The organism is Leptobacterium flavescens, from assembly GCF_010671605.1.
GTDB classification, from domain to species: Bacteria; Bacteroidota; Bacteroidia; order Flavobacteriales; family Flavobacteriaceae; genus Leptobacterium; species Leptobacterium flavescens.
Genome location: NZ_JAABOO010000002.1, coordinates 230,686 through 288,356, shown reverse-complemented (window position 1 = coordinate 288,356; position 57,671 = coordinate 230,686). Strand labels below are relative to the sequence as shown.

Sequence of the window (57,671 nt, the reverse complement as noted above, 5' to 3'; positions counted from 1 at the left end):
GATTTTGCGAGTTCGTTTAAAGTTTCCTTGTATTGTTCATCTTGAAATTGCTTCAAAGTTGACTTTGTACCAGTAGAATTACCCATTTTATCATGGATGAAGTACTGTACTACCATGTTATTCCTTACCTGATAGACAGGGTAAGCGGAGGTATTCATATATAAATGAAGGGAATTAGATTAAAGTGATAAGTTGCTTTTCGATTTTACCGATATATGTGACAAGCGAATAGAAAAGCTACGCTTTTCCGTTGTAGATCTTCAGTAAGTGCTTTGCTGAGCAGAAATACTCCTCATCAGCTAAATACTGTAAGCAATCCCATATCGACCCCATAAAGACACCATCTACAGTTGTATTGTAAATTTCATCTACCCGGGACATCACATGAATTCGTCTTTTCTCTCTTAGCTCATTGCTTTTCCTGCTCATTCTTGTATTCTTTTAAAAATTGAACAATCTCTTTTAGTGAACACTTAGAAAGGTTGAGAAGACGAACATTCTCTTTCGCTTTAATCTGCTTATAGGATTGTGGAACAGCCCACACCTCTTTATACTTTTCATCCTGCAGGAACAAATCCAGCGAAACTGTACCTTCATCGAAAGCCTTTATGACTTCATCTAGTAGCTGTAATTTTAATTGTCTGTTGTTTTGCATGGGGATAGAATTTGAGGTGAGATAACAAAGAGGTTAAAAGTGTACAGCTGCTGTTTCATATCCGAAAGGATAGATTCAGAGTAAAGGTTTTTTTGTTGATCAGAATCAACAACCGATTGAAGGAATGAAATATCATCCCTTAAGTTTTGAATAAGGGACATAATTAAATTGCTTTTAGGTTAGAAATAGGCTCCGAAGGAAGTATGCGCACCGGAACCGATGACATTGTGAAGTTGTAAATAGTATCAACAGAAGTCTTAATAAAGGAATTAAAGTTATCGGACAAGTGTTGAAACTTGGTGTAAAGGAATAAATACCGCCTATTCACACGTAAAAAAGAAAGAATTTTTGAATAGACGTTGCGTAGAACGTTAAACAGGAAATTGAAATGGTTTGCAACGGTAGCATTAACCCGGAAAGATCGTAATATAAATGCAACCTTCTTTTGGCACATAACAACATCCGAACTTAATTTCTCAAAAACTACAAGATCAATGGAAAAGATTAAAGAGTTTAAAGCTGAGAAAGCTTCCGAGAGATACGAAACATAGTTCTTAAGAATTTGATTAAGTGCTTTTTCGTAATAGTGTAGAAATTTTAAAGCAGATTTTTTGTTTTGGAACAAATACTTCTTTTCTGCAATTTCAACGAGAATTGAATACCTAACCTTCTCGTTGTTTAAGTTCTCCGTATAATCATTGAGGAGAATTTCAAATTTGTTTTTTGTAGGCATATTCTTTAATAATTAAGTTAATAAAAATTAAAGAATTGTGTAAGAAAATATTGTATTTTGATAGTTAAACTTAACTTAAAAGGAAGAAATCTGTTGTAGGCACACCCCTACCCTTTTCCTTGTTATCCTCAGTAAAATAAGGATTTTTAACTTCTCAATTTATAAATTATAGTACAAACATGTTTATAGCGTAAAACGGCACTCCCTGGCAATTTGCGTATAGCTCTGCTATTTGATATAAAATCAGTTCTAGTGCTTTAGCGCTATAACGGTAATGATTTTATGTCAAAGCAAATTGCACTTCCTTATAACTCGCATATTTGAAAATTTCAAGCACATATATCGGTACAGCCGTTTTACTGTAATGTCCGTTCATATTCGTAAGCTATAATTCTATTATGTAAAATATCCCATCAGCTTTTTCCTTTTAAAGGAATTATAAACGGGGTCATTAAGCCAATTAAGCGGTGTGCTGCGCACGACGAAATAATTTATTTGTATCTATAATTTGTCATTATGTAAAATAGCCGCTACCAAACTTATTTTATATAATATTTAAAACATCGATAGCTATCGATTGAAAATAATATGACACTATTAACTCATTGAATCTTTTATTGCTTTATCAAGTATACTTATTCCTAGATCGATCTCTTTTTTCGTAATAGTTAACGGAGGTGCAATTCTAAAAACACTTCCGTAGCCTTTCATTCTAACTATGTTCATATTCAACCCTAATTCTAAACATCTATTGCATATACGTTGACCCAAATGATCATCTGGTATTTTAAATTCTCTATCTTTAACAATTTCCACACCTAATAAAAGTCCTTTTCCTCTTACATCTCCTATACACTCATGTTGTTCCTGTAATTCTATTAATTGCTGTTTTAAATAAGCACCATTTTTAATAGCTCTATCAGCCAATTCTTCTTCAAATAGTATCTCAAAAGCAGCCAAACCAAATGAAGCACAAAATGGATCTGATACATGAGATGTTACATAGACAAATCCTCTTTTATAACATTCTTCTTCTATTTCTTTACTTGTAACCATTGCTGATAAAGGCAAGCCTCCTCCTAGTGTTTTTGAAAGAGTCAAAAAATCGGGAGTAACGTTATAATTCTCAAAGGCAAAAGTTTTACCGAGACGCCCTAATGCTGTTTGTGCTTCATCAAATATTAATAATAATCCTCTTTCATCACAAAGCTCTTTTAGTCTTTTAACATAATTTGGTTTTAATTCAATCATACCAGCAGCACTCAATAAAGGTTCAGCAATTAATGCAGCATATTCACCTACGGACTGTTGGTCTATCATTTGCATTCCAACTTCTAAGCATGTATTATCACAACTATTTTTACAATGTGCAATTGGACAGCGATACTCATATGGTGCTGGAATCATTAAACTACCAGACATTGCTGGTCCATACCCTTTTCTTGTTTTAGAATATGTATAGGATTGCGCTCCAGCAGTCATACCATGCCATGAACCAGAAAATCCAACGATTTCAAATCCTCCTGTAACTAATTTTGCCATTCTAATAGCTACTTCATTAGATTCTGATCCTGTATTAAGAAATATACATTTAGACAGACTATCTGGTAATTCGCTAGACAGCTTTTTTGAAAGATTTATAACAGGAGAAGATAAAATGGAACTTAATAAATGAATGGCTTTATCTCCAGATTTTTCTAAAATCTCGATAAATTTGGGATGATTATGTCCAAATACAGAACACATTTGTCCTGAAGTAAAGTCTAATACGGTATTTCCTTTTTTGTCGTATATATAACTACCAAAAGCTTTTTCTGCAATAAACGGAACAAACTCTCCACAATAACGGATCAACGATTCTTGGGCTTCCTTTAATTCATTAACATTTAATTCTTGCATAACTTTAACTTTGCATGCAAGTTCAGTTAATATTAGATCCTAAAATTGTAAAATTCTATCATTTTTGACTAAATCCGCATATCGCTTGGGAATCATACCAACATTAATCTTGAAATATTTATTGAAATGGCTTTGATCAAAAAAACCGGTATCATATGCTATATCAGTAAAACTATTCCTGTCCCTAATATAAATATATTCTTTGGCTTTCTCGATTCGTAGGTTTTGTAGATAGCGACTGGGTGAAATCCCAATAGTCTTTTTAAAGAGACGCTGAAAATGACTCTCACTTAGGTGTACTAAATCTGATAATTCTTCAACTGGTAATGTCCTATTATAGTTTTTTTCTAAATGCATTATTGATTTTTTTATAAGAACTTCCGATTTAGTTAAGCTAGAACCCTGACCTGTCAAAAAATGCTTAAACACATCAGGTATTTCTGTTCCTTCTGCCATATTAGCTCTAATTAAATCGAACCAATAATTAAAATGATTTTTATATAAAGTACTATTTTCTATTATAGTCAAACCTAATTGATTATTATTTAAATTATTAAAAGAAAATGGTACGGGAACTCTAATCACATTATAATGAAAAAAATGTTTTATAAGTGTTTGATGTGCTACATAAGGAGGAATTATAACTAAAGTATCTGGTTTTAAAACAAACTCAGAATTATTGCATACTAAATTTGCACTTCCACTTATAATATATGAAAATGTATATCTATCTGGATGCAAGTGCATTGGAAAATAATGCATCCTATCATAATATATAGTTGCACATTCCATAGAAAAATATTGAGATAAAGTTAAAAAATACTATTTAAAACCATTCCACACACATTACACTTCCCTACTCCGTAGGCTCAGAAAAAGAGTGTTCCATTACATTCTAAGAGAAGCTATTTTGGAAGAAAAATTGAAGAGATATCTTAGAAGTTGATTGCTTTACCGAAGCTAAGTATACACCTGCCTGCCGGCAGGCAGGTAACGCAGGCCATTATAGTACAAAAAAATATTAAAAAAAGGAATTTTATTATTCCTCTTGTTTTTCTTTTAATTGCCTTTTAATTCCTTTAATCTCAAGTGAAGCTCGTTTAACTTTCTCATTTTGTTCCCATTCTTTAAGTTTTTCATCCAAAATAATTTCAATACCTAATTTTAAAGGCTTAAAGTAACTAAGACAAGTTGACTCATCCAGTTCATGTATTCCCGAGCTTAAAATAGAATACATCTCTCTATTAGAAAACAGAAAATTTGGAAGGTAGTTTTTCAACAGTTTTATACGATCGTCCATTCGAGCACGATTATAGATTTCTTCATCTATGGTGTCGTCGTTCACTTTGACAGCACTATCGTAAGCCAAATTGATTAAATCCTCAAAAATTCTTCTTAAATACACAAATGAGCCGATGCCAACTCCATTAGCAGCTAAACCAATAGCTCTATTAAACTCTCTCAGTTTTTCCTTACTTATTACTTTTCTATATTTACTTAATTCACCTATATGCAAATCCGCAATAGATGGATATTGCCCGCATTTCATAAGATAAGAATTCTCGACATTCCACTCTATTAAATAGTAAAAAACAGTGCCATATCTTTTACAAGCTACAGTAAAAAGCGAAAAACCTCCTTTGCCTCGGAAATTATTATCCTTATTCTTCAAACTATGTCCAATTCGGAATGTAGTATCAGCCTTTTCCTCTGGATTATAACCTTCTATATCTATCTGTCCCCAAATACTAAACATTTCTTGAAAATCCTTTCCTGATCGATCACTAGAATCTATTTCTACACGCTTATACAAGGGCGTATTAAACAAAAAATCCGCGAGATTAAATTTCATACATAGTATAAATTTAACGCAAGGTAACTAAATCATAAAAGCTTTACAAAAGAAAACTAAACACACCACATCATTTAAAATACACTTACAATTGTTGTAGATTTTCTCGTTACAAAATTTCAATGAACAATTAATTTAATTTTTCGAACTTGTGGTTTTATCTGGGCAATCGGTTCTTTATGGTTGCAATTTGCCCCATATGATTGGCCGAATGTTGCATCACGTGATACCAGATGTAATGGTAGTTGAGTCCCTCTTCCATACTCGAAGCGAACCAATCATCATCTTTGGTTTTGAGTTCTTTCAGGGTTTTTGTACGGACTTCATCCCATAAATCCAAATAATACTTAATTGGCTTACCTTTGAGTATGTTTTTTACTTCTTCGTTAAGTTCGCCTGCAATACCAAATCTCTTTTGCTCCTCTTCTGTCCATTCCCGACCCTTCAATGTCGCAGTCTGATAATACGATTCCGTGGACACCAAATGCATAATCAGTGCTCCTATGCTATTGGCATCAGCATCATACAAGAAATCAGTTTGTGATTGGTCCAGGTCTTTAACTTGTTGGGTAATTTTATCTTTTAAATCTTCCAACATGTAGACCATTATGCCAATATTGGGCGAATAGCCCTCAACTGATTTCAGCTCCCCCTGGGCGTTCAACAGTATTATTGGTAGTAATAACAGAAAAAATGTGATTTTTGTTTTCAGGGATTTCATAATGTCGTTTTAAAATCAATATCTAAATTAAATATACTGTTTATATCATTATTTGTTCTTAAAAAATAATTAATAGTATGAGAATATAGGTAACTATAAAAAGCATCTCTACTATTTTAGAGTTTTATACCATTCCATATACATTTTGCCTCCACTCCTCTGCCCTTTCAGCAAAAAGAGTGCCTGCCAGCCGCAGGCAGGTTTCATTAAAATGATATCACTAACTGGTTGTATGGAAATAAAAAAAGCGAGCCAAAGCCCGCTAGTATCAAGAGTATTTATGTCTTTCTTATACGCAGATATGACACCCATCAGGCATCACCTGACATACATCAGATCCCGCACATGCGAAAGGAGATCCGGGAAGAGCACCAGGCAGGCATTCAAAGCATTCACTGCCGTCGCCTCCATTAATTTGTTTCTGTTCGTTTTTGCTTAAGATTTTTCCAATTTTTTTTAAAATTTCCATTATAAAAAGTTTTAAAATTATTTAAAACCGTGAACATTTAATGGCATTCACGATATCTGCCAATTCCTCGCATTGTTAAATGGAAATTTACATATAATTTCGCAAAAAATAGTGCGTAAAAACTATATAAATATTATGGTTTTATCTTACTTTTTATTGATTTTATCTACACCGCAGTAGTATCATATAGATTAAGATAAATGCAATTAACAAATATGCCAATTACATTTATCTTTTATACCTTGTTATAACTCGCATATTTGAAAATTTACGGGCCATATAGCAGTACAGACGTTTTACGGCCTAACTTTTTATAGGAGTTCGTGAATGCAGAGAACTATTTTTCAATAGTTATTATTTTGAAGATTTTAATATTCTAATTGCTGAATCAGCCAACTCTTCATTTAAACCCACTGTTGCGCTCGGTTGAACTAATTTTGATTTAATTTCATTAGGTAAACTATTCAAGCTTTTATCATCATCAATTATAACAAACCTTTTTTCATCATTATCGCGCCACCATAACATAACCTCCTCTTTTCTGTTCAAATCATCAACATTCGTTTTTAATCTTTTTATTTGAGCATTTTTAAATCCTCTTACTGAAAAAATGGTGTTCCATTTTTGAATTGAATATTTAGATTTGTGAGAAGTAGTCAATAGAATTTCTGCACCTGTTTCAGAAATAATTTTCTGAAGGCTATCAGTAGCTCTTCTACTAAACTTTGGAAACCCATCACTTTCAAATTCCGGGCGTTTCCAATTGCTGGCAGGAACCATTACACCATCTATATCTAACAATATCAGCATTTTACAAAGATATTAAATGTTTACTAAATCGTTCAAAACGCTTACATCCACATTATTCAATTCAGCATCTCTGTTGTTATGTTCAAGAATCATTTCCTGGCTTTCATAATCTTCTTCGTTGATAATTACCTCATTCCAGCTGTAATTAACAACTGTAGATGATATCGGCCAGTCATTAATCCCGATCTCAATATTAGACAGAATAGAGCAAATATATCTATGATGCCCATCTACAATTCTGGAATTATTTACTCTTATATTCTCAAACTTTATTCCAAATTTCATTTTCCTGTATATTCTTTGTAAAATGGGCAGACAAACTTCTCTTTGAATTGCAATCAATTCCAGCGAACCGGAATCCAGTAAACTTCTAATATCTTCTAAAGTTATTTCTTGCATAAAGTAAAGTTACTCTTTTTTTTAATCAAAGAACTGTGGTTAAATACCCATAAAAACAGTTCAAAGCACTAGTGATTTCGATCTATGGCGGGTCATTTTTTTAATCAAAAAAAGCTATCTAACTTTAAGAAAGAGTAGCCGTTTTTTAAGCTCCCCTCCATCTCCCCGATCCCATATATTTTACCCTTAAAAAATTTCATCCTTCCCGGATAATTTTATCTGTTCCTTTGCGTTTATGGGCAGATGGAAAAATGAATATGAGGAAAACTGCGGTTTATATTAAAAGGAAGGCCAGACAAGTCTTTAAGCCTTACCTGAATAACAAGGACATTATTGCATTAGAGGGAAAAGAATTTATTATCGTATCCGATAATTGCTGGGGAGGAAAAGTATATCAATGGTTTAAACGACCTTATAATTCGCCATTTGTCGGGTTATTTATTCACGGTCCGTGCTATATTAAACTACTCTCCAATTTTGAATTCTATATAAGGCAGGAATTAAAATTTTCTGATACCACCGGTTACAAAGGTGTTGAAGTGAATTATCCTATAGGAATACTGCACGATATAGAAATTCACTTTAAACATTATTCTTCCGAAGAGGAAGCTCTGATGAAATGGAACAGAAGAGTAAAAAGAATGCTGGAAAATGATAATCCGGACGATTATTTTTTTAAGATCTGTGATGAAAGACGTGCAACTCCGGAAATTTTTCAGGAGTTTCACTCCCTTCCGTTTAAGAACAAAGTATCTTTTAGCGTACAATGTCACGACTCTTTAAGACACAAAAATCATATAGTCATTAAAGAATCTTCTAAAAACCTGGGGCAACATGTACCCAATGGGGTTAAACTCTTTAAACTGACCTTTTTGTATTTTGATGTTCCAAAATGGTTAAAATCGTAATCGTACACTTATAACATTTACACCCGATATTTCGGGATGTCTGTCTCAGACCTGAAAAAGCGTGTTTACCTATGGTAGGCCGATCGCACTATTTAAAAACTTCGTCAAAAAGTTTTTGCATACTGGCCCACGACTGCTTATCTGCCTCTGCATCATACGCCAGTGGCAAGCCGAATTTTTCGCCGTTGGCATCAGCTGCTTTACTGGTAAATGAGTGCTTGGCTCCGGGATAAGCGATGTATTCATAGGACAAACCGGTGGCATTCATAGCTTCCTTAAAGGCGGTAACCGATTCTTCCGATACAAACGGATCGTCTGCACCATTACACACCAATACCCTGGCTTTTAGATCGCTCCCGGGCATAACCGGTAATTGCACCCCACTGTGGAAAGCAGCTACCGCATCCAGATCAGCTCCTAAATTGGCCATTGTTAAAGCCACACTTCCGCCAAAACAATAACCTATCGCTGCAATTTTGTCCGGATCTACAGATTCATGTTGTTTTAAGATCTCCAAAGCAGCATTGAAACGAGCCCTGGCTTCCGGCAAATTACTCATAACACTCTGGGCAAATTTCCCTGCATCATCCGGGTGCCCGGCTTGTTTCCCATCACCATACATATCAATGGCAATAGCGGTATAACCGAGTTCGGCTAACTGATCTGCTCTTTCCCTTACATAGTCGTTGTGCCCCCACCATTCGTGAATTACTATAATACCGGGACGCTTGTCCTCTAAGTTCTCATCATAGGCAATATACCCTTTCATGGAAGTAGTATCTGCAGCATAGGTAACTTCCGTTCCCTTTACTTTAACTACTGCCTCAACTTCTTTTTCGTCCTTACTGACCTCTTCTTTTTTATCTCGCTTACAACTTACGCTGGATACAACCAGTATAAGAAGTATTAGTTGGACATAATATTTCATGATTTTGAGTTTTATTGTTATAAAGTTAACGAAAAAATTGCTCATCCTTTTCGGGAAGTATAATGTAGTGTCATCCCTAACAGACGCCTTATGAATTAAGCTCAAAATACCGTAAATTAGCTCAGGATACACACATAAAACTAACAGATGCAAAAAATATTCACACTATGCCTGGCAATCGGAGTTTTACAGGCCGGTTACAGTCAGGAAAATAACGATCAAAAGGGTAAATCCACATCTTTTTACCAGGATGTCACTACAACAAATTTACCCTATGAAGACTTGCAACAATTATCTATGGATGCGGCGATTGCCGATCTGGACGGAGACGGGGACCTGGATATTTTAATTGCGAATGAACACAGGCCCAATATTCTGCTTATTAATGACGGGAAAGGAAAGTTCACTAATGAGAGTGCCTCTCGAATACCGCAAGTAAATCACGACAGCGAAGATATTGGTATTGCCGATTTTGATCTGGACGGGGATCCGGATATTATCGTCGTTAGTGAAGATGATAAAACCAATGAATTGTATCTGAACAATGGCGACGGTACTTTTACAGACGCCGGAAGCAGGATCCCTGTTACGGGAACATCCAATTCTGTGGTCGTATACGATATCAACAATGACGGTGCTCCGGATATTCTGATCGGGAACAATGGTCAGAATAATATATTGATCAACGATGGTAAAGGTCACTTCAAGGATGAGACCATCCAACGTTTCGGCGAATTTACAGATGTAACACAAGACCTTACGCTCGGAGATATAGATGGAGATGGCGATCAGGATATACTGGTTGCGAATGAAGATGCCAACCGGATATTGATCAATGACGGAAAAGGTTTTTTTAAAGATCAGTCTTCCGACAGGTTAGTGTACAGAACAACTCCGGAAGAGACAAGAGAAGTAGATGTGGCTGATATTGACGGAGATGGGGATCTGGATATTCTATACGGTAATGTTCAGGCTTTTGTACCAAATGCACAAAGGCAGAACAGATTGCTTTTAAATGATGGAAAAGGATTTTTCTCAGATATTACCGACACTAACTTACCCAAAGATGATAACCGTTGTTTCGGAGTCGCTTTTCTGGATATAGATAATGACGGGGATGTGGATATTATGACCGGAAACACAAACGGCGCCAGATTCGGCGGTATTACGCCTTTTAGTGTGTATCTGAACGACGGTAAAGGAAAGTTTACCGAAGGAACCGATAGCATTATGCCCGACAGTATCGGAGGAAGAGGTTTCGATATTGATTTTATCGATCTGAATGGAGACGGTATAAAAGACCTGTTCTTAAGTAACAGAGGTTCTCAGGATTTTCTTCTTTTTGGAAAAAAACAATAAACGACATAAAAAAAGTGACTGTATTTTTCATACAGTCACTTTAATATTCCTTTGAGGAGTTACCTCTTCTAATTTTTGATCAGCCCCTGCCCTTCTATCCAGGGTGCACCGGCTTGTTTTAAGCGTCTTTCAATATCAGGGAATACGTTCTCCATAACATTGGTCAGTTTCGCTTTTATTTGCTGCAATTGATTTTTTGCCCGGTTTAATGAGGCTTTCTGCGTTCCGGTAGGTCCGTATGTATTGGAGAAAGCGCTAAAGGCAATGCGGTTTCCATCATTAGGTGTAGGATTGGATCGCTCTCCTATTTCACCTTTTATCGGGTTTCCTCTCAATTCTTTTTGAATAGCCAGTAAACTTACCCGGGTATCATTGATCTTCTGCAGTAAGGCTTCATTTGCTGCCGTTGTCTTATTAGCAGCGCGCTTCATTGCTCCGATCTTTTGCATTTCGCGTGTCATGATCAGATTCGTAGCGGTTAAATCCTGTTGAAAAGCAAAAACCTCTTTTCTGAATTCATGCATCTCATCAAATGACTTTCGCGGTAAAGCACCGTCATACATAGGAATTACATTAAACTCCCTGGGGCCTTGCAAGGTAGTTGTAACCCCATCTACCCGTTTTACTAAGGTTACGGTATAAGTACCCGGGGTAACCATTATATTTCCATCTCCGAAACTGTTGCCGCGCTGCGCCAGCCTTTCTCCTCTTTTATTCGGATAATTCAATCTCCAGTTTACACGGTTAAATCCTTTTTTATTGGTTCCCTGCACAGTATTGATCAGGTTTCCATTTGCATCTTTTATCACTAAAAGTATGGTTGGACCATCCTGATTATTCTCCTTTTCCAAAGCTTCCCAGCCCGGAAAATCAGTATTCTTTTTTTCTCTTGTTTTACGATCGTCTTTTAGAGATTTCACTTTATCAGCCATAAAATAGGTAAACCTGGCCCCGAAAGGTGCATTGGGAGCGATATATTCCGCATCTCCCTGACTACCTACCCTGTTTGAAGGCCGGTACCAATACGCATCTTTGATGGGGAATAACGTAGCTTCTTCTGATAACATAGCCGATGTAAAATTACGTATCGGGGTAATGTCATCTAAAACGAAGAACCCTCTTCCGAAAGAAGCTCCGACAAGATCGTTCTCTCTCCTTTGGATCGTGATATCCCTGAATGATATGGTAGGGACTCCTCCTTTTAATTGTATCCAGTTAGAGCCTCCGTTATACGTAAAATAAATACCGTACTCCGTAGCCGCAAATAACAGATCTTTATTTACGTGATCCTGAACCAGTCTCCAGATCAAAAGACGATCGGGCAGATCTCCGTTAATGATGGTCCAGCTTTTCCCTTTATCGGTACTCTTAAGTATATAGGGTTTATAATCGCCGTATTTATGATTGTCTACAGCGGCATATACTACATTAGCATCGAACAGATCTGCACGAACATCATTTACAAAAGGAACATGACCGAGGCCTTTTATATTACTCAAAGTATATTTGCGCCAGCTTGTTCCTCCATCTTCGGTAACCTGGATCATTCCGTCATCCGTACCTGCATAGATCAGGCCTTCCTGTTTTGGCGATTCCGCTAAAGATGTGATGGTATTATAATTAGACATTGCACCTATATCCCATGCATTATCCCAGCTTTGTTGTTTTCCGTAAATAGGAAGTGTAATACGATCCTGATTTAGTGTCAGATCATTAGAAATAGGTGTCCAGTCATCTCCCCTGTTATCAGAACGCCAAACGCGTTGTGAAGCAAAATACAAACGCTTCGGATCATGTGGACTTACTAAAATGGGTGCATCCCAGTTAAAACGTTCGTAGGGATCTCCCTGTAAAGCCTGGGGTTGTATAAATACTGTTTCCCTGGTAGTCTGATCTATTCTCCATAGGGCTCCTTGCTGAAATTCTCCGTAAGTGATGTTAGGGTTTCCAGGCTCTGTAGCCGATTGATGCCCGTCGGCTCCTAAGGTTTTCCACCAATCGGAATTAGCAATTCCATCGGAACTCGTTGTTTGCGAAGGCCCTCCGTGAGACCCGTTATCCTGTGTTCCTCCGTAGATCTTGTAGAATGGCTTCGAATCGTCTACCGCCACTTTAAAGTATTGGGTAATAGGTAAGTTTCTGACGAATTTCCAGCTCTTAGTCAAATCAAAACTTTCGTACAAACCTCCATCGGTACCAAACAGCACATAATTAGGATCGGAAGCTTTGAATGCCATCGCATGACTGTCGACGTGTTTATTGCGTTCATTCATCGTATAGAATGTTTTCCCGTGATCGTCAGAGATCAGCACGCGATTGTTCATCAAAAACAGTTTTCCTTCATGGTGAGGGGATGCATACAGTTCCTGATAATAATGAGGCCCTGTACCTCCGGAAACCGCATCGGATTGCTTTGTCCAGGATTCGCCTCTGTTCGATGACATAAAAACACCACCCTTTTTTCGATCCAATTCAATAGCCGCATAAATAACATCCGGATTGAAAGGAGAAATAGCTAATCCTATTTTTCCCAGATTGGAACCCGGGATCCCCTTGGTTAATTTAGTCCATGTTTCACCACCATCGGTACTTTTATGCAAGCCTGAACCGGGTCCGCCACCCACATAGGCTGCAACCGTACGATGACGCTGCCAGGTAGCTGCGTACAGAACATCAGGGTCTCTGGGATCGATCACCAGGTCTGTGGCTCCTACCCATTCGCTGTCTCCCAAAGTTCTTTTCCACGATTTTCCTCCGTCGGTCGATTTATAGACACCGCGTTCACCTCCGGAGCTCCATAACGGCCCCTGGGAAACTGCCCAAATAGTATTTGAATCCTCGGGATGAACAATGATCTTCGACAAATGTTCCGAATTTTTCAGACCCATATTTTTCCATGAAGCCCCATCATCGTGACTTACATAGATCCCATCTCCAAAGGCAACGTGACGCCCTCCTACATTTTCACCCGTACCTACCCAGATGGTATGAGTATTGTTAGGGTCGATGGCAATAGCTCCGATAGAGTATGACTTTTGATTGTCGAAAATGGGCTTCCATGTTGTACCGGAATTTGTAGTCTTCCATACACCTCCGGAACCAACGGCTATATACCAGATATTTTCGTTATCCGGATGAATAGCAATGTCCGCAATCCTACCCGAGGTGAATGCGGGCCCGATATTCCTGAGTTGCAAACCTTTAAAGGTCCCTTCATTAAGTTTTTGAGCGTGTAACGGCAGTATCATCGCAAAGAAAATACTCCACAGCACTCCTAGTTTTAAAATTGATCTCATTTTAGTATTATAATTTAGTTGATTCGTTTTGATAACACACTAAATCGCTTTCACCATAAAACAAAAGCATAAATATCTCCCTCTAATGTGCAAGCTGATCCAGTAGTGTGTTAAGGCTTAATATCCTGCTGCCTGTCCGTCTTTACGGCTTTCGGAAGCTCCATGATAAACCTTGTTCTTATCATCCCATAAAATGGCCTGATATCCGCCATAAATACCACGTGCTATTCCGATATTGTGACCTTTATCTATTAAACCGCGGATCGTTGAATAAGGAATACCGGATTCAACCCGTATAGTACCGGTATCTTCGGTGGTTCTTCCCAAAGGACTAGCGCCACCAGTGTGATCCCATCTCGGCGCATCCCCAGCTTCCTGCAGGTTCATGCCAAAATCGATAAGGTTCATTACAATTTGTGTATGTCCCATAGGCTGAAAATCACCTCCCATTACTCCGAAACTAACATAAGGTTTCCCATCCTTGGTAATAAATGCAGGGATAATAGTATGAAAAGGTCGCTTGGCAGGCTCGTAAGTGTTGGCCTGTCCGCGTTTAAGGCTGAATAATTCCCCGCGATCCTGTAACATAAAGCCCAGTTTAGGCGGAGCCATACCGGAACCCATTCCACGGTAATTACTCTGTATTAATGACACCATGGTGCCTTCATTATCTGCCACCGTCATATAAATAGTCTCTCCGGCGGAAATTTCACCCGCTGAATAGGTACCTGCCCTGTTTCCAATAAGTTTTCTTCTGTTCGCGGCATAATCATCCGAGAGTAGCTGCTCAACGGGAACATCAAAAAAGTCCATATCTGCATAATATTTTGCACGATCTTCAAAGGCCAGTTTTTTAGCCTCGGTAAAGAGATGAAGGTGTTCCGTACTTCCAAATTCGATATTTGTAAAATCGTAGCCTTCCAATATCTGTAACATCTGAAGGGCAGCAATACCCTGGCCATTCGGAGGTAATTCCCAAACATCGTATCCTCTGTAATTGACAGATACGGGTTCCACCCATTCCGATTTATGTGCTGCAAGGTCTTTGGCTGAGAGGAAACCTCCCTGCTCCTTGATAAATTTCCCGATGATCTTAGCTATCTCACCTTTATAAAAGGCATCCCTCCCACCTTCAGCAATTTTTCTATAGGTATCAGCCAAATACGGGTTTTTATAGATCTCTCCTTCATTGGGTAGTTTACCACCATTTTGGGTTTTGTAGGTATCCTCGATATTCGGGAAATTTTGCGATTCAAAAAAGGGTATGGTTCGCTGCATATACCATGCAATGAGCTCAGTTAACGGGAAGCCCTTTTCAGCGTATTCAATAGCCGGGGCCAGGATTTCTGTCATCGGTTTTGATCCGAATTTTTTATGAAGTTCAAACCATCCGTCTACTGCACCGGGAACACTAACGGGTAGTGGTCCGTGCGACGGGATCTTTTCCATATTCCGCTTTTCAAAATATTCTAAAGTGAGTTTCTGAGGGGAGCGGCCGCTGGCATTAAGAGCATAGAGTTTTTTTGTCTTTCCGTCCCAGACAATAGCAAAAAGATCGCCACCAACACCACATCCTGTGGGTTCCATGAGCCCCAGTGCAGCATTTGCAGCAATAGCAGCATCTATGGCATTCCCACCCTTTTTAAGGATATCGAGCCCGATTTGAGTCGCCAGAGGATGGCTGGTTGCAACCATTCCGTTTTGACCCAGTACTTCAGATCGGGTTGCATAAGATTTGCCGGTTATTCGGTCTTGAGCATTTACATATTGAGTTGTCAGGAAAACAAATAAAAAACAGAGAAGTAAGTTTTTCATATTTATTTTTTCCTAAAAATACAAAAATTAGAAGCAGATTGAAGGCTCAATTTGTTAAAGAAAATTTGGAACGTTCCCTACTCCCCTCCTCAGCCGTATGCATGTCAAGTTAGCTTCGGAGGGCACTGTAGGCTACATCAAACTTATAGATCGGCAGGCCTTAACTTATGGATAAGTTCTGTGCTTACCCAATAAATATTCGATATCTCTCCTTCTTCGTTATACCTGCTAAAAAACAAGTATTTGCCATCCGGGGTGATACTGGGGCATGTTTCGGTAAAATCGGAGTTTACGCCATCCCCAAGGTTGATCGGTTTTGTCCATGAGCCGTCTTTCTTTTTAAAACAGACGTGAATATCATTGTCTTAGGTCCTGTCATTCTCCTTCCGGGCATCTACCAGTATAAAATCCTGAGACGGGGAAATAAAACCGTGAAGGCCATATTCAATCCCGACTTCGTGTACTTCGGGATATTCGCCATTTTTATTTGGGGCGTAATACATTTTCCTTTTTGAAATGCTCGTGTAGAAAATATCTCCGTTTTTTGCAGCATTCGGATAAAAAACAAAGTCGTCGTTTACAGGCGAATCGAGTTTTACGGCATCGCTCCATGTATTCTCCAGGCGGTTGACGTACCAAACTTTCTCATCGCCGAAAATAGTGTCATAAGCTGCAAAGTATATCCTGTCGCCACCGGGATGTACAAAGGCTTCAAATTCATTCTTTTTCCTGCCTTTGGTGAAATTTGCAATTTCCGGTTGGGTCCATTCACCTTCCCTGAGTTTTGAGAAATACACATGCGGAACCCCATCTTCCCCTTCACCTGAAAAATACATTTCATCTATCTCAGGAGAAAAGGAAACCGCATATTCATATCTCCCGTTTACCGATACGGTACCCGGAGCAAAAATTTCGGCAGTACTCCCCGGTGGTTTTTGTCCGAAATAAGACGCTTCTACAGTGGATGGATCATTTTCTTCCGGTTGTTGCTTTTTGGTATTGCAGGCATTTAAAAACAGTGCAGCTACAAGTATCAAAATAAAATATGTCTTTTTCATTATTTGCCTATTTGTGTTTGCAATTAATAATTCTAACCCGTTAGCCGGCTTGTTCACTAAAAAGACCTACCGGACCTTTTCCATACCTTCTGCCCTATCTGGGCCTGAGGTTCTCAATAACCTGTGTAGATACCCAGTAGATATCTACCGGAGGTTCATTGCTTTCTGATTTTTCCCTTCGATCAAAAAAGAGATATTTCCCGTCGGGTGATACCGTCGGATAGTTTTCGGCATTGGGGGTATTTATCTTGTCGCCCATGTTGATGGCAGGGCCCCATGAACCATCGGCTTCCCGAAAGCTGATATAAAGATCGGATGATCCGTATCCGCTGTCTCTTCTGCTATCCCATATAATATAGGATTCATCGGGTGCGATAAAGGGATGTGCATTATAAATACCTGTGGCAAACTGCTCTCCCAGCGATTTAGGTTCTTCATATTCGCCGTCTACTAAGCGTGAATAGCGCAGAGGTGTATCCAGTTTTGGGGTAAAAGTATCAAAGTAATAAGTGTTGTTGGAAGACACCGAAAGCCTCATAATATCAATATCCTCAAAAGGCTCACCAATGCTTTTTAGTTCTGACCAGCCCTCATCGGTGCGTTCCATATATTCTTTTGCAAAATAGATGGTCTTCCCGTCGGGAGAAATAGATGGTTCACTCACCCCCTGTCTGATACCGGACTCCTGCCATTGATTATTTTTATATTCAACAACAGTCAATACATTGGACTTAGCATCTTCGCTAAGTGGTCTCTTGATAAAGTAAAAAGCTTTCATATCTACCGAAAACATCCCTTCAATTTCGCGGTTTTCTGCAGTATTAACAATGCCGGGAGCAAAGACTTCAGGAACCAGGTCCGGTGGTTTTTGCCCCAGAAAGGGATCCTCTGTAGTTGATAAAGCACTGTCTTCCGAGTGTTGCTTTTTAGTATTGCAGGCATTCAAGAACAGCATAACTACAGCTATCAAAATAAAAGAGGTCTTTTTCATTGCTTTACTTTCCATAATCTTTGGTAACGATTCTGTTATTACTTAATAAAAGCCGGTAAGATCCTTTCTGCTGTCATCTGCAAAACACTCTTCTCCAGTCTATGGACAGTGGTCACTACAATCAGATCGAGTTCTTCGATCAGGATGATACATTGCCCGCTTCCTCCCTGAGCAGATGTGCTGAAATAGATCTTATTACCGGCCTTCATGTCTGCCTGCCACCAGAAATAACCATATCCGGTGTTAGAGATATCGTCATAATCGGAGAAATTTTCATCATCGCTGTGGCGGACAATCCTGTTGATCGCTCTGGTGACAAACGCTTCCGGGATCAGCTGTTCGCCATTCCATTTACCTTTGTTCGCAGCCAGGATACCCCACTTAAGCATATCCCGGGATGTCATGCTCGAGCGTGAACCGGCTTCAGGCAGGCCGCTAATAGCAGTTTGCCAGTTATAATTGGTAATACCCATTTTGTCCAGGAGTTCTTTTTTAATAAAGTCTTTAGCGGATCCCGGTACGACAGCTTCAATGACCTGCATCACCATGACCGGATTGAAATTACCGTATAAAAATTTCTGAGACTCTTCGGTAATGGGTGCGCTATACTCAAGAATAGTTTGAACCTGCTTCTGGCCTTTTAACCGGCTCGGATTTTTCTCGAATTCTTCTCTCTGTTCCTGACTGATACCAAGCCCTCCACGCATAGTCAACGCCTGATGAAGCGTGATCTTTTCAACACCCACAGTAAATTTTGCCGGGTCCAGGTCTTTCAGAAAGCTGACCAGCGGCTTGTCCAGATCGGCCATGGTCAGATAACCTAACTGTATGGCACGGCCCACAGCCATGCTTGTATAGGATTTGGTAGCTGATGCCTGCGGATGGGGCAGGTTGATGCGGCCACGCAAATAATAGGACTCGAAGAGGAGCTTACCCTTGTGGGCAATAAGAAAGCTGTCGAAGTTACCATGTTTACCGGCTGCGATCTCCTGTGCCAGTTTAAGGATCATCGCTTTATTGCCACCATCGGCTCCCAATTTACCCACGGGAATACCATCTTTTCTACGGGCTGGTGATGCATCGACAAAGGCATTTTTAAGTACCGGGATGTCCCGGAATGAAAGTGTGGCCTCAGAGGTTGTAGCCTCAGGTGCGAGGCCATCACCTTGTTGAGCAAAACCACTATTTGTCAGTGTAATAAGTAATAAAAGAAATAATCCTGTTTTGTTTTTCATAATTCTTAATATTTGGTTGTTTTAAACCACGCAACTTGCCAACCACCCTGAGAGGTGATCTTTCTTAATGATGAGCCATCTTTATTTATGATATAAAGGTTTGATCTCCTCTCTCCATTCTCGTCTTTCTCCCTTTTTGATTGAAACATGATTTGAGAACTATCAGGAGACCAGGATGGTCCTCCATCAGAACCAATACTATTAGTCAATCGTTTTTGATTGGATCCATCGATATTCATGACATAAATTTCACGATCTCCGCTTCTGTCAGACGAAAAAGCAATATGCTTACCATCGGGTGAAATCTTGGGGTGCCACGCATTAGTACCGTTATTTGTTAGCGCAGTGATATTTTTACCATCTACATCAGCGATGTATATTTCGCTCTTTTTATCTCTGAATTCCGCAGAATAGACAATTCTTCCATCCGGAGTAAAGGAACAGTTCCCTCCAACCAGTGGTTTTATTTGTTTTTCACCACTACCGTCAGAATTCATTATCCAGATTTCATATTGCCAAATTCCCTCCGGATCTTTATACTCTCTGGCAAAAAGGATCTTCTTTCCATCTGCAGACCATGAAGGGGTACTATCCCACTTATTTTTTGCATGTGTTAATCTTTTTCTATTCGTACCATCAATATTTACGGTATGAATAGACCATGTCTTTTTTCCATCGTGATAGGAATAAAAAGCGATCTTTTTCCCATCGGGAGACCATGCAGGATAACCGTGATCTCCGTTAGTAAGCCTTACTGTTGATGTACCATCTAAATTGGTAATACAAATTCCGTTTGACCCAAAAGCAATCGGGTATTCTGATGCTCTGGACGTGCTGCTTTTTTGACCAAAAACCGTTAAGCCAAGCAACAAAGTAATTGAGGTTACGATCTTTATGAGTTTCATATTATTTACTTCCATTGAATGTGTTTTTTATTTATTTAATTGTTTCTAAAGACTGTAGGTTGCCAGCCAGGTCCAATCTTTTTTAAAGAAGAACCGTCCTTATTCATGATATAAATACCATTATCATCTTCTCCATTTATTTTTCTTTCGGAATGGAATATTATTTTGGAGCCATCAGAAGACCAACATGGCCCTCCGTCAGAACCCTCATTATTAGTTAATCGTTTTTGATTGGATCCATCGATATCCATAACATAAATTTCACGGTTTCCATCTCTCTTAGACATGAAAGTGATATGCTTACCATCCGGTGAGATTTTAGGATCCCACTCTTCAGCTTCATTATCTGTTAGGTGAATAATGTTGCTCCCATCAATATTCGCGATACTTATCTCACTTTCTTTATCCCTGTATTCCGAATGAAAAAGGAGCCTGCCATCCGCTGTAAAAGAAGGCCCACCACCGCTTAATGATTTTATTTGCCTCTGTTCGCTACCATCAGAGTTCATGATCCAAATTTCATAATGCCAGGCTCCTTCCGGATCCCTGTAATCTCTTCCAAAAACTATTTTTGTTCCATCCGGCGACCATGTTGGCATATTATCCCATTTGTTTTTTACATGAGTTAATCGTTCTTTATTCGTACCATCATTATTCATGGTATGAATAGACCATGTTTTTTTGCCATCATGATAAGCGTAAAAAGCAATCTTTTTCCCATCCGGAGACCAGGCCGGATAGCCATGATGACCATTGGAAAGCCTAATTGTTGAAGTACCATCTAAATTGGTAAGACAAATTCCATCGAACCCATAAGCAATCGGATACGATATAGAGGTAGAATTTTGCGGATCAGGATCGTTTACTTTCCGATCTTTCGTATTGCAGGAATTTAAAAGCAGAATTAATACAAGTATTAAAATAAAATACGTCCTTTTCATCATTTTCAATTTGTTTTAATAGCTTTTCACCATACAAAAGATGTATTTTTCTTTTAAGTATTCAATCTAAATTTTGCCAACTGCTCTGTACGCTAATGAACTGCTCATAAGAGGATCATTATTATGATTATCTTGCATCAATAAACCTCATTCAAAATGAACTCGAGATCTTTACCCAATTTCCTTTTAATATGCTTCTTGCTATTGGTAGCCTCCTGTTCTCAGCCCCCTGTTTTTATAGAATACCAGACACTATCCAAGATTGGTGATCAAAAAGAATGGGCTGCTAAAAACTGGAACGATGAAGACTGGGATAAAAGAAAGCCGAAATTGAAAGGTGGTGAGGTATTCTGGTCCAGGACCCCAATAGATATTTTAAAGGCCCCGGATACGCTACACCCATATGCTATCCGACCTTATCTTTACGGTGAGTATGAAGTTTTTTGGGATGGGGTTTTGATCGGTAGAAATGGTAATCCCGGACAGGAAGCAACTTTAGCCCCGGAAGGTAAAATGTTTGCTCCTTTTATCATTCCTCCTCACCTGAGTGAAGAGGGAGAACATATGCTGGCCATCCGATCAAGTCTTTTTTATTTTCCGGGTCATGTTGGTATGAAAGTAGATATCGACAAGTATGATGCTTTATTAACAGACCGGCTTATCCAAACTTCCTATATGCACATTTTTGCAGGTGCTTTTTTAATCGCTTCCATCTACTTTCTTTTTCTGTTTCTGGGTAATAAAAAAGAGTATCGCCTGCTTATTTTCAGTATCTGCTGCTTTCTCTTTTTTATATTAAATCTCGCAGAATTTATTACAAGCTATCTGCCTATACATTACAGGCATCATCGTATTCGACTGGAAACTATCGGTATCCTGATGTTTGGGATCTCTTTTTTGATCCCCTTCTATTTCTCCAAGGAATTTCCTTATCCGAAACGAAAGATTGCTTTAATTGTTTATGCTGTAATACTGATGTTCACATTTTTCATCAAACATGATTTCTTCGATTTTACAGCCCGGAATATGGCTATATGCATGTGGGTGTTCTCCTTTGGTATTGTGGTTTTTGGTGTTTATAAAAAAATGAAAGGTGCCCGTCTCATATTGTTGACACTCCTCCTTTCTATGCTGGTAAATTTTGTTACCAAATTTAACATAGGTCTTATTATAGGCTTTAGTATTATTCTTCTTGGAATGTTTTATTTGCTTTCTCTCAGAATCAAAGAACAACGACTTGCTTATGAAACTTCTTTGGTCCAGTCTACACGCCTGCGCCTGGAACTGCTCAAAAAGAATATTCAGCCTCATTTCCTGATGAACACCCTTACCTCCTTAATAGACTGGATAGAAGAAGCTCCTAAAAAAGGTGTTTTGTTTATAGAAGCCCTGGCTAAAGAATTTGATCTTTTTAATCAGATAGAAAACAAAACAATGATCCCTATTGCTCAGGAAATAGAACTTTGTCGCAGACATCTTGAGATCATGGAGTACCGGAAAGAAATAAACTATTCCTGGCAGCAGGAAGGCATAGACTTCGAGGAAAAAATACCGCCCGCCATTCTTCACACTCTACTGGAAAACGGAATTACGCACAGCTTGCCTCTGGAAGATAATAGTATTAAATTTAAGCTTATTTTCGAGTCGAACAGTCAGTACAAGTCCTATACATTTTTGACGTTTGCGACCCGTGCAAAACAAACGACAGCTGAAAGAGAAGACGGTACGGGGCTGAAATACATAAAGGCCCGGCTTACGGAGAGCTATAATTCCAAATGGGATTTTATCTCCAAACCTACAGATCACGGCTGGAAGAACATCATAAAAATATACTCCTGAAGAGAATGAACATTTTAATCGTTGAAGATGAATCCAGGATCGCCAAAAGAATCGAGCGAATGACGCGCGATATTTTGGGGAATGCCTTACAATCGCTAAAGCATATAGACAATCTCCATGATGCCTTGTGGCATATTGAGAACAGTTCGCTGGATCTTGTTCTCCTCGATCTGAATCTAAACGGGGAAAGTGGCTTCGACCTGCTTACCACGGCAGTATCCGGGGCATTTCATACTATAATTATTTCTGCTTATAAAGACCAGGCAATTACGGCTTTTGAATACGGGGTCCTGGATTTTGTGCCGAAACCCTTTAACAGAGACCGGCTGGAACAAGCCTTAAACAGGGCCATTACCCAAGAAATTATAGAAACAAGTACGATCAAATATTTAGCGGTAAAAAAAAGACACCGTATACAGCTTATCCCTGTTGAAGATCTGCTATACATAAAAGGTGCCGGCACCTATACCGAGCTCTTTCTGGCAGACGGAAAAAAGGAATTACACGATAAATCCCTCGAAAAGCTGGAACAGTTGCTGTCCTATTCTTTTGAACGTATCCACAAATCATATTTGGCAAAAATGTCTGAGATAAAGGAAATCATTGTCGAATCCGGAAGCAAATACATAGCTGAGCTAAAGAACGGGGCACGTATCCCTATCGGAAGAACCAAATATAAAGACATAAAAGCAAAGTGGCTTTAGAGTGTCAATGACGGTACTAAAACCCCCTCTCCTATTTACAGGCATCTTTAATTAAATCTTTTTGGTTATATTTCCATTTACACAGCCAAATAGCAATTCTATTGGAAAAATTAGCCCAACATATTAAAAGTCATCTAGCAATTTCTGATAAGACATTAGGGCTGATAACGGACAGGTTCTCTGAAAAGAAATACAGGAAAAAAGAGCACTTGCTCCATTTTAATTCCATTTCCCGCCATGTCTATTTTGTATCAAAAGGTTGCCTTAGAACCTATATTACAGATTTTAATGGTGTGGAACACAACATTCATTTTTCTGTTGAAAATTGGTGGGCAGGTGATTTAGCCAGTTTTGTTGAAAAAACACCGGCAAAATACAGGATCCAGGCACTGGAAGATACAACCGTTCATGCAATAAATCTGAATGATTGGGAATACCTGGTCCGGGAAGTGCCGGAGTTTCTTAAATATTCAAGGATTCTTTTCCGGAATGATGTAATCGCTCAACAAAACAGAACAGTGCAAAATCTGTCCTATACTGCTATGGAGCGTTATGAGCATTTTATTCAAAACCATGCAGATCTGGCTCAAAGAATTGCTCAAAAACACATAGCAAGTTATCTGGGGTTAACACCAGAATTTCTAAGTTTACTAAAGAAACAGTACACCAGCTGATTTCTTAATCTACCTTATTTTTTTTCTTTCTACCTCTTTAGACCTTTGACCCTCAGGAATTAACTCTTTTGATGTATCGATTTTTTGTCATAGCAGCATTTATGCTTTTTGCCCATGAAAGAGGCAGTATTGATCCTTCGATAGTCAAACAGAAAAAAGAATTTGAAAAGATGTCAGTTAGAAATGAAAAATTTATTCTCCCTCTCCGGGAAGGGGAAACTCCGGAAATAGGGAAAGTCCCGCCGCAATTACAGTATTCAGATAAAAGTCCGAGAGAAATTTATAAAAAGTTGCATGACTGGATGTTCTCTACTTTTCCAAAGGTCAGAAAGGAAGCAACGAGGATCTCAGTACCAACAACCGTTGCTATGTGGCTGGATGAAAACGAGGATGTCGGGCATATCGATGCATTTATGATTCCTCCGGGGGGCAGGGAATTCACACATTTACATTTGGATGGAAGCATACACACGATTGTTGCAACCGAAGTAGAAAATGAAATTATGGATAAGAAATGGGGCGTAAGACATATGTTTTATGATCAGGGTATAAAGGAAATCCTTGTATATGCCCCACGTGATGAAAATGATTTAGAGGTTATCAAAAAGGTAATTATTAAATCTTACGAATACGCAACAGGTCTAACATTTAATCAACAATAACATGAGAAGTACTAAAGTCATAACAAAAACAATTTTAACCGCTCTTATTGCAGTATTAGCTCTTTCTTGCAGTGACAACAGAGTAGCGGAATTACAAAAGAAGGTAGACGAGCTCCAGGCCATAGTGGATGCGCATAATGCCGAAAGGGAATTAACCAGGAAACAGCTGGAAACATTTGATGAATTGGATCTTGTAGCATTCAATAACCGTGATATGGAGAGATTGGCAGAAATTCATGCCGAGGATGTGAGGGTTATAAATCCTAATGGTGCTTTAAGTACACCATACGCTCCACAACATCTTGAGGAATTAAAGTTCCTTTTTGAAAAATTCGACACGAAAATACCCGAACATATTATTGGTTTCGGATATGGAGAATGGACCGCTGGGGCCAGTATTACAAAAGGTAAATGGGTAAAGCCCATAACATTGCCAAACGGAAAGACATTACAGCCAACAGGTAAGGAATTTGAAATACATGTTGCTACGCTTGCAAGATGGAAGAACGGAAGAATAGTTGAAGAGCACCTGTTTTGGGACAATGCCCATTTAAACAGTCAAATTGGCCTGGATTATAATAATGCGAAATAGATGAGAACAGTTCATTCGATCTTGTTCCCCTGGATCTGAATCCAGGAGGAGAAGTATCTGAAATAAAGGAAATTATTGCTAAGCTAAAGAACGGGGCACGTATTCCTGTCGGAAGAACCAAATACAAAGTTTAATAATATGGTTTTGCCCCGCTCTTTCAGATCTATTTTAATAGTGTGTTACTGTCGCGTACCACTTTATTCTCCAGTTTTTTTCCTTTTATAAATTTTGAAGCAATCGATGCAAAACTATCCGGAGCAAATAATGCTATAAAATGTGGTGCATCCTGAATACGGATATAAGTTATTGCATTGTTGTTTTTTGTAAGCTCTTCAAAATGACGGGTAGCACCGGAAAGATGGGTTTTAGGATCTAAAGTTCCATGTAAAATCAAAGTTGGAGGCATTTTATCCGGAGTTGCGGCAAAATATGCATCCTTTTTATAGGTAGGCATAGAGTTTTCAGCTAATAATCCCGGAAGCGGGCTTGTAAATAATAATTCTTTTGATGCTGTTGCTACTTCACTTTTCTTTAATTCCGGCCTCAGATTATTCTCAGAAGATGATATTACCTGCACCAGCGGAATTGAATTTACCGAGGTTTTATACTTAGCACCATAGGAATTATAAAACTCCGTAATACTACTGATCGCATTATTTAAAGGTGTAAGATCATCTGCAGACAAAGCACGTATGATCTCAGGTATTTTGTTTCTCACCTCGGGGATGTCCAACATCGTTCCGAAGAGTCCCGCTAGATCCGGTACAGGTATTTTTTCCTTAAACTCCGCATCTGTCCGGGATCGTTGAATGATTTCCTGTAGCTGAGAAGCTAATGATGGCGTACCAGCCGGTTGCTGCTTATCATAAAAGTCCAGTACGGAACGTCCAATATCATTGACTACAAATGATCTGCGACTTAAATCGTAATCATCATCATCCTGCAAGGGCACCAGGGAATCCAATATAACCCCATCAAGGTTTACCGAATTTAACTGAAGAAGGCGTAATACCAGCTGTGTTCCGTAAGATACCCCGTAAATATATTGTTTTCCTTCTCCGCTTAAATTGTTGATCAAGAAGCTTAAGTCATTTGCTGCGTTTGTAATGTTGAAGGCTTGCACATAGGATTGATTTTTATACATATGATCAAAACAAGTGCCCCATTCCTGATTTACAAGGGCTATCCCATTAGGAGAATCCACCCCCTCTTCTTTCGGGCATATTTTACTTGAAAAGCCGGTACCTCTGTGATCCGGAATAAAAATATCTAAATGAGGAAATATCTTTGAAAACTCAGTGACTAATGGATATAGGCTGGCGCCGGATTCTCCGGGACCTCCGGGAATCAACCAGATAGAACCTTTTTTCTTTTTTACCGATGGAAATTTCCTGACAAATAAACTGATAGAGTCTTTATTGTCCGATTGATAATTAAGAGGCACTTTTATGGTGGTGCAAAATGATGATTTTAAGTCGTCCGAATTATCCAGATCGGTACATTTTGTAAATTGAGCTTGTATGCCAAACGTAATAAATAGATTGACCAGGATTAAAATTTTAATTTTTGACATTGAATACTTTGTTTTCTTTTTCTGATATTACCGGGAAGTAAAAATTTAACTGTTTTCGTATTTTCTGCTTTTAAGCCCAACAAAGATGCTTTTTTATCTGATGTGTTCAAACTAAATTTTATCAACTTCTCTACATAGTTATGAACTACTCTAAAAATCGGGTCTAAGGCCCTCAATAACCCGGGCATCCACCCAATAAATATCTCCATCATCATCTCCGCCTCTGTGGAAGAATAAATATTTTCCATCGGGTGATACACTGGCACACATTTCACATTGATCTGTGTTGATTTCAGGTCCAAGGTTATAAGGTTCTGTCCAAATACCGTTTTTATTGAAGCTGATGTACAGATCACAGTCGCCATAGCCTGAAGTGCTTTCACCATCGTAGATGATATAGCTTTCATCGGGTGCAATGTATGAATGAGCGATCCACTTGCCACCGGGAAAGTTTATTTCCTCTCCCATTTTTTCAACGCCGGTATACTGACCTCTCTGATTTGCAGAATAATAAATACCTCCTTCCCCGGGTTTGGTATCTTTTTCTTTTGAAGTAAAATACAGATTCCCGTTCTCTGAAGATGTTATATACATGGTAAATCTATCTGCAAACGGTTTTTCCAAAGGTATGGGCTCACTCCAGCTATCCCCCTCTTTTTTACTAACCCATTGATGCATTCCTCGTCTGGCAGTTGTATCGGGAAGTGGCCTGGTACTACCAAAATAGAGCCGGTTTCCTTTGGGACTGATGTGTGGCTCAAAGTCCCATCCTGTATCTGCAGCAAAAAATGCTGCTTTCGGTTCCGACCATTTGCCATCGACTAATTTCATAGTATATATTTCATTGTCTTCTCCTGCTTTCCTTCGCGTAAAGAACAACTCATCCATTTCCGGAGAGAAAGTGATGGCGAACTCCTTGCTGTCGGTTGAAACAATACCTTGCCCAAAGATCAAAGGGGTATCAACAGGGATCTGGTCACTGAGTATCGTAAGGGTTGATCTTTTTCCGTCCCGGCAAGACGTAATAAAGACAAGCAGGAAAGTCAAAACGAGGAAGGTTTTTACCTGTTTCATATTCTTAAGGTTTTAATCTGTTGATCACTTCAGTACTCACCCAGTAAATGTTCGGGTTCCCGCTTTCTTCATCATATCGGTTGAAAAATAAATATTTACCGTCAGGAGTGAGTGTGGGACTTCCTTCTCTGTAATCGGTATTTACCGGGCTTCCAAGATTGATCGGTTTGGTCCATGTTCCATCCTTTTGTCTGAAACAAACATGAATATCCTTGTCTTTTGATCGATCATTTTCTTTATTAGCTGTTACTACTAAAAAATCCTGGGATGGAGAAATAAACCCATGAGTTCCGTAGTCGATCCCAACCTTGCGTCCTATGGGAAATTCGCCATTATTGTCAGGCGCATAATACATTATCTGCTTCCTGTTTGCCGACTTCATATAATAGAGATCGCCGTTTTTAGCCCCATTCAGGTTAATAGCCTCCTCATTATTGATGGGCGAATCCAGTAGTTTTGCCTCGCTCCAGGAATCCCTGTCACGGTTTACATACCAGATCTTAAGCGGATATAGAGAATCGTAGGTGGTAAAATAGATCCTTTCTCCATCAAGGCTTACCGTTGCACTAAACTCATCCCTTACTCTTCCTTTTGTGAAATTTGCTTCTTTAGGCTGAGTCCATTTACCATCTTTAAGCTTTGAGAAATAGGTCACTGAATGCCCTTCTATGGTAGGTGAAAAATACATTTCATCCATCTCCGGAGAAAAGGACACTCCGAATTCATACCTTCCTTCCACAGAAACAACCCCGGGCGCAAAAACTTCAGGAGTTAAACCTGGTGGGCTTTGCCCAAAATAAGGACTTTCTGTAACGGATGATTCACTGGTCGGTGCATCGCTGCCTTTTGAACTCTCTTTTTTAGTATTACAGGCACTTAAGAATAATACCGGTATAAGTATTAAAGTAAAATATGTTCTTTTCATAGTTTTTAATTTTTAATCACAGTTAGGGTCTGAGGTTTTCTATAACCTGCGCATCTACCCAGAATATATCTGTATTTGAGTATTTATCGGTTGGTTTTACTTTGCCTACATTCCTGTTAAAGAAAAGATACTTCCCGTCCGGCGTAACACGCGCACCGAATTCCGAAGCACTTGTGTTTATCTTGTCTCCCAGCTTAATTGCTTCACCCCATGAGCCGTCCTGCTGTCGAAAACTAACATAGATCTCGGCATTCCTGGGACCATCATTTCTTTGACCATCCCAAAGAACGTAGGATTCATCTGCAGCAATAAAAGGATGTGCATTGTACTTTCCGGTATTGATCTCTTTAGGAAAAGGTTTGGGTTCCTCACGTTCTCCGTTGATCAATCTCGAGTATCGAAGAACACTATTGCCACTCTCGGTAGCCTCATCAAAAGCATAGGTTCCTTTAGAGGAAGCCGTAAGGCGCATGATAGGCATGTCTTTATACGGGGCGCCAAGGCTTTTTATATCTGACCAGCCATTTTCGGTACGCTCCTTATATCTTCTGCCGAGGTGCATGGTCTTTCCATCAGGCGAGATAAAAGCTTGTCCTACCCTGGGCGATATGACAGATTCCTGCCATCGACCATCCCTATATTGAAAGGCCATAAACACCTGTTTCTTATCATCATCGGTCTCCCCGATCTCCCTGATAAAATAAAACTCCTTCATATCGGGTGTAAAGACACCGCCAATTTCCCAGTTTAATGTTGAAACAAGTCCGGGAGCAAAGATCTCAGGCGTTAAACCGGGTAATTTTTGTCCGAGATAAGGGCTTTCTGTAACGGATGATTCAGCGGTCGGTACATCGTTGCCTTTTGAGTTCTCTTTTTTAGTATTACAGGCATTTAAAAACAGTGCCGTTATGAGAGTTAAAGTAAAATGTGCCTTTTTTATTGTTTTTAGTTTTTCGATCATATTACCAAATTTTGATGCTCAAGTCAGTTATTCTTTTTTATCCGAGGCCACACGAAACCCAAAATATTCATACACTTCACCGGTAAAAGGGCTGCCATAGCGATAAGCAACACTGCTAAAAGAGGCTCCAATGTGCCAGCCACCGCCACGTATTACATTAGCGTCTCCGTTAGCTTCGCCTCTGGGGTTGTTTTTAGGGCTGTTGGCATAATAGTCGCCTCCATAGATATCCATACACCATTCCCAGGCATTACCGCTCATATCATAAAGCCCTAATTCATTTGCTTTTTTACTGGCTACCGCCTGAGGGCTTTTGCCGGAATTACCATCATACCACCCCACTTCATCAATGCCATCGGCGCCACTGTATTTGTAACCTTTAGACTTATTGCCACCACGGGCTGCGTATTCCCATTCTGCCTCATATGGGAGGCGTACCTTTTGGCCCAGCTTATCAGAAAGCCAGTTGGTATAATTTACAGCATCCTGCCAGCTTACATTTACTATAGGGTGGTTGTCTTGCCAACCCCAACCGGGCTCTTTGGGCATGGCTGTTCCCGTGGCATCACAGTAATAGCGGTATTGCGCAACGGTAACTTCGGTTTGGCTGATATTAAAACTCTTTAGGGTAACCTCGTGGGTGGGTCGCTGGTCTTTATTACCTGAGCCCCACTCATCGCCCATCGTAAAAGTTCCGCCTTGTACATGTACAAATTTTGGCAGGTTTTGCCCGAAGCCAATGCCGCTAATTAAAAGAGTAATTAGACATAGTAATCGTGTTGTGTATTTCATTGTTTTGAATTTTTATAATGTTTGGAGTAGTCCTATCACTTAATAAAAGCAGGCAGGATCCTTTCTGCGGTTATTTGCAAGGTCCCGTTACCGTCATTATTATGACCGGTAGTCACAATAATGAGATCGAGCTCTTTAATTACAATGATAAACTGGCCGCCACCACCCTGAGCCGATGTACTGTAATAGCTTTTATTGCCATGTTTCAGATCTGCATTCCACCTGAAATAACCATATCCCTGATTAAAGACATCTTTACCCCCGCCGTAGACATCATCATCACCGGTATGGAGGACCCTGCTGTTTGTTTTGGCTATAAACGCTTCCGGAATAAGCTGTTCCCCATTCCATTTGCCTTTATTCATGGCCAATATTCCCAACTTTACCATAGCGCGTGATGTTATGCTCGATCTCCATCCTGCAGCCGGCAGGCCACTAATCTCATTCTGCCAGTCATAATTGGTAATACCCATTTTATCGAAGAGTTCATTTTTAATAAAGTCCCGGGCGCTGCCTGGTACGACAGCCTCAATGACTTGCATAACCAATTCCGGATTGTAATTGCCATAGGAGAAGTGCTGAGACTCTGTGGTAATTGGTGCGCTACGCTCAAACAGCGCCTGAACCATACTCTGGCCCTTTAACGCAGCGGGGTTTTTCTCGAATTCTTCACTTTGTTCTTTACTGATACGAAGCCCGCCACGCATAGTCAATGCCTTATGCAGGGTGATCTTTTCTACCCCCTCAACAAATTTTGTCGGATCCAGGTCTTTGAGAAAGCTAACCACCGGTTTGTCCAGATCGGCCATGGTAAGATACCCCAGCTGAATAGCACGACCCAATAACAAACCGGTGTGAGCTTTAGTTGCTGATGCCTGCGGATGTGGCAGGTTGATGCGGCCCCGTGTAAAATAGGATTCAAATAAGAGCTTGCCCTTATAAGCAATAAGAAAGCTGTCGAAAGTACCAAGTTTATTATCGGCAATCTCTTGAGCCAGCTTTAGGATCATTTCTTTATTACCACCATCAACACCTAATTCGCCTACAGGAACCCCGTCTTTTCTATCGGCTGGCGTTGCATCCATAAAGCCGTTCTTAAGTATTGGAATGTCCCGGAATGAAAGTGTGGCCTGGGTGGCGGTAGCTTCGGGTGCAAGGTCGTTACTTTGCCCCTGAGCAAAGAGGGTACTGAATGATACAGCACATATCGACATTAATAATCTGGTAGTTTTCATCTTTTCTTTCTGTTTTATCGGTGTTGATGTTTTATTAAGTAAACCTATTGAATAGGCTGAATGAAAAATGGTAAAATAGACGAACCTTAACTTCCGACGGCTATAAGATGCTTAGCAACAGAAAATATTTTTAATCCGCAGGAAGTGCATTTTAGGCAGCAGATTATTAAGATTCGTCTTTTTTAAAGGGATGCCGGACACATATTTTATATATTTATGGACTATGGTTAAAAGAAAGAACCCGGTCGATTGGATCATTCAAAACAGAGTCGTTGCACACATTATTTTCTGGCTGTTGGTATTTATAAGCTTACCTATTTTGGCTGCATTAAATGAGGGAAGCGTTAAAAAAACCGTAGTGAGTGGCTTAAGTCTTTTACCCGCCCAAGTACTAGCGAGTTATTTTTTGGTCTATTATCAGGTCCCGAAACTTTTATTTAAAAAGAAATACTTCTGGTTTGGAGTAAATTTTTTGATCTCGGTATATGTGTTTTTAGTTATTTCAAAGCTTTCAGGCACGTATTTGCCCAAGCTTTTCACTCCAAAATACTACGAGCCGCAAAGCCTTATAGAAATAGTATCGAACCCGTTTCATTTGGCGGTCGTTCATTTTCCGGCAGTCTATGTCGTTGTTTTTATCATGTTTATAATCAAGGCATTTAAGGATCGTTTTGAGGAACGCCATCAGCTTGAAGTATTACAAAAGGAAAAAGCCAATACCGAACTTAAGTTTTTAAAAGCGCAGACAAATCCGCATTTCCTGTTTAATACATTAAATAATCTGTATTCACTTACCCTGGAACGATCTGAAAAAGCACCGGAAGTTGTTTTAAAACTGTCCGATATGCTCGATTATATGCTTTACCGGTGTAAAGATGCCGAGGTTCCGCTAGAAAAAGAAATTGCACTTATACAAGATTATATAGACCTGGAATCGCTGCGTTACGGCAATAAGTTAAAGCTGAATTTTAAACACCACCTTCATGATCCCAACGTAATGATCGCGCCCCTGATCCTGATATCATTTGTAGAGAACGCTTTTAAACACGGTGCCAGTACTACACTGAGTAACACGGTTATTGAAATTGAATTAACCGCTGATGAAAATGAGCTTTATTTTAAAGTTTTTAATACCTTATCTGCCGGCAAACCGGGGAATACGAAAAACGAAGCGCATATCGGGATCGGACTTTCCAACGCAGAAAGGCAATTAGAGCTGAACTATAAAAACAACTACGACCTGAAAAGTACCAAAACAGAGGATCATTTTCAGGTCATATTAAAGATTAATTTAAAGTAATATGGTTATAAAATGTATGGTTATAGATGATGAGCCGCTAGCCATTAAGGTACTTGAAAAATACATCAAAAAAGTACCCGACCTGGAGCTTGTGGCTACATTTGATAATCCTGTAACCGCAGGGCATTTTCTTCAAAACAACACCATAGATCTTTTGTTTTTAGATATTCAGATGCCTGAGGTTACTGGTATCGACTTTATAAAGAACACCACCATACAACCCAAAGTAATTCTAACAACAGCCTTCAGGGAATACGCCCTGGAAGGTTATGAGCTGGATATCATTGATTATCTGTTAAAGCCCATATCCTTTGTTCGCTTTTATAAATCCATCAATAAATACAGGGCATTAAATACAACCATTCAACCAGGTTCCGGCGAGTCCACGGAAACCAATGAAACATCAGATCATATCTTTGTTAATTCGAACAAGCGGATGATACGGATAGAGTTTAACAATATTCTGTTTATAGACAGTATTAAGGATTATGTGAGAATACATACTGCAAACGACACCATCGTTACTAAAGATAAAATAAGCTCTTTTGTGGAGAAGCTCCCCTCCTGTTTTTTAAGGGTTCATCGTTCTTATATTATCAATACCCGAAAGATTGCTTCTTTAACTTCTAAGGATGTTGTGCTGCTTGGGGGGATGGAAATCCCGATTGGTTCTTCTTATAAGGAGATTATTAAGTTTATTAAGGATTAAAGGTTAAAAGGGTTCTTCTTTCTTTTTCCATTGATGAAAAAGAGGGCCTTAAAGCAAAGGTACGGTGTACGTTTGTTTTTAGGAGCCAGTTGGTGCGTTGGCTTTTTCGCCAAAATGAAAATTATAGAACATAACGCTAAACCTAGATACTGTTCATTTTCTTTGCTTGCCCAAAGAAAACGAACCAAAAGAAAAGGCCCTTTTTCCGAGGTATTTTTGGCAAAGGCCAAAACCATCACCGTTTGCTAAATTTGTCTCCAAGGCTTCGAAAATTTTTTACGCAAACGGCTCTTATACGGCGGAAAAAGAGTTCTCCTTTCGATTAAAACCCTTCTATTCATTTGGAGGACACTCTACTCCTTAGTTAATTCGGCAATTTTTTTCTGGGAGCCCTTATATCCTAACTCAACGGCTTTTTGGTAACTTTTAATGGCCTCTTCCTTTAGGTTGTTTGCCTTATATCCATCACCTAAAGAATCCCAGAGGTTCCCATCTTCGGGGTATTGCTGCACATTTATCTTAAAAAGCTCCAATGCCCAGTTTAAATTTTTATCAAACCGTATCAGGAGGTTCCCGATGGTATTTAAAAGCCCTGAATCTGTAAGATCATCAGCGTAATTTTCCTGAAGTAAGCGGACAAGTTCCCCCGATTGGTCTGTCGGATGCTGCTTTATATAATCCATGGCATATGCATAAACATTGTTCTTAATCGGTTCGGGGACATAAGTGTTATCCAGGGTCATTTTTGCAACCTCATAAGCCAGGAATTCTACTTTAGCACTGTTGGCATTGGTTATATAAACAATATATACATCCTCTTCCGGGAACCAAACCAGCGAATGGGCATAGGCTCCGTTAGAGCCGTTATGCGATACTCTTTTAATGTTGCCCTCTAACATCCTGACCGTCCATCCGTAGGCATAACTATAGCGGGAATTACCTGTATAAGGAGTGATGAGTTTTTTAAGGGATCCTGCGGATAGGATCTTATTTGTTTTTAGCGCCTCGAACCAAAGCAGCATATCGTTTTGAGTGGAATTAATCCCTCCGTTTGCTTTTAAATGCCAGGTGATGCCTCCGTCTCTCTGATAACGTACCACAGGTGATTCGCTATCTAAGATTCCCCGGTTATAACTGCGCGACAGTTGTTTGGTATCCCATTCCGGCAAAAGATAACCGGTTTGTTTCATACCGGCCGGTTTAAAAAGATATTCGTTTACATAAGCTTCATACGGCTGACCGGAAACTAATTCTATGATCCTCCCCAAAACACTGTATCCGGTGTTGGAGTAAGAATACTTCGCTCCGGGCTCAGATAGTAATTTGCCGGCGAAAAGCGTTTTAAAAAACTGCTCTTGCGAGATCTTATCGAAGTCCTTCCCGATCGCATCCGGAAAACCGGCTGTGTGGGTTAACAGCTGATGTATAGTGATGTTTTGTTTGTCTGTGGGCAGGTCTTTAAAGTATTTGCTTAACGGATCGCTTAGTTTTAGTTTTCCCAACTCCTCCAGTTTTAAAATAGCCGTACTGGTAAATTGTTTGGTGTTAGAGCCAATATCGAAAATAGTATTCGGATTATTAAGCGTTTGTGTATCCTTATTGGCCAGGCCGTAGCCTTTGTTAATAATAACATCTCCGTCCTTAACCACAGCAATAGCCCCGGAAAAACCGTTTTCGGATCCGGCGGTTAAATACGAATCTATCCGGGAATAAAGTGTTTTTTGTTGAGCATTTAGGCTAAATGCCCCTAATTGTATAATAATGGCGGTAACTAAAAATAATGGTTTCTTCATTTTTGATTTCTGGTTTACCGGTAAGACTGTATAAAACCAGAATCAGTTACATTGTTTTTGTAATTATTCAAATTAATTAATCCATACAAAAAACCCCCATGGAGGTCCATGAGGGCTAATACATCTATCTTTATTCTTTTAGTTCCCTTCGCTTAATGAGAAACTACCATCCCCGGTGAATGATCCCAGGGTTATTGTAACAGACCAAACTCCTGAGGTTCCGGATTCGGTAACTCCTGAAAAGGAATCCGGCTCAGTTGCACCATCCAGCGATCTATTCAAGACAATATTTTCGTCGGCATCCCGTACCGTCATGTTGAAGGTTCCTTCCGTAGTGGCAGTAATATCTGCATTATAATCGGCAGTGGTTAAATTGTTCCGCCAAAGGAAAGTTCTCGTAACACTTCCACCGGTTCCGGTGAAATCGCCGTCAACGTCACCGTTGAAGTCGTCGCCGTTATCAAATAGTACAGTACCATTGATACTTACCTGAACGGTAGTATCATTGTCGTCGTCGCTGCTGCATCCCACGAAAGCCGTTAAAGCAACCATGGTAAAAATTGTAAAGAAAAATTTAGCTAGTCTCATAGCATTGTAAGGTTTTAGGGTTAATAAATTTATTTAACTATACTATGTAACAAGTGAAACGAAAAAAACCCTACCTCAGTATCCATTTTTTTTAGTTTTTTTTTCTTCTCTTCTGCTTTTGTGCTTGATTAAGTGTTGTTATTTATCCACCGAAATGGAATGAAGGAGGGCATTTTCTTTGCTTGCTCAGGGCCTTAAAGTAATGGTATAGTTTTGAGGAGTCAGTTAGCGCGTCTGAGTATTCTTTCTTTTTCCATTGATGAAAAAGAAACAAAAAATCTAGGCTGCACAAAACTTTGGAAACAATGTACGGGTCGCTCGCTATATTTTAGAAAACTTTCTCCTTTCTGATACTGTTCCCGGCTTCATCCTAAATATCATATCCCATCCAAAATATTGCCCGCCCTCTAAAATACGACCGCTTACTCCCCTATTGTTTTAACCAAACTTTTATGAGGCCGGTTTTCCTTCTTCACCGACCTAAATCTTCTTATTTATAAACATATCCTTTCCTGTTCTGTTAACAGAAAAAGAGTCTGAATTAAACCGCTTGGGTCCAAAACAAACTCTTTTAGTATCTGCTTGTTAAATCTGCTATCCTGTCTTAAAGCAAATTTATTATTTCTTTACGGTTACAAAGCCGATAGGTTGAAGTAAAACTTCCATTTTAGCAATGTTAAGCCCTGAAGTTTCATCGACTGCCTCGTTTCCGAGTTCATCGATATCCACTCCGGCGGTACCGCGTGGTAAATCATAGGATTCTCCAACAGAGGCCGAACCATAACCAAGATCTCTCATAGATCCTGCGGTAATTCTACTTAACGGGTTCTCCCCAAGGTTCAGGAATCCGGTCATTAACTCATTAGTAAGTACAGATTCTCTCCAGTGACCTAATGCAGTACCCGGGCCACCTACGTTCTCAATAGGTAATTCGTCTGTACCGCCTTCAGCATTCCAGAAAACGTTGGCCATTCTTCCTGTAAAATAAGGATTGCTGTCAGGTCCGGCTCTAAGAGTTCTGTCAAAGCCAAACGGAGCAGTATTCCAAAGGGTACCCACTCCTAAAACGTGTCCCATTTCGTGAACGATCACTTCTTCAAACAAATCCAGTTGCTCCAGGAAGTCCAGATCGGCTACATCAAAAAACATAACCCCCGTTAAGGTTAAAAAGCTATCGGTACGAATAAATCTCGGACCTGCCTGCCCAAGAATCCCTCCGGGACCGTCTATCGGTGCCAGGGCTACTTCTATAACAATATCATCTATCGTACCTTCAATATCCGGAAAGCCGTTAAAAGCCGAAGGAATAGGGCCTTCCACCGAAGGAAGGTCTCTAATGATGATACGCTCCCATCGGGCGGCAGCTGCCTCAAATACTTCTGCCTGCCTGTCGGTAGGCGGAATTAAAAAGTTTAATGCAATATTAAAACGTCCGCGATCCGGACCGGCAGCATCAGTAGCTCCTGATGGTGCTGTTCGCAGCGGTGTGGTTAGCAGATCGTCGATGATTATCGGTTCTACCGGATCCGCTTTTAAAGAGATCTTTACATTTTGCGCATCAGGAACAACCGGGACATCTGCTTCCAGGGTGTCGTCCGAACAGGAAGCAAATAGTAAGGCTGAGATTCCGGCAAAAGTAAATAATCGCATAAGAATGTTTGAATACCCACGGTGTGGGCGCTTTTGAAAAGTCTTTTTCATAATCTTGAATTTTGTTGATAGTAGAACTGTTACTTATTTCAGAACAGTTCGCGTTAGTGTTTATTAAAATTGAAGAGCGATTTTAAAAAAACGAGCAGATCTAGACAGGAATAGCTTGTTATTAAAATCTATCTTTTCATAGCTTAAAACAAATAATTGCAATTTTTATAAAATAACGGATAATTAATTGAATTTCCTTACGGAAAAACCACAATTTTCTGCATATTTTTCAATGATTTTGTTATTTTTTTTCTTCTCTATTAAAATAACTACTGAAGATTTGTTATAGGTATGGAAAAGAATACTTTACTGATGATGGGTAGGTAACTTAGTTTATTATAATAGAATAGATAATAATCAAAAAATCATCACAAATCCAAAACTTAAATTTAAACAGGTTTAAAATATTTCAAGCTTTTATCAATTTTTGAAAGCTTAGTTAAACAATCTTTGAACATGGGTAAATCTAAATTCATACGCTCATCATTTTGAAAAAAATTATCGGAATGAACTTCAATGAAGTTCAAAATATCTTTATACTTATCCAATGTATTCACAAATCTAGCATTAAAGTAAGCTCTAGAATCAAATAATTCTGTGAAAACAAATTGATAATAATTCAATATTTCTTCCTTTAATTCATCATTTTTAAAATCATCATCTAATTTTTTTCTTAAATATCTAAGGCCACGAAAGTCGTTGTAATTAGAATTAATTGAAATTGCCAATTGAAAAATGTTAGGTCTAAGAGTAAAAAGGTCTTCATTAAACGTTCTTAAAACAATTAATTTGTCCAATGAATCATCGGGCATTTCTCTTACCTGTTCTAAAGATTCATTAAGAATATTAACATGATCCCCAATGCGTGAAGCTGCATCGTGTAGGTTTTCAACGCTGGAAGTTAAACGTTCCATATCATTCTTGTATGATGAGACCACTGTTTCAAAAATAATATTCGAAAATTCAATCGTATTAGTATTTGACATCAACTTATTAGTCTTTTTCTGTTCTCTTACTGTAATATATATTAGAATAATCGTTAAAAAATTCAAAAAAGGTGCAGTTATTCCACCAATAGTATCTCCTATTTGCCCAGTAGTTGTAAAATCTACTCTTGAAATACCTTGTCTTGTAAATATATAGGGTAAAATAAGAACTAGTATAAAATATATAGCAATTATGATATAAAGATTCTTGGTTATGAAATCTTTGAATTTTTCCATTTTGTTTTGAGTTAATATTTCTTACCAAAATTTATAAACTTCATTGTTTCAATATTTCAAATGAACAATTAATTAATATATAGCACATATCTAACATTCATTATAATATTTACATCGAGTTTTAATATATCCAAAATAACTCAATTCCAATCATTATTCTTTACGGAAAATCCGCAATTCTCTCCAAAGTTTTTAACTATTTTTTCATCTTCTGCTTCTCTCTCTTGTTTTTACAAAACAGTCTCTGACGCCTTTCCTTGGTATCATTTTTTTGTTGGATTTCCAAAAGGAATTATCCTATGAAAACTGTTGAAAACACAGGTGGTTCCGGCCTATAACAAGCTATTTTGCTAATCAAAAAAAGCTAGTTAAATTGAAAAAATTAAGCCTGTTTTTCAGGCTTTTTTCTCCCCCGTACTTCCGTGAAAATCACCATTAAGATGTAGTGAAAACAGCTCCCTTTTCGGGAGCATTTAAATATCATTTATTATGAATATACCATATTATTTAGTTGACTTGGCAATTGGTCCGGAACCTGATCATAAAGCCGGGAAGATCCAGGCAAGAGGTTCGCTCTCCGAAAGGAATATTTTAGACCGAATGGTGCAGAGAGGTACCGGTATTAGCCGGGAAGATATGCAGGCTACCCTGGACCTGTTTACCAAAGTAGTCTCAGATGGGCTTGCAGAAGGATGGGCCGTTAATACGCGCCTTACCAATTACCGCCCGGGTATTAAAGGGATCTTTAACGGAGCTACTGATCCTTTCGATCCCAGCCGCCATCATTTTAGAGCAGCATTAAGCGAAGGTGCCGATCTGAAAAAGAAAATGCGCGAGGCCTCGGGTGAACGTGTTACCGTACCCCTGCCCGCTCCCTTCCTTATCCAATATACCGATTACGGCAGCCATACTACAGACAGTATCCTTACGCCCGATAATATTGGTGAGATTAACGGTCAGGCCCTTAAGTACGATGCGGCCAATGAAGAGGAAGGTATTTTTCTTGTTCCGGAGGCCAGCGGCGATGCCATTAGGGTAAGTACTGTTTCCATCCTTACCGAAGGACGGCTTATGTTTATGGTACCTTCTACACTTAGTGTGGGTGAATATATCATGGAAGTTCGAAGAGGATATACCAATCAGGCAAGTATCCGTATAGGTACATTGCACCACACCCTTACGGTGGGTTAACCGGTCAGATTGCTTAAAACTTATTAAAAATGGGTGGGACCGGAAAATGCCCTGGAGATACAAAATGGATTACCGGGTTATTTAAAATAAACAACTAGGTAACTTAAAATAAATAACCAAGTAACTCAAGATAAATAACCAGGTTGTTTAAAAAATATATCCAGGTTCTTTTTTTTAAATCACTAGGTAACTCTAAAAAAGCTCCCGAATACGGGGCCTCCAAGAGGTGATATTCTTACCCTCTATATAACGACTCCCCTACCCGTCTAAACAGCGATGATGGTTTGGGGGAGTTTTTAGTTCCGATTTTGAAAAAAAGAGTGTTTCTATAAGATTTTAAAGTTTAGCTATCCTCTTTTAAGGTTAAACCTGCACAGATTTCTTTGAAAATTTCACAAGGATCAACATCAATGGCTAAAGCAATAAGATACAACTCATCTACACGAAGCTTGGTAGACTCATTAGAACTTAATTGACTCATACGAGATTTGCTAATTCCAGTTTTTCTGGAAACTTCTGCTTTATTGATAGATTTCTTTGCTAAATAGAGACCTAGTTTGGTCATAGTCGTATCATCTTTATACACATAAATATAGATAGTTGATACATTAGTTTCAAATTTTAAAACTTTTTATACATCATTAGGTATATTTTTGATACTTTAGTATAGAAATTCGATACACTTGTATTAAAATATTATATAATTATGAGTAAATTAAGATATACCAAAGCAGAACTTGAGGAAATCGTACTTATACAACTGGATAACCTAAATGCAATGCACGATCTTCTACGTATTATGAAGCTCCAAAATGAGCTTATAGAAAATGCCAATAAAAAACTTAAAGACGAGATTATAGATTTTAAAAAGAAGGTTAGTTATTCTAGAAGGAAGAAATAAGGTTAATTATATACAATCCACTATATTAAGACTCGATAATGTGTAATGCTTATAATTCCTTTAATTTTTTGATAAAATCTTTGAGCGATATAATCGTTTCATGTTCAGGTGGTAACTCATAATATTCTTCTTTTTTACCTCTTATAATAGGATTAACCAATTCGAATGATTTTTTATTGATAATATGATCAAAAAATAAATCATCTAATATGATAACTCTAATTACTGTTTCGTTATTTTTTTGAATTAATACATGCACAATTACATGTAATTTTCCTTCTCCTCTTTTATGTTTTTTATAAGCATTTCTTAATTTATCCGGCCTAACCCATAGTGGCTTATCAAAATCCATTTTTATATTTGGGCCAGTTACTTCAATGTAACATTCTTTTTCCTTAACATATAAATCAGCATCTCCTTTTTCTAGTTTATTGTCTTTGGCATTGCCTTCAATAAACGCAGTACTTCCAGCACCTAATCCAATTTCAATTACTTCAAAACCGGTTTCACTTTCAATAATATTTTTTATCTTTTTTTCCTTGGAAGCTGCAACTTCCCAGAAATCTTTATATGCATTTTTCCAATAATTTTTATTCATCTCTCATTAGATTAAGGCATTTGACAAACAATTAAGTTTTTTGAATCTTCATTAAGATTAAACAATTCAAACATTTTATAATCAATTGAATTCACAATTTCGTTTTTATTATTAATTAATTTTGTAATTAGATTTTTAGATTTACTATGAATTTCAAAAAGTTTATATTCCTCATCTGAATTCATTTTTGACAAATTATTATTCACTCGAATTAAATTGATTTCAGTATTTATTTTTTTTAAATCATATTTATCCCAATTAATCATTTTATTTGAGCTATTTTCATTTGTATACATTGCACATACATAATCATGAAAAGAACTTCTATTTTTAATTATTTCTTCATTAGTATCAGATAATTTATCCATTTTATCTTCTACAAATTTTAAATCTTTCTTTGTAATAAATGGTATTGGAATTCTATCAGTTATTGCATTATCGAAATGCATTGTTCTTATCGCCTTACCATAAATAAAACGATAACAATACCAGTTTATAACTTTTGAATTCAATAATGCACAAATAAACTTATTGCTATAAGTCCCATTATTAATAGTTATTTGGTTTATTGTATCTAAAATAGCATAATCATTCTCTAAAGGTATACATGCAATAATTTTAATATGCTCTACTGGATTACTAATATGTGATACAATATTTTGCGCCAATAAGGAATTAGAGTTTATGAAATTTTTAGAATCTAAATCTATTAGCTCTTTATTTATTAAACCTTTATAGCCAATTATACCTTCTCTTTGAATATTTACTCCGCCTAATGCTTTTACATTTCCGCTATCATTGACAAGTTTTTGTAATGCCCCTCCTCTTTGATTTTTTGCAATTTTATTTAGAGTTCTACTATTTTTTAAAATAATATTTGCTACGTTTAATTCCACACTTGAAATTCCATTTAAGTAAAACCCAAACTTTTCATAATCTTGTTTCAAAATCTGCCCAATCTCAATTATTTCTTGATCTTTACGCAAAAGTGTCTTATATGTTTTGGATGTATTATTTTTAGTGAACCCAACAATAACTTGCTCTAACTTTACTTCTTTCCATACTTTTTTACAGTCAACTATTTCATCAATTTCATTTAATAATAATTCTCTTATATACTTATAATTTGATGAAAAAGAAAATGCTTTTGGTATTATAAAACCAAATTTCCCTCCATCAATTAAAAGGTCATGAGAAAGTTTTATAAAAGAAATTACTGTTTCAGAACCTCCTTTTATATAATTTTTGTTAAGATAATTTTGAGTTTCCTTATCTAACTTTGCACCATATGGGGGGTTGCCAATTATAACATCAAAACCACCTTTTTGAATAATATCTGGAAAACCTAAATTCCAATCAAAAGCCTTTGATCCTGCAATATTTTTCACACTAACTAATGAATTCCCGCATTTTATATTTTCACTTAAATTATTAAGTTTTCTTCTCGGTTGAGCGGTACGAAGCCATAAGGAAAGCTTTGCGATTTCTACAGATTCTTCATTTAAATCGACACCATAGATATTGTTTTCTAAAATAGTGTTTTCAATATTCGGAAACACAAATCCTCCTCCCAATAATATAGTTTGTAATTCATCTAAGTACTGATGTTCCTTTATTAAAAAATCGAGGGTTTGATTTAGAAAAGCACCAGAACCACAAGCCGGGTCAAGGATGGTTAATTGTAATAACCATTCCCTATACGCTTCCAAAGCACTTAAAAGTCTTCTTTTTGTTTCAGTTTGGCGATTAGGGCGAAATTCATCTGTTATTATGTTAAGCTCAATTTTCTTTTCATTACAAAGTTTACCAACTGTATTATCTACAATATATTTGGTGATGTACTTAGGTGTGTAGTAAACACCATCTTTTTTTCGTTTAGTTTTCTGTTTATCAAAACTAGCCCCTTCTATCTCAGCATTTACACTTTCAATTTCATTCAATGAATTTTCAAAAATATGTCCAAGAATATTTACATCTACCTGACTTTCAAAATTATAAGTTTGTAAAGTATCTGTATGTTTATACAACAAATCGTTATCTATTAACAGACTATCTAAAATAGGGTCAGGCTTAAACAATCCTCCATTATATGCAAAGATTTCGGCTCTAGATGTTGTTCCTTTCCTTCCTGTATCAAGAAAATGAAAATACTGCTTGAATAAATCATATAGTGGTTTTTCATCTCCAAAGTCATTATCCGCTTTCCACTTATCTAGTATCCTTTTTACAGAATTACTGGTTAATAATGTACTATCTTCCGCAAAGAAAACAAATAAGAAACGATCTATTAATTTTTGTGATTTTTTAAATAATGTACTTTTAATATTTTTTGTTCCCCGGTCTGTATCTTCATTATTTAATTCAGCACGAAAAACTTCATTTTTCATATTCCGCTTGACCAAATCACGAAATAACTCACGTTTAAATATAGAATAAGCTTTGTAAAAATCATCAGTGATTTTCTTTTCTTCCTGTATAGATGCTTGTTTAATGTTAAGGGGTACATTACTTAAGATATTGCTTTTTGCTAAACAGAGATACATAAGTTGAAAACGTTCTTCTGTAAGTGTAAACAAATCAAATTCTTCAAATTCTACTGCATTATTGATGTAAAAACGGAGTTTCTCAAAATTGGAAGTAATAACATATATACATTCTGTTTGATTGGCTTTGTAGTCAAAGGCCTGCTGTCGTATCTTTTCTAAATCCTTTAACTTCGTGCTTTTTAATTCAATAACACCTAAAGCTTTATCCTCTTTTAAGATAGCGCCATCCGCCTTTTTTGCACCCTTTTCATTTTTGAATTCTGTGGTAAGATTAAATTTTGGATCTGGATTTATCGTATAGCCAAAGACAGTTACAAAGAGTTCCATTAAAAATTTTTGTTGGAAACCTTCTTCTTTTATTTTCTTTATATTTTGCTGTCTAACAGGATTATGAAAGTATTTTGCAAACTTTTTATATGCTTTAGAAACAAGCTCTTTATCTTGTTGTGCTAAATAGGTTTTAAGTACGGAGTTCTGGTATAATGGCATTTATAATTTGTAAAAAATATAAAGATATTAATTATGAATAAATTGTACTATAAATTTTAAATCCCATAAAGCAAAGACATATAAATACTTGATATAAGTAAATTTCAATCATTTGAATATATGGGTTATAAAGTCATTCCACAAACGGGTTGACGCAGGAACCCCTTTGTTAGTACCTGGTTCGATTTGAATAAAAATAATATCATTATCTTTTACATGATTTGGAAAAGTAGATTTAGACTCTACATCGCTTTTTAAAGCAATAAGAATTCTTGAAATAGAATCTATTGTATTATTGATCAACCATGTAGAAGAATATTGAACTGTTAAATCATGAGTTTTTGATTTTGATCTTAAACCCGAAAAAATGTTCGTTAAAGCTCCAGATGAAATAAATTTAGCACTAGTCTTCCCCGATTTTAAAACTGTAGAAATCAAATAAGTATTTCTATCACTTCTTTTATGAATCACTTTAGATCTATAGTCATAAAGTTTACCTACAAAGCAATTGTTTTCTTCCACTATAGTTTTAGCAATTGGATTCTTAGAAAAATTACTCTTATTTGAAGGAATTGAAATTTTGTTCAATTTCGTCCAGTGAGACATTGATTCGTTCTTATTGTTTACTATAAAATATACAACCTTACTAAGATAATCAAAAGCTGAACCCAAATGAAAAATTAAACTATCAAATAGAGAAGTAACTTGTTTTTCGTAATGATCATATAATGGGTGAACAGGCTGATAACGTCGTAATATATATTCAGGATCCTTAGAATAGATCTCTTCTATACTTTTTTCAACTAAGTAATGGTGATTTATAATCAACTCCAAATGAAATAGCGATGCGAAAAATCTATAATTTATATTATTAGTCAATTCATTTAACTGTGTATTCCTCACTTCAATATGATGTGAATAATCGGCATATATTGCTCTAAATCCTTTATTTAGAAGTTGAATTCTTTCTTTTATTTTAGAAAACTCTTCTTCCCTATCTTTTATATCTAGTATTTTCTTTTTATTGGATTTCATTTAAAACAATTTCAAAAATGCTAATACTAAATTTAATCCACCAATAATTATAATTGTCCAAGTTAATTCTCTTTGTCGTTTAGAAGATTTTTCCAAATTTGTAATCAATCTTTCACTAAGTCTGCGATTTAGCTCAGCGTTACCTTGTTCAGCTATAGTTGCATAATAAGAAGTTCCTAAAACAACATTGTATGCATAATTCACTGTTGCGATTTTAGTTTGGCATTCTTCCACAACTTTTTTTATTGAATCATCAGAACATCCTTTCGGATAATTATTTGGAATATTAACCTTGCTCATCGTTTTATTGAATTTTCACATCTGTTTTATACAATATAGTCATTATTAAAATATTCAATATAAATTTTGATATTTCCAAAGTAACTCAATCTTAAGCACTATTCTTTACGGAAAATCCGCAATTCTCGCTAAAGTTTTTAACCGTTTTTCCACTTTATTCCAAAAACAAAAAAGACCCGTACCAAAGGCACAGGTCTTTAAAAATGATATGGTTGTTGTTCTGTTTACTTCCTTTTTGCTACCATTTGCTCTCCGCTTTCCAGGATGGTAAGGCTTTCTATTTTAGCATCTTTGTTTTTATTAAATAAAAGTGCTGCATTCCGGCTTCCGATAGCAAATTTTACCTCAGACCTTGGAGTTAATAGCATGCCAGGCCTTCCGGCAAACTCTGCATAGAGCTTACCTTTATCTTCTACTATTTTTATCAGATGCCCGGAATCTAACTGATAGGTCCCCGTATAGCTTTTTAAAAGCTCGGGACTCAGCACCACTTCCTTTTGTGGAGTATCCTTAACGGTTATCCCAAGTTCGGCTAATGACTTTTTAGAAGCGGAAATGGTTGGGTCCAGTTCCAGGGCTTTTTTATAGGATGTAATGGCGTTTTCCTTATCGTTTTTATTCTTATAGCCATCGCCTAAAGAATCCCAGAGGTTTGCATTGTTCGGGAATAGCTGCACATTTAGTTTAAACAGCTCCAGGGTCCAATCGGAATTCGGGTCGTTTTCCAAAAGCATATAGCCTACCTGGTTTAAGACATTGGCATTTTTAAAATCATTACCGTATTCTTGTTTGATCAGGCTTAGTAGTGCATCTGCCTGGTCTGCTTTGTTTTTCTTTACAAAATCCATTACTAAAAAGTAAGAGTTCTTTTTAATGGGTTTTGGCTGGTAGCTATTATCAAATAACATCTTTTTCAGCCTCCATGTTATTTCTACTTCACGGCTATAGGCATTGGTAGAAAAGATGATCACCACATCTTCTTCGGGCAACCACATAAACTCATGAAAAAAGATACCGTTGGAGCCGTTATGCGTAACAATCTTTGTATTCCTCTCCGAGTTAAAGATAGCCCATCCGTAGGCATAAAAACTTTCGTCGCTTCCCTGTTGCTCCTGTATATATGGAGTGGTTAAAAGTTTTGTGGAGTGCTCCGATAAAACGGTATTGGACTTTAATGCTTTATACCATTTAAACATATCTTCCTGGGTGCTTTGAATACCTCCGTTTCCTTTTAAGACCCAGGATACCTTTCCGGCTTTTTGAAAACGCGAGACCATTGTTCCTAAATCTATAATACTCCTTGCGTAGCCATTTGCTAATGTGGTGTTATCCCATTCGGGCATTAGGTAGCCGGTTTGTTTCATTCCCGCAGGCTCAAACAAATACTGCTGTAAAAAGCTTTCATAGTCCTGCCCGGAAACCAGTTCGATAATACGGGCCAGGATACTATAGCCGGCATTGGAATACCGATGTCTTGCGCCCGGTTGGTAAAGCAGTTTGGTGGCGAACAGGGTCTTAAAAAATTCATCGGTCGGTATATAGTCGAAATCGCCATCGCCTATAACATCCACCAGGCCTGCAGAATGCGTGAGCAGCTGATGTATAGTGATATCCTTCTTATCCTCCGGTAGTCCGTCAAAAAAAGTACTGATAACATCGGTAAGCTTTAATTTGTTTTGCTCCACCAACTTAAGAATAGCGGTGCCTGTAAACTGTTTGGTTACCGAACCTGTAGAAAAAACGGTTTTTGGGGTATTGTGCCGCTTTTCCGCTCTGTTGGCCAGGCCATAGCCCTTGTTCAGAACAATTTCTCCATTCCTGGATATCAGGACGGCCCCCGAAAATCCGTTAGCTACTCCCTCGGTAAGATACCGGTCTATCTTTTTATGCAGCGCCTTATTGGTCGGAGTTTGTTGCGCGTAAATGAAACTGCTTATAAGCAGGGCGATAATTAATTTGACTATATTGATCATAACTGTTTTGTTGATTGATTTTATTTTATACTCTATGACTGAAGTTTTGATGATTTGGTTACACTTTTAATCTTTTTTGCCTTTAAGTTTTGCAACAAATTTCTTTACCACGCTGGTAATTAAGGCGATATCCGACTTAATAGAATCTTTTTCAAACTGGCTGATAGATCCTTTGATCATCTCTATATCCCATTTAATAGCATCCTTTTCGAACTGGCTTGTTTTGTTTTTTAATTCGACTACAAGCTGAGACATATCGATCTTTATTGCTTTGCTTTGCGATGATTCATTCCACATATTTTTTATATCATCCCAAACTTCCTGTTGTTCTTTATTCCACATATTACTTTATTTTAGCTGTTATACAATCCAATAATTTTTTTCTTATCCGTTTCATCCGTACGGCTACGTTGTTTTCCGACAAACCAGTTATGGCTGCGATCTTCTTATAAGGTTGGTCTTCCAGAGAAAGAATGACAATTGATTTATCCAGCGGCTTTAGTATGGAGATACAACTCTGCAGAGCTGTGTATTTGATGTCTTCAACAGTACTTACCGCCTTTTCTTCGGATGCAAACTGAATGGAATCCAGTCGCAGGGTTTTGTCATTTTTTTTGCTGAGCCTTCCCTTTGAACGAATACAGACATTCAATGCAATTTTATAGATCCAGGTGCTGATACTCGAATTTCCTTTAAATGATGTATAGGACTTCCATATCTGATAGACCACTTCCTGGAAGAGGTCTTCCGGTTCTATTGGATTTACCGCATAAATCCGGCAGATCCTGTATATACTGCCTTTATTGGCTTCGATGATTTGTTCAAAAGTTTGAGTTACTTGATTTTGCATATGGTTTGTTTTCTCTCTACTACGTTAGTGACAGAGAGTTTGGAAATATGACAAATGATTTAAAATAATAGTTAATTTTTAGTGAAGTTTTTAGAAGAGACATTAAAATACAGCTTAAATGTTATACTTTTATGACACCATTTTTAGACCAGGAATCTGTTGCTAAAAATTAAACAATCTAAACAAACTTAAACACCAGATCTTAACCATGAATATTCATGCCAGGCCGTTTATGGCTGCCTTAATTTACATTATTCTTTCTAATCTGATTATTTCCTGCTCTAACGACAACAGTAACGAACAGGAAGACGATCTTTATGTACAAATTCCCGATTTGAATTTTGAATCTAAACTTATTTCCCTGGGGATAGATTCCGAAGGTATTACGGACCAACGGCTATTAAAAACAGATGCCCTGAAGGTGGAAGATCTGGATTTAAATTCTTTCGGTAAAGACGAAATCAGCGACCTAACAGGGATTGAAGGATTTAAAAACCTAACAAAGCTACAGGCCGAAGGAAATTCGCTAACAACTGTAGATCTCAGCTCCAATAAACAACTCGATACCCTTATCCTTTCAGGCAATTTTATAAAGACCATAGATCTTAGTAATAACACCGCGCTTATTAAACTAAACCTTAGCGTAAATGAGTTAAGCTCCGTAAGCGGATTGGAAAATGCCATCAATTTAAAGTGGTTAAGCCTTTCCTATAATGTATTAGAGGAATTCAGTATCCAAACTACCGCTTTGGAGAGTTTATTTATCAGGGATAACCTTCTCACCTCTTTAGATATCCAAAATGCCGAGAGTTTAATTACCCTTTTGGCTCAAACCAATAGAATTTCAGAAATAGACCTTACTACCAACACTGCTTTGGAAACCCTGGCACTTTCAGATAACAGGATACAGTCTGTAAACCTGGAAGCGAATCCTGAAATTGAAACGCTTTATATTTCCAGTAACTCCCTGCTGTCTCTGGACATAAGTAATCTGGAAAAGCTGGTTTTCTTAACTGTTGACAGAAACCCGGACTTATCGTGCATTAAAATTGAGACCGGCCAGACGGTCCCTAACCTTACGATGTCTGAATATCAGGAGTTAAACACGGATTGTAATTAAAATTTGATACTAAAGAACTTCGGTTATTACCCCTTTTTACCATAGGTCCTTATAACCAATACGGCATTAATGATAAAGCCCAAACCGGCTCCGATTAATGTAGAGGCCCATACTTTACCTATACCGATCCCCACTCCTACTCCTAATACGGTGCACCCTACCAGAATTAGCAGGCATGTGGTTATAATTGCTGCAGGGATCTCTTTCTTATGATTTGTATCCATTTTGTTTATTTATGAAAGTTTATATGTTTTTTCTGTTTTGTTGAATTTCCATTTAAGTCCGAACAAAGGCCTCAGGACACCCATTCTGCGGATGATAAATTCGTAAATAAGGTAGCATCCGGCACCGGTAAATGCTATAATAGCTATAAATTTTAATACCGGCGGCATTTCTAAAGGCAAAATGATCATAGCCCCCGCGTATAATACAAACATATGAATAATGTATACCGGATATGCAGCCTGACTTAAGTAGCTTAAGGTAGCACTGGGCCTGTTCAGGTATTTATAACCGAAACCAAAAACCCCTAAGATCCAGCTGTTAGATTCTATGACCATTAGATAACCGGGCGATTGCATTTCGAACACCGTTAATCGAATAGTGTATAAAACAACGGCCAGGGCCAGATACAACCACCTCCATTTTAAGATGGTTTGCCAGAATGCCTTTCCGCTGTATACAAAAAGAAAACCGAAAAAGAAGGCAAGAAGCCCCAGGAAGAAACCATGCCAGGTCTGTGCGTAGAGCTCAAATATTGCAGGGTTGACCAATAATTCTTCCAGGATAAAAAAGACAGATATCGACAAGGGCCCGACAGGATTACTCATAAAAGAGGAAAGCGCTTTTTTAAACCTTCCCTCCTCTTTTTTCTTCAGGTAAAAGAAAAGTGGTAACAGCAGCAGCACATAAACAAAGATATTTCCGAGGAACCACAAATGTCCGGAATTAGGAAAATAACCCATGGGCATTTTATAATATTTCTGAAAGATAAATATATGCAGGGGCGCTATGGCAATGATACCAAAAACAAAAGGTAAAAGGATCCGCTTACTGCGTTCGGTAAGCAGCTGCTGCCAGTTTCGTTTTCTCATGGCAAAATAGAGCCCCATACCCGATACGTAGAATAAAAGCGGGATCCGCCATACGTTAAGCATGGTCATAGGCCCCCATAAAGTTTCCAGGGGTTCATCGCTCCTGATAAAGCCGATAAACATGGCCCAGGGCTGAAAAATAATAGCTATATGATAGATCAGCAGCAAGCCGATTGCAATGACCCGCAACCAATCGATATCGTATCTTCTTTCTGTTGTCATTTGTGTTTTGATTTAAATTGATTATTGTAACATCATGGCAATTACCGGACGGGTCTTTTCCAGTTCGTTCATATCCAGTTTTAAGCCAAAAGGCGCTAATTGTTGCTGAAGCATCTCATAGATCGGTTTGATCTCATTAAAAGGCCCCATTACAGATTCCCTGGCGGTGGCTCCAAAGTTGTTTCTCACGGTCTTATCTGCTTTGGCATCTATAAGCAGTTGTACAATTTCTACCCGGCCAAAGAAGGCGGCAACGTGTAAAGCGGTAGAGCCGTCATTATTTTTAACCGTCAGGTCTGCACCGGCATTTATCAAAGCTTCAGCAGCACCGATCTTATTAAAAGTTGCAGCCGAGATTAAAGGAGTTGCACCGGTTAAAGGGTCTTTCTCGTTAATATCGGTTCCTGCTTCGATATGCTGTTTAACTACATCGAGTTTCCCGGAAACTATAGCGGTTTGAATATCCATTTTTGGCGTATCTACTCCCGACTTAGCAGTTGTTTTATTACCGGATTGTGCGCAGGCGGTTGTTAGAAAAACAACTACCAGCATAGTGTTGAATAAGATGATCAGGGAATTCATTTTAAATTTTTTCATGACTTTGATTTTTACTGTTTATTTTTTTTGATGTTACAAAGGTCCGGCAACCATCAAGGCAAGAATAATGAGCTATGCAGCTAAATGTGTTAACTTTGTAGAGGGTATAAAAACTATGGCGCAGAAATATAAATTATGACGCAAGTCGCTTATTTTTTTCCGCGGATGCGAACAATTTCATAGTAGGTATTTCCGTAAAATTTTCTAATTTCGACCTAACACAAAACAGCATGTCCGACAAACCGATCCAGGGAGATTTTATTAAACAGGCAGAGGCCGCCATTATGGAGAATATCTCCAATGAGCAATTTGGGGTTTCCGAGCTGGCAGAAGTCATGAATATGAGTCGCTCCAGCCTGCTCAGGAAGATCAAAAAGCACACTCAGCTTTCTGCGAGTCAGTTTATCCGTCAGGTTCGCCTTCAAAAAGGAATGGACATGCTTCAGCAAACCTCATTAACCGTTTCTGAGATCTCTTATCAGGTAGGCTTCGGGAGTACTTCCTACTTTATTAAATGCTTTAGGGAACATTACGGATATCCCCCGGGAGAAGTTGGAAAAGAAACGGAAGCCGGGAAAGAAACAATAGCTACGGAAAGTGTTCAACCTTCTTTTAGGGAGCAATATCAATGGAAAATTATTGGAGTTACAGCTCTCATCGCACTTGTTGCGTTCCTCTTCTACTTTAAAAATACACCTGCTTCTTCTGAAGTAAGCCAGGTTGAAATTGAAAAATCCATTGCCGTCCTGCCCTTTAAGAATGAAAGCAGCGATTCTTCTAACCTCTATTTTGTAAACGGATTGATGGAATCGGCACTTAATAATCTTCAAAAGATTGAAGATCTGAGGGTGATCAGCAGGACTTCGGTAGAGAAATACAGGAATACCGAGAAAGGCATTCCGGAGATAGCCAAAGAACTCAATGTTAATTACCTGGTAGAAGGTAGCGGCCAGCGAGTGGATGACCAGGTTTTGCTCAATATCCAGTTAATAGAAGCATCCACAGACAAACCTATTTGGGTTGAACAGTATAGCCATAAAGTGGTAGATATATTTGCTTTGCAGAATGAAGTTGCCCGAAAAATTGCAAATGCCATCGAGGCTACGGTTACGCCTGCAGAATTAGAGCAAATTGAAAAGAAACCTACCGAAAACCTGTTAGCTTATGATTATTACCTTCAGGCCCTCGATCCTTTTTATTCCAGGACCCAGGAAGGCCTGAATACGGCTATTCCCCTGTTTGAAAAGGCCATCGAAGAGGATTCTCAGTTTGCCCTGGCGCATGCCAATTTAGCTATATCGTACTACTTTCTCGATTTACATCAGAAACAAAAGCAATACACAGATGTGATCAATAATTATGCAGACAAGGCCCTGCTCTATGATTCCAAATCCGATATCAGCCTTATTTCCAAAGCCCTGTACTATATGCATACCGGAGAGTATCGACTGGCACTGCCCCATCTGGAGAAAGCCCTGGAATACAATCCGAATTCGAATGCAGTGGTTCAGGTACTGTCCAGTTTATATGCCAATTCCCTTCCTAATACGGCCAAATACCTGAAATATGCATTAATGGGGATACAACTCGATATTGCCGCAAATGACTCGGTGACCAAAAGCTATATTTACCTGAATCTGGGCAATGCACTTATCCAAACCGGTTTTACCGAAGAGGCACTTGAATATATTGATAAGTCCCTGGATTATGATGAAAATAATTATTTTGCACCCTATGTAAAAGCGTATATCCTCTATGCCAGAGACAAAGATTTGGAGCAAACCAAACAGCTGTTAATAAAGGAGCTGCAAAAGGACAGCACCCGCCTGGATATCCTGCAGGAAGTTGCAAAACTGAATTATTACCAGGAGGACTATGACAATGCTTTTATCTACTATAAAAGATTTGCAGAAGCCAGAAAGAATAATGCTCTGAATCTGTTTCCGCAGGAAGATATAAAGATCGGGGTGGTCTATGAAAAAATGGGGCTGGATGAAGAGGCCGCAGGATTTTTTAAGTCGTATGCCGAGTATTGCGAAAAGGATCAGTCTATCTACAAGCCGGCCAGTATAGCTATGAAGTACGCATACGAAGGAAAGATCGATCAGGCTATTGAGCAACTCAAGATCTTTGCAGCGCAAAATAACTATCAGTACTGGTTCTTGTTATTCCTGGAAAAGGATCCGCTTGTTGAGCCTTTGAAAAAGCATCCTGAGTATGACAAGGTCGTTCAAAAGATCAAAGACCGCTTTTGGGAAAACCAGGCAGAACTAAAAAAGTCATTGGAGGATCAGGGATTGCTGTAATTGGTTGTTTATTAAGCTAAGCGCCCGGGACAATAAAGGCTACCTGTCCGCTGAAGCGATATGCAGAAAGATAAAACTGACACCGACAAACAAAGATCTACTTTTTAAACTCGCAAAAATGTAATAATACTCCTGATGGGTCGTGAACAAAACATTCCCGTCCCCATTCAAAATCTCTTATTGGAATTAATTTTACACCTTCATATTTACGTTCTAAATCCTTTGCGATTATATTTTTCCAACATTTATCAATATCATCTATAGACAGGATAAGCATAGAATTTTCAACCCATTCTTTGACAAAATATCTCTGCAAATAGAAGCCCTGTTGTCGATCTGTACCAAAAAATGAAAGATTTTCATCAACTATAACTTCTCTGAAACCCAATTCCCTGTAAAATTCTCTTGATATTTTAAAATACCCGGCTCCTATAAATGGTTTTATACTCGTGATTTTTATTTAAGCTTGCTTTCGCACCAATCAATTGGTGAAAACAGTAAACAGGCCAGATGTGTATGTTTTCCGGTAAATAATGCAGGGACAGACATTACTTCGCAGCCCCTGTCTCCGCGTATTGCTGCAATAAGTAACGCAGCAGCCAGATAGGTTAAAGCTCCGGTAGCTGCGGGACCGCCATATCCGATAAAGAAAACAGCTAGCAAAGGTCCAAAGGCCAGTATGGCACCTATAACGCTATTGAAATGAGGAGTGAACTTTAAAATAAATAAGTGCAATAAAAGGTAGATGATCATCAGGCCCAATGCCCAACCTAATCGAATTAATGCTCCATCCATAGTAACATCCATATATACGGGCCAGACTTCAGTAACAAAAAATACACCAAAGGCAAACCGGAGAATTCTGCCGAACGGTAACGCTTTAGATATAGTATTTTTTGGATCCATAAGTTCTAATGATCACAATAATCTTTTATTTCTGCTTTTGCATTACTCAAAATAGCTGCTACAAGAGTTCATAAAGTTAAACGAATCCCTCCACATACTCACCTACTCAGCTAAAAAAGCCTATAACAAAACAAATACTATCCCATAGCAAACTACAAACAGCATGTTGTTTGCTTATTATCAGATAAAATAAAGGTGGTATTTAAAAAATGTTTAGCCTCTGGATATACGCTTATCTAAAGCATAAAGATTTTCAACATCGTCTCCATGAAGCTCATAGATCTTCACAGCATGCCTCATTTTTTGCTCCTCTTCCAATTGCTCATTAACAAACCACTGGAGGAAAAGTTCTGATGCCACATCTTTTTCTTTTCTGCATGTTAAAAAGATACTCTGAATAGATTTACTCACCTGGATCTCTTCATGCAAAGCTGTTTTATAAAGATCTAAAATAGATTCGTACTCATGGCTGACTTTTGGTACTTCCGGTGCATATGCCATCCCGCCATTATCGTTAATAAACTTAAATATCTTAAGCATATGCTCGCGCTCTTCGGCGGACTGATCATAGAAAAGTTTAGCACTATGGTCATATCCGTGTTGCTCACACCATGAAGCCATTGCCAGATACATAGACGATGCTTTGGCTTCCATTTTTATCTGCTCATTTAAGAGGTCGATAATCTTAATATTTATAGATAAATTTTCTCTTACTAGATTTTCCATAACTCGTATTATTAATTAATCATTACTTAAAAAGGGAGGAACTTTAAAGTTACGAAAAACACGAGTATAAAATGCTGGTAAAGAGTATTTTAGGATTGGTCTAAATAAATGCAGATTAGCTATTCTAAGTACTTAGTTAAGTACCTCTACTTCTTTTGGAGTAAAAATGGCATGGATGATCTTTTTTAATTCTATAACATCTGTCGTTTCAAGAATCAGGATCTCTTTTAAATTACATAGAGGAACTATTTCAATGCCACTATGATCATTGTAAAAATGAGAATCAATATCTATAGCATTTATAGTATTTCTGAATGCCAGTAATTCGCAAAAACTCAGAAGCATTTCCTTTCCATGGAAATTCAACTGGTACTTATTTGAGGATAATGTAAATGTAATCACGGCGCAAAATTACTATTATTTAGAACTATTACAAATAAACCGCTTATCTTTTTATAACTTTTAGGTTTTAATTTGTTGTTTACCAGTCGTCATCAGCAGCAAACCCCTATTCCGGAACCGATTTAAGCATTGCTTTTGCAGCTGCATTGCCGGGTTCTATAGCCAAAATTTTATGTAGGGTCTCTTTTCCTTCCTTTGTATTTTCTGATGCCAGCTGTATCTCGGCCAACTGCAACAAGGACGGAACATGCTTCGGATAGTACTCCAGATTATACTGTAAAAGCGCCAGGGCAAACCGGCTGTTATCCTCTTCTTTATACAGGTATTTTGCCAGGGAATAAGCTACCTCTGAGTGATCTTCAACAGCGGAAGCCGGATCGGTCAGTAAATGATAAAAGACCAACAGGGCTACATTGATATCGGTATTTTTATAGATGTTGATGATCTCTGTCTTTACATCCTTAAAGCGGTAATTCACTGCAAAATCCATCGCCCTGTCTATCCCCTGCTTATAATCTTTAAAAGACATGGGAGTTTTGTAATGCAGCCAGGTAGAGGAGCGATCGGGCAATCCGGTCCAGTCGTGGTGTTCCTTAACCGAAATTCTTAGCGTAAGTCCGCTGTGGGGTAAGCGATATCTCTGGGAATCCCCGATGTGTCCGGGCCTCCCTCCCATTTCCTCTCCAAGAAAAATGACATTAAAATTCCTTTCCATGTCCAGGGCCAGTAAAATAGCTGCAGAATACGAGTGACGCCCCACAATAACAAATACATTTCCGAAAGTGGATATTTTAGGCCATCGCTGCAGCGCCAGTCTAACGGCCCTGTTCACATCTCCGGAACCACCACGGTTATGCCGCAAGTCGAGGATGATCTTTTCTGCATCCTTTTCAGCAGCAACCTTCATGGCTTCATTCATAAACACGGCGATGCTTTTGTCGGGATGATGAAAAAGGTAATTTATTTTAATATAAAAGAACTTGTTTTCCGGATTGAAATCGTACCAATAGTATTGATCTTCTTCCGTATAAAATTTATCGTTGGTTACCACCTTCCAAATACCATTATCGGTGTTTTTAAGCCATAAGGGTTTTGT

At 38.1% G+C, this 57,671-nt stretch carries 56 protein-coding genes (2 of these 56 only partly in view); 13 read left to right on the top strand and 43 right to left on the bottom strand.

What is annotated here, in order from left to right:
• The 9 genes from GWK08_RS08825 to GWK08_RS08785 all read right to left on the bottom strand — a co-directional run.
• Positions 1 to 56, bottom strand: partial view of a rolling circle replication-associated protein gene (locus tag GWK08_RS08825; RefSeq protein WP_163606573.1) — the 5' portion only. It extends 952 nt beyond the left edge of the window; 56 of the gene's 1,008 nt are visible here — the first part of the coding sequence; its start codon is at positions 54 to 56; its stop codon lies beyond the left edge, outside the window.
• A gap of 181 nt (positions 57 to 237) precedes the next feature.
• Positions 238 to 429, bottom strand: coding sequence for a hypothetical protein (locus tag GWK08_RS08820; RefSeq protein ID WP_163606572.1), 192 nt, complete (start codon positions 427 to 429; stop codon positions 238 to 240).
• Positions 410 to 655, bottom strand: coding sequence for a hypothetical protein (locus GWK08_RS08815; protein ID WP_163606571.1), 246 nt, complete (start codon positions 653 to 655; stop codon positions 410 to 412). Before GWK08_RS08815 ends, GWK08_RS08820 begins: the two co-directional genes overlap by 20 nt.
• Before the next feature lie 1,330 nt (positions 656 to 1,985).
• On the bottom strand, positions 1,986 to 3,287 hold the full coding sequence (locus tag GWK08_RS08810) for an aspartate aminotransferase family protein (RefSeq protein ID WP_163606570.1): 1,302 nt from the start codon (positions 3,285 to 3,287) through the stop codon (positions 1,986 to 1,988).
• 39 nt (positions 3,288 to 3,326) lie between these two features.
• Positions 3,327 to 4,079: an AraC family transcriptional regulator gene (locus tag GWK08_RS08805; protein WP_163606569.1), complete on the bottom strand. Its 753-nt coding sequence runs from the start codon at positions 4,077 to 4,079 to the stop codon at positions 3,327 to 3,329.
• 247 nt (positions 4,080 to 4,326) lie between these two features.
• A complete protein-coding gene (locus tag GWK08_RS08800) occupies positions 4,327 to 5,139 on the bottom strand; it encodes a short-chain dehydrogenase (RefSeq protein ID WP_163606568.1) in 813 nt (270 codons plus the stop codon).
• Positions 5,140 to 5,296: 157 nt separating this feature from the next.
• On the bottom strand, positions 5,297 to 5,860 hold the full coding sequence (locus GWK08_RS08795) for a DinB family protein (RefSeq protein ID WP_163606567.1): 564 nt from the start codon (positions 5,858 to 5,860) through the stop codon (positions 5,297 to 5,299).
• Positions 5,861 to 6,683: 823 nt separating this feature from the next.
• Complete coding sequence (locus GWK08_RS08790) at positions 6,684 to 7,139, bottom strand: HAD domain-containing protein (protein ID WP_163606566.1); 456 nt, start codon at positions 7,137 to 7,139, stop codon at positions 6,684 to 6,686.
• A 12-nt stretch (positions 7,140 to 7,151) separates the two neighbouring features.
• Entirely contained in the window at positions 7,152 to 7,538 is a 387-nt protein-coding gene (locus GWK08_RS08785) for a hypothetical protein (RefSeq protein ID WP_163606565.1), read from the bottom strand.
• 251 nt (positions 7,539 to 7,789) lie between these two features.
• On the opposite strand from GWK08_RS08785, the gene GWK08_RS08780 reads away from it, so the two are divergent.
• On the top strand, positions 7,790 to 8,446 hold the full coding sequence (locus tag GWK08_RS08780; RefSeq protein ID WP_163606564.1) for a DUF1919 domain-containing protein: 657 nt from the start codon (positions 7,790 to 7,792) through the stop codon (positions 8,444 to 8,446).
• Positions 8,447 to 8,534: 88 nt separating this feature from the next.
• Here the strand turns inward: GWK08_RS08780 and GWK08_RS08775 are convergent, their stop codons facing one another.
• Positions 8,535 to 9,374, bottom strand: coding sequence for a dienelactone hydrolase family protein (locus GWK08_RS08775; RefSeq protein WP_163606563.1), 840 nt, complete (start codon positions 9,372 to 9,374; stop codon positions 8,535 to 8,537).
• A 147-nt stretch (positions 9,375 to 9,521) separates the two neighbouring features.
• Here GWK08_RS08775 and GWK08_RS08770 point away from each other — a divergent pair, with 147 nt between their 5' ends.
• On the top strand, positions 9,522 to 10,733 hold the full coding sequence (locus GWK08_RS08770; RefSeq protein ID WP_163606562.1) for an FG-GAP repeat domain-containing protein: 1,212 nt from the start codon (positions 9,522 to 9,524) through the stop codon (positions 10,731 to 10,733).
• A 68-nt stretch (positions 10,734 to 10,801) separates the two neighbouring features.
• On the opposite strand, the gene GWK08_RS08765 is transcribed toward GWK08_RS08770, so the two are convergent.
• The 7 genes from GWK08_RS08765 to GWK08_RS08735 form a co-directional block, all read right to left on the bottom strand.
• Positions 10,802 to 14,029, bottom strand: a complete 3,228-nt coding sequence (locus GWK08_RS08765; RefSeq protein WP_163606561.1) for a WD40/YVTN/BNR-like repeat-containing protein — start codon at positions 14,027 to 14,029, stop codon at positions 10,802 to 10,804.
• Between the two features lie 117 nt (positions 14,030 to 14,146).
• Complete coding sequence (ggt, locus tag GWK08_RS08760; protein ID WP_163606560.1) at positions 14,147 to 15,844, bottom strand: gamma-glutamyltransferase; 1,698 nt, start codon at positions 15,842 to 15,844, stop codon at positions 14,147 to 14,149.
• 365 nt (positions 15,845 to 16,209) lie between these two features.
• Positions 16,210 to 16,902, bottom strand: coding sequence for a hypothetical protein (locus GWK08_RS08755; RefSeq protein ID WP_204336037.1), 693 nt, complete (start codon positions 16,900 to 16,902; stop codon positions 16,210 to 16,212).
• 94 nt (positions 16,903 to 16,996) lie between these two features.
• Positions 16,997 to 17,908 (bottom strand): TolB family protein, encoded by a 912-nt coding sequence (locus GWK08_RS08750; RefSeq protein WP_204336036.1) that lies wholly within the window; start codon positions 17,906 to 17,908, stop codon positions 16,997 to 16,999.
• A gap of 23 nt (positions 17,909 to 17,931) precedes the next feature.
• Positions 17,932 to 19,128 carry a serine hydrolase domain-containing protein gene (locus GWK08_RS08745; protein ID WP_163606559.1) on the bottom strand — a complete coding sequence of 399 codons (1,197 nt, stop codon included), beginning with the start codon at positions 19,126 to 19,128 and terminating at the stop codon, positions 17,932 to 17,934.
• A gap of 5 nt (positions 19,129 to 19,133) precedes the next feature.
• Complete coding sequence (locus GWK08_RS08740; protein WP_163606558.1) at positions 19,134 to 20,048, bottom strand: DUF5050 domain-containing protein; 915 nt, start codon at positions 20,046 to 20,048, stop codon at positions 19,134 to 19,136.
• Between the two features lie 20 nt (positions 20,049 to 20,068).
• On the bottom strand, positions 20,069 to 20,977 hold the full coding sequence (locus GWK08_RS08735) for a TolB family protein (RefSeq protein ID WP_163606557.1): 909 nt from the start codon (positions 20,975 to 20,977) through the stop codon (positions 20,069 to 20,071).
• Positions 20,978 to 21,130: 153 nt separating this feature from the next.
• Here GWK08_RS08735 and GWK08_RS08730 point away from each other — a divergent pair, with 153 nt between their 5' ends.
• The 5 genes from GWK08_RS08730 to GWK08_RS08710 all read left to right on the top strand — a co-directional run bounded on the left by GWK08_RS08730 (position 21,131) and on the right by GWK08_RS08710 (position 25,445).
• Entirely contained in the window at positions 21,131 to 22,813 is a 1,683-nt protein-coding gene (locus GWK08_RS08730) for a histidine kinase (RefSeq protein WP_163606556.1), read from the top strand.
• A gap of 5 nt (positions 22,814 to 22,818) precedes the next feature.
• Positions 22,819 to 23,517: a LytR/AlgR family response regulator transcription factor gene (locus tag GWK08_RS08725; protein ID WP_163606555.1), complete on the top strand. Its 699-nt coding sequence runs from the start codon at positions 22,819 to 22,821 to the stop codon at positions 23,515 to 23,517.
• A 101-nt stretch (positions 23,518 to 23,618) separates the two neighbouring features.
• Positions 23,619 to 24,191 carry a Crp/Fnr family transcriptional regulator gene (locus tag GWK08_RS08720; RefSeq protein ID WP_163606554.1) on the top strand — a complete coding sequence of 191 codons (573 nt, stop codon included), beginning with the start codon at positions 23,619 to 23,621 and terminating at the stop codon, positions 24,189 to 24,191.
• Between the two features lie 71 nt (positions 24,192 to 24,262).
• Entirely contained in the window at positions 24,263 to 24,853 is a 591-nt protein-coding gene (locus GWK08_RS08715) for a luciferase domain-containing protein (protein WP_163606553.1), read from the top strand.
• Between the two features lies 1 nt (position 24,854).
• The gene (locus GWK08_RS08710; RefSeq protein WP_163606552.1) at positions 24,855 to 25,445 is read left to right on the top strand and encodes an ester cyclase; all 591 of its coding nucleotides are present in this window, start codon (positions 24,855 to 24,857) and stop codon (positions 25,443 to 25,445) included.
• Between the two features lie 163 nt (positions 25,446 to 25,608).
• Here GWK08_RS08710 and GWK08_RS08705 read toward each other — a convergent pair whose 3' ends face one another.
• From GWK08_RS08705 to GWK08_RS08680, 6 genes are all read right to left on the bottom strand, one after another.
• On the bottom strand, positions 25,609 to 27,018 hold the full coding sequence (locus GWK08_RS08705) for an alpha/beta fold hydrolase (protein ID WP_163606551.1): 1,410 nt from the start codon (positions 27,016 to 27,018) through the stop codon (positions 25,609 to 25,611).
• A gap of 150 nt (positions 27,019 to 27,168) precedes the next feature.
• The gene (locus GWK08_RS08700) at positions 27,169 to 28,092 is read right to left on the bottom strand and encodes a TolB-like translocation protein (protein WP_163606550.1); all 924 of its coding nucleotides are present in this window, start codon (positions 28,090 to 28,092) and stop codon (positions 27,169 to 27,171) included.
• A 4-nt stretch (positions 28,093 to 28,096) separates the two neighbouring features.
• Positions 28,097 to 29,017: a PD40 domain-containing protein gene (locus GWK08_RS08695; protein ID WP_163606549.1), complete on the bottom strand. Its 921-nt coding sequence runs from the start codon at positions 29,015 to 29,017 to the stop codon at positions 28,097 to 28,099.
• Positions 29,018 to 29,039: 22 nt separating this feature from the next.
• Positions 29,040 to 29,978 (bottom strand): TolB-like translocation protein, encoded by a 939-nt coding sequence (locus GWK08_RS08690; RefSeq protein WP_163606548.1) that lies wholly within the window; start codon positions 29,976 to 29,978, stop codon positions 29,040 to 29,042.
• 27 nt (positions 29,979 to 30,005) lie between these two features.
• A complete protein-coding gene (locus GWK08_RS08685; protein ID WP_163606547.1) occupies positions 30,006 to 30,770 on the bottom strand; it encodes a formylglycine-generating enzyme family protein in 765 nt (254 codons plus the stop codon).
• A gap of 35 nt (positions 30,771 to 30,805) precedes the next feature.
• A complete protein-coding gene (locus GWK08_RS08680) occupies positions 30,806 to 32,005 on the bottom strand; it encodes a serine hydrolase domain-containing protein (protein WP_163606546.1) in 1,200 nt (399 codons plus the stop codon).
• A 223-nt stretch (positions 32,006 to 32,228) separates the two neighbouring features.
• On the opposite strand from GWK08_RS08680, the gene GWK08_RS08675 reads away from it, so the two are divergent.
• Together GWK08_RS08675 and GWK08_RS08670 are read left to right on the top strand one after the other, a co-directional pair.
• A complete protein-coding gene (locus GWK08_RS08675) occupies positions 32,229 to 33,305 on the top strand; it encodes a sensor histidine kinase (protein WP_163606545.1) in 1,077 nt (358 codons plus the stop codon).
• Position 33,306: 1 nt separating this feature from the next.
• Positions 33,307 to 34,014, top strand: a complete 708-nt coding sequence (locus GWK08_RS08670; RefSeq protein WP_163606544.1) for a LytR/AlgR family response regulator transcription factor — start codon at positions 33,307 to 33,309, stop codon at positions 34,012 to 34,014.
• A gap of 353 nt (positions 34,015 to 34,367) precedes the next feature.
• Here the strand turns inward: GWK08_RS08670 and GWK08_RS08665 are convergent, their stop codons facing one another.
• From GWK08_RS08665 to GWK08_RS08650, 4 genes are all read right to left on the bottom strand, one after another.
• Complete coding sequence (locus tag GWK08_RS08665) at positions 34,368 to 35,807, bottom strand: serine hydrolase domain-containing protein (protein WP_163606543.1); 1,440 nt, start codon at positions 35,805 to 35,807, stop codon at positions 34,368 to 34,370.
• Between the two features lie 138 nt (positions 35,808 to 35,945).
• Positions 35,946 to 36,395 (bottom strand): hypothetical protein, encoded by a 450-nt coding sequence (locus tag GWK08_RS08660; RefSeq protein WP_163606542.1) that lies wholly within the window; start codon positions 36,393 to 36,395, stop codon positions 35,946 to 35,948.
• 618 nt (positions 36,396 to 37,013) lie between these two features.
• Positions 37,014 to 38,096, bottom strand: a complete 1,083-nt coding sequence (locus GWK08_RS08655) for a leishmanolysin-related zinc metalloendopeptidase (protein WP_204336035.1) — start codon at positions 38,094 to 38,096, stop codon at positions 37,014 to 37,016.
• 389 nt (positions 38,097 to 38,485) lie between these two features.
• Positions 38,486 to 39,319 carry a hypothetical protein gene (locus GWK08_RS08650; RefSeq protein ID WP_163606540.1) on the bottom strand — a complete coding sequence of 278 codons (834 nt, stop codon included), beginning with the start codon at positions 39,317 to 39,319 and terminating at the stop codon, positions 38,486 to 38,488.
• 489 nt (positions 39,320 to 39,808) lie between these two features.
• On the opposite strand from GWK08_RS08650, the gene GWK08_RS08645 reads away from it, so the two are divergent.
• On the top strand, positions 39,809 to 40,510 hold the full coding sequence (locus tag GWK08_RS08645; protein WP_163606539.1) for a DNA-binding domain-containing protein: 702 nt from the start codon (positions 39,809 to 39,811) through the stop codon (positions 40,508 to 40,510).
• Between the two features lie 343 nt (positions 40,511 to 40,853).
• Here the strand turns inward: GWK08_RS08645 and GWK08_RS08640 are convergent, their stop codons facing one another.
• Complete coding sequence (locus tag GWK08_RS08640) at positions 40,854 to 41,075, bottom strand: helix-turn-helix domain-containing protein (protein ID WP_163606538.1); 222 nt, start codon at positions 41,073 to 41,075, stop codon at positions 40,854 to 40,856.
• A 141-nt stretch (positions 41,076 to 41,216) separates the two neighbouring features.
• Between GWK08_RS08640 and GWK08_RS08635 the strand changes: the two genes are divergently transcribed.
• Complete coding sequence (locus GWK08_RS08635; protein ID WP_163606537.1) at positions 41,217 to 41,411, top strand: hypothetical protein; 195 nt, start codon at positions 41,217 to 41,219, stop codon at positions 41,409 to 41,411.
• A 49-nt stretch (positions 41,412 to 41,460) separates the two neighbouring features.
• Here the strand turns inward: GWK08_RS08635 and GWK08_RS08630 are convergent, their stop codons facing one another.
• From GWK08_RS08630 to GWK08_RS08600, 7 genes are all read right to left on the bottom strand, one after another.
• Positions 41,461 to 42,009, bottom strand: a complete 549-nt coding sequence (locus tag GWK08_RS08630; RefSeq protein ID WP_163606536.1) for a hypothetical protein — start codon at positions 42,007 to 42,009, stop codon at positions 41,461 to 41,463.
• An 11-nt stretch (positions 42,010 to 42,020) separates the two neighbouring features.
• On the bottom strand, positions 42,021 to 45,044 hold the full coding sequence (locus GWK08_RS08625) for an Eco57I restriction-modification methylase domain-containing protein (RefSeq protein WP_163606535.1): 3,024 nt from the start codon (positions 45,042 to 45,044) through the stop codon (positions 42,021 to 42,023).
• 108 nt (positions 45,045 to 45,152) lie between these two features.
• Positions 45,153 to 46,079 (bottom strand): hypothetical protein, encoded by a 927-nt coding sequence (locus tag GWK08_RS08620; RefSeq protein WP_163606534.1) that lies wholly within the window; start codon positions 46,077 to 46,079, stop codon positions 45,153 to 45,155.
• Positions 46,080 to 46,379 (bottom strand): hypothetical protein, encoded by a 300-nt coding sequence (locus GWK08_RS08615; protein WP_163606533.1) that lies wholly within the window; start codon positions 46,377 to 46,379, stop codon positions 46,080 to 46,082. It abuts the gene before it with no gap.
• Between the two features lie 224 nt (positions 46,380 to 46,603).
• Entirely contained in the window at positions 46,604 to 48,352 is a 1,749-nt protein-coding gene (locus tag GWK08_RS08610) for a serine hydrolase (protein ID WP_163606532.1), read from the bottom strand.
• A 66-nt stretch (positions 48,353 to 48,418) separates the two neighbouring features.
• A complete protein-coding gene (locus GWK08_RS08605; protein WP_163606531.1) occupies positions 48,419 to 48,694 on the bottom strand; it encodes a hypothetical protein in 276 nt (91 codons plus the stop codon).
• Position 48,695: 1 nt separating this feature from the next.
• On the bottom strand, positions 48,696 to 49,202 hold the full coding sequence (locus GWK08_RS08600; RefSeq protein WP_163606530.1) for an RNA polymerase sigma factor: 507 nt from the start codon (positions 49,200 to 49,202) through the stop codon (positions 48,696 to 48,698).
• A 208-nt stretch (positions 49,203 to 49,410) separates the two neighbouring features.
• Between GWK08_RS08600 and GWK08_RS08595 the strand changes: the two genes are divergently transcribed.
• Complete coding sequence (locus GWK08_RS08595; RefSeq protein WP_163606529.1) at positions 49,411 to 50,322, top strand: leucine-rich repeat domain-containing protein; 912 nt, start codon at positions 49,411 to 49,413, stop codon at positions 50,320 to 50,322.
• Positions 50,323 to 50,348: 26 nt separating this feature from the next.
• Here GWK08_RS08595 and GWK08_RS08590 read toward each other — a convergent pair whose 3' ends face one another.
• The 3 genes from GWK08_RS08590 to GWK08_RS08580 are packed head-to-tail and all read right to left on the bottom strand — an operon-like array spanning position 50,349 to position 52,235.
• Positions 50,349 to 50,546 carry a hypothetical protein gene (locus tag GWK08_RS08590; RefSeq protein ID WP_163606528.1) on the bottom strand — a complete coding sequence of 66 codons (198 nt, stop codon included), beginning with the start codon at positions 50,544 to 50,546 and terminating at the stop codon, positions 50,349 to 50,351.
• Positions 50,547 to 50,555: 9 nt separating this feature from the next.
• Entirely contained in the window at positions 50,556 to 51,638 is a 1,083-nt protein-coding gene (locus GWK08_RS08585) for an acyltransferase family protein (RefSeq protein ID WP_163606527.1), read from the bottom strand.
• Between the two features lie 21 nt (positions 51,639 to 51,659).
• Complete coding sequence (locus GWK08_RS08580; RefSeq protein WP_239524890.1) at positions 51,660 to 52,235, bottom strand: ankyrin repeat domain-containing protein; 576 nt, start codon at positions 52,233 to 52,235, stop codon at positions 51,660 to 51,662.
• Between the two features lie 230 nt (positions 52,236 to 52,465).
• Between GWK08_RS08580 and GWK08_RS08575 the strand changes: the two genes are divergently transcribed.
• Positions 52,466 to 54,541, top strand: coding sequence for a helix-turn-helix domain-containing protein (locus GWK08_RS08575; protein ID WP_163606526.1), 2,076 nt, complete (start codon positions 52,466 to 52,468; stop codon positions 54,539 to 54,541).
• Between the two features lie 97 nt (positions 54,542 to 54,638).
• Here the strand turns inward: GWK08_RS08575 and GWK08_RS08570 are convergent, their stop codons facing one another.
• From GWK08_RS08570 to GWK08_RS08550, 5 genes are all read right to left on the bottom strand, one after another.
• Positions 54,639 to 54,929 (bottom strand): VOC family protein, encoded by a 291-nt coding sequence (locus GWK08_RS08570; RefSeq protein WP_204336034.1) that lies wholly within the window; start codon positions 54,927 to 54,929, stop codon positions 54,639 to 54,641.
• A gap of 68 nt (positions 54,930 to 54,997) precedes the next feature.
• Entirely contained in the window at positions 54,998 to 55,447 is a 450-nt protein-coding gene (locus GWK08_RS08565) for a hypothetical protein (protein ID WP_163606525.1), read from the bottom strand.
• A 213-nt stretch (positions 55,448 to 55,660) separates the two neighbouring features.
• Complete coding sequence (locus GWK08_RS08560) at positions 55,661 to 56,173, bottom strand: ferritin (RefSeq protein WP_163606524.1); 513 nt, start codon at positions 56,171 to 56,173, stop codon at positions 55,661 to 55,663.
• 132 nt (positions 56,174 to 56,305) lie between these two features.
• Positions 56,306 to 56,539, bottom strand: coding sequence for a hypothetical protein (locus GWK08_RS08555; protein WP_163606523.1), 234 nt, complete (start codon positions 56,537 to 56,539; stop codon positions 56,306 to 56,308).
• Between the two features lie 142 nt (positions 56,540 to 56,681).
• On the bottom strand, positions 56,682 to 57,671 hold the 3' portion of the coding sequence (locus GWK08_RS08550; protein WP_163606522.1) for a tetratricopeptide repeat protein. It continues 714 nt past the right edge of the window; the window shows 990 of its 1,704 coding nt (coding positions 715-1,704); its start codon lies beyond the right edge, outside the window — the gene reads right to left on this strand; it ends in the stop codon at positions 56,682 to 56,684.

Excerpts from the sequence above, each read along its gene's own strand:
- GWK08_RS08820 (WP_163606572.1), bottom strand. The coding sequence starts at position 429 with ATGAGCAGGAAAAGCAATGAGCTAAGAGAGAAAAGACGAATTCATGTG.
- GWK08_RS08815 (WP_163606571.1), bottom strand. The coding sequence starts at position 655 with ATGCAAAACAACAGACAATTAAAATTACAGCTACTAGATGAAGTCATA.
- GWK08_RS08810 (WP_163606570.1), bottom strand. The coding sequence starts at position 3,287 with ATGCAAGAATTAAATGTTAATGAATTAAAGGAAGCCCAAGAATCGTTG.
- GWK08_RS08805 (WP_163606569.1), bottom strand. The coding sequence starts at position 4,079 with ATGGAATGTGCAACTATATATTATGATAGGATGCATTATTTTCCAATG.
- GWK08_RS08800 (WP_163606568.1), bottom strand. The coding sequence starts at position 5,139 with ATGAAATTTAATCTCGCGGATTTTTTGTTTAATACGCCCTTGTATAAG.
- GWK08_RS08795 (WP_163606567.1), bottom strand. The coding sequence starts at position 5,860 with ATGAAATCCCTGAAAACAAAAATCACATTTTTTCTGTTATTACTACCA.
- GWK08_RS08790 (WP_163606566.1), bottom strand. The coding sequence starts at position 7,139 with ATGCTGATATTGTTAGATATAGATGGTGTAATGGTTCCTGCCAGCAAT.
- GWK08_RS08785 (WP_163606565.1), bottom strand. The coding sequence starts at position 7,538 with ATGCAAGAAATAACTTTAGAAGATATTAGAAGTTTACTGGATTCCGGT.
- GWK08_RS08780 (WP_163606564.1), top strand. The coding sequence starts at position 7,790 with ATGAATATGAGGAAAACTGCGGTTTATATTAAAAGGAAGGCCAGACAA.
- GWK08_RS08775 (WP_163606563.1), bottom strand. The coding sequence starts at position 9,374 with ATGAAATATTATGTCCAACTAATACTTCTTATACTGGTTGTATCCAGC.
- GWK08_RS08770 (WP_163606562.1), top strand. The coding sequence starts at position 9,522 with ATGCAAAAAATATTCACACTATGCCTGGCAATCGGAGTTTTACAGGCC.
- GWK08_RS08765 (WP_163606561.1), bottom strand. The coding sequence starts at position 14,029 with ATGAGATCAATTTTAAAACTAGGAGTGCTGTGGAGTATTTTCTTTGCG.
- ggt (WP_163606560.1), bottom strand. The coding sequence starts at position 15,844 with ATGAAAAACTTACTTCTCTGTTTTTTATTTGTTTTCCTGACAACTCAA.
- GWK08_RS08755 (WP_204336037.1), bottom strand. The coding sequence starts at position 16,902 with ATGAAAAAGACATATTTTATTTTGATACTTGTAGCTGCACTGTTTTTA.
- GWK08_RS08750 (WP_204336036.1), bottom strand. The coding sequence starts at position 17,908 with ATGGAAAGTAAAGCAATGAAAAAGACCTCTTTTATTTTGATAGCTGTA.
- GWK08_RS08745 (WP_163606559.1), bottom strand. The coding sequence starts at position 19,128 with ATGAAAAACAAAACAGGATTATTTCTTTTATTACTTATTACACTGACA.
- GWK08_RS08740 (WP_163606558.1), bottom strand. The coding sequence starts at position 20,048 with ATGGAAGTAAATAATATGAAACTCATAAAGATCGTAACCTCAATTACT.
- GWK08_RS08735 (WP_163606557.1), bottom strand. The coding sequence starts at position 20,977 with ATGATGAAAAGGACGTATTTTATTTTAATACTTGTATTAATTCTGCTT.
- GWK08_RS08730 (WP_163606556.1), top strand. The coding sequence starts at position 21,131 with ATGAACTCGAGATCTTTACCCAATTTCCTTTTAATATGCTTCTTGCTA.
- GWK08_RS08725 (WP_163606555.1), top strand. The coding sequence starts at position 22,819 with ATGAACATTTTAATCGTTGAAGATGAATCCAGGATCGCCAAAAGAATC.
- GWK08_RS08715 (WP_163606553.1), top strand. The coding sequence starts at position 24,263 with ATGTATCGATTTTTTGTCATAGCAGCATTTATGCTTTTTGCCCATGAA.
- GWK08_RS08710 (WP_163606552.1), top strand. The coding sequence starts at position 24,855 with ATGAGAAGTACTAAAGTCATAACAAAAACAATTTTAACCGCTCTTATT.
- GWK08_RS08705 (WP_163606551.1), bottom strand. The coding sequence starts at position 27,018 with ATGTCAAAAATTAAAATTTTAATCCTGGTCAATCTATTTATTACGTTT.
- GWK08_RS08700 (WP_163606550.1), bottom strand. The coding sequence starts at position 28,092 with ATGAAACAGGTAAAAACCTTCCTCGTTTTGACTTTCCTGCTTGTCTTT.
- GWK08_RS08695 (WP_163606549.1), bottom strand. The coding sequence starts at position 29,017 with ATGAAAAGAACATATTTTACTTTAATACTTATACCGGTATTATTCTTA.
- GWK08_RS08690 (WP_163606548.1), bottom strand. The coding sequence starts at position 29,978 with ATGATCGAAAAACTAAAAACAATAAAAAAGGCACATTTTACTTTAACT.
- GWK08_RS08685 (WP_163606547.1), bottom strand. The coding sequence starts at position 30,770 with ATGAAATACACAACACGATTACTATGTCTAATTACTCTTTTAATTAGC.
- GWK08_RS08680 (WP_163606546.1), bottom strand. The coding sequence starts at position 32,005 with ATGAAAACTACCAGATTATTAATGTCGATATGTGCTGTATCATTCAGT.
- GWK08_RS08675 (WP_163606545.1), top strand. The coding sequence starts at position 32,229 with ATGGTTAAAAGAAAGAACCCGGTCGATTGGATCATTCAAAACAGAGTC.
- GWK08_RS08670 (WP_163606544.1), top strand. The coding sequence starts at position 33,307 with ATGGTTATAAAATGTATGGTTATAGATGATGAGCCGCTAGCCATTAAG.
- GWK08_RS08665 (WP_163606543.1), bottom strand. The coding sequence starts at position 35,807 with ATGAAGAAACCATTATTTTTAGTTACCGCCATTATTATACAATTAGGG.
- GWK08_RS08660 (WP_163606542.1), bottom strand. The coding sequence starts at position 36,395 with ATGAGACTAGCTAAATTTTTCTTTACAATTTTTACCATGGTTGCTTTA.
- GWK08_RS08655 (WP_204336035.1), bottom strand. The coding sequence starts at position 38,096 with ATGAAAAAGACTTTTCAAAAGCGCCCACACCGTGGGTATTCAAACATT.
- GWK08_RS08650 (WP_163606540.1), bottom strand. The coding sequence starts at position 39,319 with ATGGAAAAATTCAAAGATTTCATAACCAAGAATCTTTATATCATAATT.
- GWK08_RS08645 (WP_163606539.1), top strand. The coding sequence starts at position 39,809 with ATGAATATACCATATTATTTAGTTGACTTGGCAATTGGTCCGGAACCT.
- GWK08_RS08640 (WP_163606538.1), bottom strand. The coding sequence starts at position 41,075 with ATGACCAAACTAGGTCTCTATTTAGCAAAGAAATCTATCAATAAAGCA.
- GWK08_RS08635 (WP_163606537.1), top strand. The coding sequence starts at position 41,217 with ATGAGTAAATTAAGATATACCAAAGCAGAACTTGAGGAAATCGTACTT.
- GWK08_RS08630 (WP_163606536.1), bottom strand. The coding sequence starts at position 42,009 with ATGAATAAAAATTATTGGAAAAATGCATATAAAGATTTCTGGGAAGTT.
- GWK08_RS08625 (WP_163606535.1), bottom strand. The coding sequence starts at position 45,044 with ATGCCATTATACCAGAACTCCGTACTTAAAACCTATTTAGCACAACAA.
- GWK08_RS08620 (WP_163606534.1), bottom strand. The coding sequence starts at position 46,079 with ATGAAATCCAATAAAAAGAAAATACTAGATATAAAAGATAGGGAAGAA.
- GWK08_RS08615 (WP_163606533.1), bottom strand. The coding sequence starts at position 46,379 with ATGAGCAAGGTTAATATTCCAAATAATTATCCGAAAGGATGTTCTGAT.
- GWK08_RS08610 (WP_163606532.1), bottom strand. The coding sequence starts at position 48,352 with ATGATCAATATAGTCAAATTAATTATCGCCCTGCTTATAAGCAGTTTC.
- GWK08_RS08605 (WP_163606531.1), bottom strand. The coding sequence starts at position 48,694 with ATGTGGAATAAAGAACAACAGGAAGTTTGGGATGATATAAAAAATATG.
- GWK08_RS08600 (WP_163606530.1), bottom strand. The coding sequence starts at position 49,202 with ATGCAAAATCAAGTAACTCAAACTTTTGAACAAATCATCGAAGCCAAT.
- GWK08_RS08595 (WP_163606529.1), top strand. The coding sequence starts at position 49,411 with ATGAATATTCATGCCAGGCCGTTTATGGCTGCCTTAATTTACATTATT.
- GWK08_RS08590 (WP_163606528.1), bottom strand. The coding sequence starts at position 50,546 with ATGGATACAAATCATAAGAAAGAGATCCCTGCAGCAATTATAACCACA.
- GWK08_RS08585 (WP_163606527.1), bottom strand. The coding sequence starts at position 51,638 with ATGACAACAGAAAGAAGATACGATATCGATTGGTTGCGGGTCATTGCA.
- GWK08_RS08580 (WP_239524890.1), bottom strand. The coding sequence starts at position 52,235 with ATGAAAAAATTTAAAATGAATTCCCTGATCATCTTATTCAACACTATG.
- GWK08_RS08575 (WP_163606526.1), top strand. The coding sequence starts at position 52,466 with ATGTCCGACAAACCGATCCAGGGAGATTTTATTAAACAGGCAGAGGCC.
- GWK08_RS08565 (WP_163606525.1), bottom strand. The coding sequence starts at position 55,447 with ATGGATCCAAAAAATACTATATCTAAAGCGTTACCGTTCGGCAGAATT.
- GWK08_RS08560 (WP_163606524.1), bottom strand. The coding sequence starts at position 56,173 with ATGGAAAATCTAGTAAGAGAAAATTTATCTATAAATATTAAGATTATC.